The organism is Varibaculum vaginae (assembly GCF_900604285.1).
Lineage (GTDB): Bacteria > Actinomycetota > Actinomycetes > Actinomycetales > Actinomycetaceae > Varibaculum > Varibaculum vaginae.
The window spans coordinates 403,701-461,371 of the sequence record NZ_UWNY01000002.1; the positions used below are offsets into that span (position 1 = coordinate 403,701).

The following is a 57,671-nucleotide window of genomic DNA, read 5'->3' on the forward strand; positions in this document are numbered from 1 at the left end:
AAGGGCAGATTAAATAAGTAGCTGATAAGCGATGTAGAGGGGGCGGGTAGCTCAGCTACCCGCCCCCTCTGTATACAAAGAATCAGTTTTAAAGTAGCGGAAGTAAATCCCCGATTCCCTCAAACACAGCCTTGGGGCGATAGGGGAACTTCTGAATATCCTCGCGGGAAGTTGAGCCGGATAATACCAGGTAGGAGTCCATACCGCTTTCTACCCCCGCATGAATATCAGTATCCATGCGGTCACCTACCATCGCCGCATCCTCGGAGTGAGCTCCCAGTTTATTAAGTCCAGCGCGGAACATAACCGGATTGGGTTTACCTACGAAATAAGGTTTACGTCCGGTGGCCTTAGTAATCATGGCAGCCACCGATCCTACCGCAGGCAGAGTGCCGTCCTCGGAAGGACCGGTGGTGTCGGGGTTAGTACAAATAAACTTAGCCCCCTGTTCGATTAGACGGATTGCCTTGGTAATATTTACAAAATCATAGAAGCGGGTTTCTCCCAAGACTACGAATTCGGGGTTACTTTCGGTCATCACATATCCGGTTTCATGAATCGCGGTGGTCAAACCGGCTTCCCCGATAACAAACGCGGTGGAGTTAGGCGACTGGCTGCTTAAAAAGTCGGCGGTAGCGTTAGCGGAAGTCCAGATGCGTTCCTCGGGAACTTCCAGTCCAGAGGCTTTTAACCGCGCCGCAAGGTCACGGTTAGTGAAAATAGAGTTATTGGTGAGTACTAAGAACGGAATATTCTTGTTTTTTAGAGTTTCGATAAACTCGTGTGCGCCCGGCAGTGCTAGGGATTCGTGTACTAGCACCCCGTCCATATCGGTCATCCAGGCTTTAGGTTTACGCAAATTATTGATATCGCTCATGCCTCTATCCTAATGGACGATAGCTAGCATTGCTTGCCTTTAAAGTCCTGCTAGTCGCATATTTCGCCAGTGTAGGCAAGTGAGAATCGCCTTAACTTATTTATGCCTTAATCCCCAGCCTCGAGATTTTGCATAATGTGGGTATTTATTTCTGATAAACATACTCGTCCGTGAGCATAGATGAAACGGTGTCGTCTTTTACTACGCGACGGTTGCGGGCACGCTTCCGGTTCTCATAACTTTTGATTATGCGGAAGATTTAGCGAGCGTAAACTAGATGGCAGGAGGCAAGCCCCACCGTAAGGGAGGATCGGAAAAGTCTGGTTCGAGAGCAGGGAATTGACCGGCACTATTTGGCTTGCTGATCCAAAAATGCGGTAGGGTAGCCCCGGCAGACCGAGTATTTGTGGTGGCATTTTGTGGCAGGGGAAAATAAAGCTGCAATCGTTTGTCCCGCTTGAGTGGTATTTAGAGACTGGAAGGAGTAATCCACACCGTGATTAATGCGCAAGATTTAGAAGTGCGGATCGGGCAGCGGCTCTTGGTTTCCCGCACTAATTTGCGTATCGATAAAGGGATGCGGATCGGCCTAGTTGGGCGCAATGGCGCTGGGAAAACCACTACTATGCGCTTAATTGCGGCACTAGTGGCTCTCGGTAAACATCGCTCCAGCGGCTCTCTTAGCGAGGACGAAGCCCAAGAATTAATCGACAATATCGATTTTCAAGGCAAAGTTACTTCCTCCGGGTCAGTAGGGTATCTATCACAAGACCCGGCGGTCGGGGTAAAACAAAAGGACGGAATCTCCCGGATTATGGCGGTACGGGATTTGGATCGCACTTTGCGAGCCATCGAGAACGCCCAAGAAAAAATGTCCACCACCAGTGGGGAAACCCAGGCGAAGGCGATAGAAAGATATGCCCGCCTAGATGAAGAATTCACCCGCCTAGGCGGTTATGCTGCCCGCTCGGAAGCTATGCAGATTGCCCATAACCTGGGGCTAGAGCAAGGCGCGCTCACGCAGCCACTGGCAACCCTTTCCGGAGGGCAGCGCCGCCGGGTAGAATTGGCGCGGGTACTGTTTTCCCAGCCAGACGTACTGCTTTTAGATGAGCCCACGAACCACTTAGACCATGACTCCATCATTTGGCTCCGTGATTTCCTGCGTACCTATGCCGGCGGTTTCGTAATGGTAACGCACTCTACAGCGCTGCTAAAAGACACCGTAAACCAGGTGTGGTACCTGGATGCCTCCCGGTCGGTCATCGATCAATACAAACTGGGGTGGGATGCCTACCTGAAGCAGCGCGCCCAAGATGAGGCGCGGCGGCGTAGGGAGCGCCAAAACGCTTTAGCGAAAGCGCAGGCATTGCGCGAGCAAGGCGAAAAAATGCGGGCAAAAGCCACTAAGGCCGTCGCGGCGCAACAAATGCTGCGCCGAGCTGAAGAACTGATCAAAGAAGCCGGGAGTGAAACCAAAACCGAAAAAGTTGCCCGCCTGCGCTTTCCTACTCCGCTAGCTTGCGGAAAGGTTCCGCTGAATGCGCGCGGTCTCGCGAAATCCTATGGCAGCCTAGAGGTATTTTCTGGCCTAGATTTATCAATAGACCGTGGCAGCAAAGTGGTAGTTTTAGGGGAAAACGGAGCCGGTAAAACCACACTGCTACGAGTCTTAAACGGGATTGAACCGGCAGACGCGGGGGAAGTCGTTCCCGGTCACGGTCTCAAGCTGGGCTACTATGCCCAAGAGCATGAAACCTTGGATCCTGCCCGAACGGTTTACGAAAATATGACTGCGGCAGCTCCCGACCTGGATGAAACCCACGTGCGCAACATCCTGGGACAGTTCCTATTTTCTGGGGAGGATGCTTTTAAACCCGCCAGCGTGCTGTCAGGGGGAGAAAAAACCCGGCTAGCTTTAGCAACCTTGGTAGTAAGCGGCGCCAATGTGCTGCTGCTAGATGAACCTACCAATAACCTGGATCCGGCGTCTCGGGAAGAAATTTTGCACGCCCTCGACCAATACGAGGGGGCAGTAGTGCTGGTGACACACGATCCGGGGGCTGTGCAGGCGCTGAATCCGCAACGGGTGTTGCTGCTGCCCGATGGGGACGAAGATTTGTGGAGCGATGACTACCTAGATTTAGTCGAGCTGACGTAGCTAGGTGCCGGCCTTACTCGCAACTTTGCGGGGGCTAGCGAATAATCCGGGGCTAATCCAAAGTTGCCGTATCGACCTCGCTAAAAGGCACTACCTTAGTGGGAAAAGAGCGATAAGCCAGGTACTGCTGTAAAAACTCGGTATGTTCATCGCAGGTCAGCCAGGTTTTATGTACGGGGCGGGGAATCTTAGGGTTACGCCACAGTACCGCTTTGGTTGCCGGGTTTTCGCATCCGCGTGCCGAACAGATGTTATCTTCTGGTCCTCTAGCTAAAGCCATACCTCTCCTTGTCTTTAGTTTTCATTCTAGAGGCATAGCTAGGATAGAGCTATGAGCTACGTATTAACGCTGGTGCGCCACGCGCAGGCTGGTTATGGCCGAGGTGACCACGGCCGTCCTTTGACCTCAGCGGGGGTGCGGCAGGCGCGGGAGTTGGGGGCGCTATTAGTTAAAGAGGGTGTAGAGGTCGAGCTGATATTGCATTCTACGGCGGCACGCGCCACTCAAACTGCTCAGCAGCTTGGGCGGGCTTACCCGGATGCGCAGCTACTGGCAGAGGACGAGCTATACCATTGCTCTCCGGAGCAGTTACTGCGGCTAGTAAGCGAGTACGCTCCTGTCGGCGGTAACGCCATTTTGGTAGTGGGGCATGAGCCGATTATTTCTATGACTGCCCAGCTTTTGGCTCCGAAAAACGCTGGCCTTCCTTATGGGGTGTCCACCGCTACCGCTATTGCTTTTAAAGTTCCAGGTTTTAATGCTCTTAGCGGTGGTAGTGGGAAACTAACAGGGGTTTTCCATGCCCCGCTGCGCGCCTAAGATCTGCGCGTGGGCGGTTTCCATCGTCTAAAGTTTTCACACGTGCCACTATGCGCCTAAGATCTGCACTTTCCTGCTATTCCCGGACAGTGGAGCCGGATTAGGGAGCGGGCATTGGTTCTAGGAAATACCTAGGGAGAACTTCAGAGGAAGTGCTCCCCGGCAACTTTGAGAGTAGTTGCTTACTGATCGACGATAGTTCCTTTGGGAACTACAGTGATACCGCCTTCGGAAACTGTAAAGCCCCGTTCGCGGTCTTTATCGTGATCAACGCCGATTTTAACCCCTTCAGCTACGCGCACATTCTTATCCAAGATGGCATTATGAATCACTGCAGAGCGTTCCACATCGACCCCATTCATCAACACCGAGCCATCGACAGAGGAGAAGGAGTGCAGATGTACCATCGGGGAAAGCATAGATCGTTCCACCCTAGCCCCCGAAATGATTACCCCCGGAGAGACAATCGAATCCAGAGCAACACCGCGGCGGCTTTCGTCATTAAAAGTGCTCTTCGCGGGAGGTAGCCAGGCATCTAGTTTCGTGTAGGTTGGCCAGTCAAAATTATAGAGGTTGAATACTGGGGATACCGACAGTAAGTCCAGGTGAGCCTCGTAGAAAGCATCAATGGTACCCACATCCCGCCAATAGTCACGGTCGCGGTCAGTGGCTCCCGGAACTTCATTTTCGATGAAGTCATAGCAGTTAACCCCACCGTGTTTTACGAAGTAAGGTACTAAATCTCCGCCCATATCATGCTTAGAATCTTCATTATTGGCGTCCGCTTGCAGAGCGGCTATCAAATCCTTGGTAGTGAACACGTAGTTACCCATCGAGGCCAAGAATTTGCCAGGATCATCGGGAAGTCCCTCACAGGTTTCTGGCTTTTCGATGAAACGATTGATGGTTCCGCCGGTTTGATCAATTACCCCGAAAGCACTGGAAAGCTCAATTGGTTGCCGAATCCCGGCAACTGTGCAGGGTAATCCGGATTTAATATGGTCAGCTACCATTTGGGAAAAATCCATGCGATAGATATTGTCTGCCCCGATTATCAAGATGTAGTCGGGATTTTCATCACGTACAATGTTGAGCGATTGGTAGACCGCATCTGCACTGCCCAAGTACCAGTGTTTACCGCGCCGCTGTTGGGCGGGAACGGGAGCTATATAGTTGCCCAGCAAGTCTGACATTCGCCAGGTGGTTGCCAAATGGCGATCCAGAGAATGGGATTTGTACTGGGTTAGTACCACCGAGCGGAGATAGCCCGAGTTGACCACATTAGAAAGTGCAAAATCAATCAGGCGATAAGTTCCCCCAAAGGGAACAGCAGGTTTTGCGCGATCTAAAGTAAGTGGCATCAGGCGTTTGCCTTCGCCGCCGGCCAGAATCATTGCTAGTACATTATTTTTTCCCATAAGACCAGCATAGGTGAGTAGTGAGGTACGGCGTGGGGTTTTGGATTTATTAACCAAAGCGGATTTTTAAAGCCGATGCAGAGCAGTAGCTGCCGGAAAGAATCTCGTTTCTACCCCGTGTCTCATTGATTCCACTAATCTGATTAATATCAGCAAATTTAAGGGCCGTCTAGGAAAGGATCCCCAAATGCGTGTTGATCTGTTAAGTCGCGAATATCCACCCCATGTTTATGGTGGTGCGGGTGTCCATGTCACCGAGTTAGCTAAGGTATTAGCGGAAAGAATCGAGGTGGGGGTGCATTGCTTCGATGGTTCGCGCTCAGATAGTGGCGACAAAATTTGGGTTAAGGGATACGAGTATTGCGCCGAACAAAAGGGAGCAAATGCCGCCCTGCGTACCCTGGGGATTGACCTGCAGATGGCGCAGTATTGTGATCAGGCAGATTTAGTGCATTCTCACACTTGGTATGCCAATATGGCTGGACACTGGGCAAAGAAACTTTATGAAGTCCCGCATGTGGTTACCGCTCACTCTCTAGAACCGCTGCGTCCTTGGAAACGGGAACAATTAGGGGGTGGGTATAACCTGTCATCCTGGGCAGAAGAAACCGCCTACTTAGCGGCTGATGCGGTAATAGGAGTTTCTTATGGGATGAAGAACGATATTCTACGAGCCTATCCGCAGATAGATCCAGATAAAGTTCATGTTATCCATAACGGTCTGGATTTAACTGATTGGGCGCTACCTACCGACCGGCAAGCGGTCGCTCAAACTATGGCCAAATTCAATATCAACCCGGATATTCCGACTGTGGTTTTTGTTGGTCGGATAACCCGACAAAAAGGTCTGCCACATTTTTTGCAGGCAATTGCGCAGATTCCAACAGAGTCCCAGGTAGTGCTGTGTGCCGGGGCTCCGGATACCCCGGAGATTGAAAAAGAAGTCCGAGAACTGGTAGCAGGGCTTTCTGCGCGGCGCAGCGGCATTATTTGGATTGAAGAAATGCTTCCGCATGACCAGCTAGTAAATATTTTGTCGGCAGCTCACGTGTTTGTTACTCCTTCTATTTACGAACCGATGGGGATAGTAAATCTGGAGGCCGCGGCGATAGAACTTCCGGTAGTAGGTACCGCCACCGGGGGGATTCCTGATTGCATAGCCGAGGGCGAGACCGGATACCTAGTACCGATTGAACAGTTAACTGATGGTAGCGGCACCCCCACAAATCCGGATAAATTCCATAGGGATATGGCCGAGCGGATTACCACATTGCTTGAAAATCCTGATCTGGCAAAGAAAATGGGTAAAGCCGGACGCAAGCGGGTAGAAGAAAAATTCTCTTGGCAGACAGTCGCAGATAAAACTGTGGAACTGTATCACTCTCTCTTATAAGGAAAATTAGCAGTTAAAACCTAATAGCTGCGGCCGGGGGCGAGCACTTTGGGGAAGATGCTCGCCCCCGACACTTATCTGTAGTCACACTGGTTAAGATGGGAAATATGGATACACTGCTCCGATTGCAACATGTCAATTTTCTGCGTGGAGGAAACCCTATTCTTCAGGATGTTTCCTTCAAAACCGAACTTGGAGAAAACTGGGTGATCCTGGGGCCAAATGGAGCGGGAAAAACCACTCTGATAGCTATCCTAGCGGCTCGTAACTATCCATCTAGCGGGCAGGCGGAGATCTTAGGGCAACAATTAGGAACGGTACCGGTTCAACAACTACATGAACGGGTGGGACTTTGTTCCTCGGCGGTACTTCGAGTAATTCCGGGCGCACAAACCGTGAAGGCTTTAATCCTTTCGGCTGCTTATGGCACTATGGTGCGCGGACGTGATCAAGATTTTGAGGATATAGATTATCAGCGCCGAACTAACCTCATGGAATTATTTGGGGTAGTGTCCCTACAGGATCGCAAATTAATTACTCTGTCCGATGGGGAACGGCAACGGGTACTGATTGCTCGTGCTCTGATGGCGGATCCGGAAATCTTGATTCTGGATGAACCGGTGGCGGGGGTGGATCTGCAGGCTCGTGAACTGCTACTATCCGCCCTCGATGAACTCAGCTCAGATCCGAAATCTCCGCAAATCGTGATGGTAACGCATCATTTAGAAGAAATACCAGCTTCTTTTAATCGCGCTGCTTTGATGAAAGAAGGTAAAATCATGGCTAACGGCGAGATTGACCGGGTGCTGACCAGTGAAAATCTCACGGAGGCGTTCAGTTTTCCGCTCAAGTGCGGGCGGAGTGAGGATGGACGTTGGTGGGCACACGCCCAGTAGCCAACCAGGTGATAGCTAACAGTTTAAAACCTCATAAACCGGTAGACAGTAAGGAAAAATCGTGGATTCAGCACAAGAGGAAGTACTACAAAAAATCGCGGAACTAGGGGTAAAGTTCATTCGTCTCTGGTTTACCGATGTGTCTGGCTCCCTGAAGTCGGTGGCGATTGATCCCGCTGAGCTAGAGGATGCTTTTAATGAGGGGATCGGGTTCGACGGTTCCGCGATTGAAGGATTTACCCGGGTATATGAATCCGATATGTTGCTGCGTCCAGATGCTTCCACTTTTCAGATTTTGCCCTGGCGGGGTGAGGATGCGGAAGTTGGACGGATGTTTTGCGATGTGTACACCCCGGATCTGCAGCCTGCCCGTTCTGATCCTCGTCGGGTATTAGAGCGACAGTTAGAGCGTGCTGCTGATCTTGGTTTTACCTTTAACATTCACCCCGAAATAGAGTTTTACCTATTAGAGCCGCCAACTTCCTTAGATGAACCGCTGCGTCCTATTGACAATGCTTCCTATTTTGACCACGTGCCTAATGGGGGAGACAACTCTTTTAGGCGCCGAGCAGTGGCGATGCTGGAAGAAATGGGAATCTCGGTAGAATTTTCGCATCACGAAAACGGTCCCGGTCAAAATGAAATCGATCTGCGTGCCTCCGATGCCCTTACCGGCTCCGATAACATTATGACTTTCCGGATCCTGATTGAAGAGATCGCGATGCAGGATCATATGGTGGCCACTTTTATGCCCAAGCCTATGGCCGGTGAGGCCGGTAGCGGAATGCACACCCATATGTCACTTTTCGAGGGGGAACAAAACGCCTTTTACGATGCCTCTAGCGATATTTACCAGCTCTCTGCCACCGGTCAGGCCTTTACCGCCGGGTTACTTGCTCATGCACGTGAATACGCGGCGGTAGTAAATCAGCATGTCAACTCATATAAACGCCTTTGGGGAGGTTCGGAGGCGCCCTCCTATATATGTTGGGGACACAATAATCGTTCGGCGCTGGTGCGAGTGCCGCTCTATAAACCAGAAAAAGCTGGAGATGCCCGTATCGAATATCGGGGTACCGACCCGGCCGCTAATCCTTATCTAGCTTACGCGGCGCTGTTGGCTGCCGGGCTAGACGGGATTGAAAGAGAAATGAAGCTACCTTTAGAAACCGAGGATGATGTTTGGCGTCTATCTGATAAGGAACGCCGAGCCCTGGGTATTCCTGCGCTGCCGTTAACCTTGGAAGAAGCCGTCTCGGAGTTACGCAAATCAGAGTTTATGGCACAGGTGTTGGGAGAGGAAGTCTTTGCCTATGTACTGCGTAATAAAGAGTGCGAATGGCGTGAATACTCTGCGCAAATCACAAGGGGAGAACTGGCAAAGTTCTTGCGGGTGTAGTTATGGCCAGGAAAATTACTCTAGCTTCCCGCCTGCGTGCTAGCGGGGTTACCGAGGTCGCGCGGGCTGAAAGCTGGGTAAGTAGCCCGGTTTTTACACCGTTAGTTCAAAATGAAGACTTTTGGCGGGAGCTGAAAGATTCTGCCTGCCCTGACCAGGTATTACTGTGTTTAATGAATCTTTTGGAGGCAGGGGAGGAGACCGGAAAATATCTGGCGGAGAATCCCCATCAGCGCGCCCTGGTGATAGCTATCTGTGGAGTTTCTCGTTTTGCAGGCGACTACTTAATTAGCCATCCACAAATTCTTTCCCATTTGCGAGCACCAGATCAAGAGGTCTATTGGGATGGCGAACGTTATTTAGTTTCCCAAGAACTAGCTTTAATTGAGCGTTATCGCGCTCGGGTACGGCAAGAAATTTTAGAGACCCTTGACGCCCAAGAGATCCGGGAAGATACCTGGATAGCGGCAGAAAGCGACCTAAATGATTTGCGGCGTGCCTACCGCGGTCAGCTACTACAAATCCTCGCTGAGGACGCCTTGCATCCTGATCCCCTGGCTTTTTTTTCGGTAGTGGCTGGAAAGCTTAGCGCCCTCACCGATGCAACATTAGAGGGTGCCCTTGCCCTTGCGCGTGCAAAATACGACCCGAGATGCAAAGTAGATTTTGCGGTGATTGCCCTGGGGAAAACAGGGGCGGGGGAGCTTAACTATCACAGCGATATAGACCTTATCTATGTGGCTGAGCCGGCTGAAAACTGTGGTCGCAGTGAAGAGGAGACTCTGAAAGTGGCTTCTCGTCTTGCAATCGGGATTTCCCAGGCCTGTTGCGGGCCGGGAATAGAAATGCCGCTTTGGCCTATAGATTTGGCTCTACGCCCGGAAGGGCAAGATGGAGCTACTTGTCGTACCGTAGCTGCACACGCTAAGTATTACCAAAAATGGGCGAAAACCTGGGAGTTTCAGGCACTTTTGAAGGCCAGACCTGCTGCCGGTTCCTCCCAAGTGGGTAAAGCCTATATGCGGGCGGTATGGCCTTTGGTGTGGACTGCAGTAGAGCGGGAAGGATTTTTCACTGATACTCGTGCGATGCGTACCCAGGTAGAAGAATCAATCCCCAGCCCGACAGCCGGCCGGGAACTGAAACTGGGGCCAGGTGGGTTGCGCGATGTAGAGTTTTCGGTGCAGCTGATGCAAATGGTGCATGGACGTACTGATGAAAGTTTGCATGTACGCCCCACATTGCAAGCCTTAGAAGCCCTCTCTCAGGGAGGATACATTGGTCGGGATTCCGCGCGAAAACTGGCAGCTGCTTACCGTTTCTTACGGGTTGTTGAACACCGGATGCAAATGCAACGAATGTCGCGCACTCATCTATTCCCGCAAAGCCCCGAAGACGAACGTCGAGTAGGCAGATCCTTGGGGAAAGCTAGCTTCGGTAAGAGCGGGCAACTCACCGGTTATTGGGAAAAGCTAAAACCTCAAATCCGCGCCTTGCAACAAGATATTTTTTATCGACCCCTGTTACCGGCAACTGCGGGGCTCTCCAAAGAGGAAGCCGCCTTGAATCCACAAGCAGCCGCCGATCGCCTCCGGTTAGCGGGATACCGAGATACTCGCGGAGCTCTCGGGCATATTTCGGCACTGACTGCAGGGGTATCTCGCCGCAGTCAAATCCAGCGCCATATCTTGCCGGTGCTGCTGGGGTGGCTGGCAGAAGGGCCTTCTCCGGATGCTGGATTGCTACGTTTTCGGCGTCTTTCGGAGTCCATCGGGAAATCCCACTGGTATATGGGTCTACTACGTGATTCTTCGCGGGTGGCTCACCGCTTATGTACTATCTTGTCTCTTAGTCCCTATATTGCTGAACGCCTCGAACATGTGCCGGAAGGAGTGCAGTGGTTAGATGATGACGAAAAGCTAGCTATTCGTAGTTTTGATCAGCTTCATACGGAGATGGTGGCGCTTTCTCGTCGTCACCGAGACACTAGTGCCGCAGTAGATTTGATTCGTCAAGCTCGCGGGCGGGAATTGTTGCGCTGCTCCTTAAGAGATGTCATCAACCATTTAGATCCTATTTCAACCCAGGCAGCAATCACCGATATTAATGACGCAACGATTGCTGCTGTCAGTCAAGTAATAATGCGGGAAATTTCAGCAAAAGAAGAGGCTGTACCGCGCATCGCGCTGGTAGCTATGGGGCGGGGTGGAGGACGCGAATCCGCTTATGCTTCCGATGCTGACCTTTTAGTGGTGCATTCCCCGCTGCTTGATCCTATTTGGTCTGCGCCGGGTCTGCTAGAAAAAATTCCTACTTCGAACTGGGGACATATCTCCTCGGCTGCCTCTGTACAGACTAGTATGAAACTACCTGCCTCCGAGGCTTCCCGGATTGCAATTCTGTTTGCTACTCGCTTGCAGGAAGAAATGAACCGGCCAGCGGCAGCTCCCAGTTTGAAAGTTGACTATGGTCTGCGTCCTGAAGGTAAAGATGGGGTAATTTCACGTTCCCTAGATGCCCTGCGTGATTACTATGAACGTTGGGCGGATCCCTGGGAGCTACAGGCATTGTTGAGAGCTCGTGCCTTTTGGGGCGATAGAGATCTGAGAGAGAGCTTTACCAAAACGATTGATCCTTTGCGTTATCAACGTCCTATTGGTGAGGATGGAATCCGGCAAATCCGTCTCCTGAAAGCCCGCATGGAAAACGAGCGAATTCCTGGCGGACAAGATGCATCCCTGCACGTAAAGCTAGGGCCAGGGGGACTGAGTGATGTGGAGTGGATCGCTCAATTATTGCAGATGCAAGGAGCAGCTTCCTACCCAGATTTACGGGTAACTGGCACTTTACAAGCTCTGGAGGTGGCTGCCCAGCAGGGAATACTTTCGGAAAACGACCGTGATGCCCTGGTAAAAGCTTGGATGTTGGGATGCCGGATTCGTTGCGGAAATGTATTGGTTACTAACCGGATGAGCGGTAATAAACTTGACTATTTGCCTACTGCAGCTGCTCCGGCTCACGCCTTGGCGCGCCTGCTGGGCTATCCTCCAGATAAAGAGAACGATTTACGGGAGGATTATCTACGGCGTGCGCGCCGGGCTCGCGTAGTTATGGAGCGAATTTTTTACAAATCGTAAGAAAGAGGAAACATGAAACTGGTTTTGATGCGTCATGGGCAAACTAGCGCGAATATTACTGGTGCCCTGGATACTGCCGAACCGGGTGCCCCGCTTAATCAGGAGGGAATTCGGCAGGCGCGGGCGGCAGTAAAAACCTGGGATAAGCTGGGGCTGCCTGCCCCTCAGCTAATAGTGACCTCGAATCTGATTCGTACCCAGCAGACCGCTCGACCTTTAGAAGAGCGTTTCGCGCTTACTCGGATAGAAAGCGCCGATGCTAATGAAGTGCAAGCTGGGAAGCTGGAAATGGCTACAGATATGGCTTCAGTTGAAAAATATGTGCGCACCATTGGCGCCTGGATGCAGGGAGATCTCCAGCTGAAAATGGACGGTGGAGAAAGCGGCGCGCAGACTCTGGCGCGTTTTAACCGCGTGGTTTCAGCCGCAGCTGATCAAGTTGGCACAGATGGCTGTGCGGTGATTGTGGCTCATGGTGCTATCATTCGCTACTGGTCATATATGAACACTCCAGAAGTTACTTTTGCTCTGGCCGCTACTAAGCCGGTTTCGAATGCTTCTCTGTCAGTTTTTGAGGGAGAGCCAGGAAACTTTGCGGCTAAAATCTGGTCTTCACGTCCGGTTGGAGAATGGGAAGTTGACGAAAATATAACCGAGTTACGTCCTTCTAAAGCATTGCTAGATAAACTGCTCGGTACTCCGCATGAAAAAGTTAATTAATTGATGACTTTCCCATTGAAATAGCTATTTCAATGGGAAAGATAGCCGCGTTCACTACTTTCCGCGGAGCATCCGGCGATTCATTTTAGTTTTAGCTGGATCAACTCCGCCCGGGAGACGATAGGCCTTATTCTGCAAAGACTGCAGACGTTGTCCCACAATTGGAACCTCGTCCTTGCCGATCTCTTTTTTCAACCGGTTTATGGTTTTCAGTAGCTTCCCGATAGGAATCTGATTCTGTTCCTGCCCGGACTGAATCTTATGAATGGGTACTGACGGAGCAACCCGGTGACATTTGCGTTCTTGGTCATTGAGCAGCTCGGCAGCACGGGAGCTGGGGCCTTCAGAAATAAGAACAATCCCTGGCCGTCCTACCAGGCGATATACCAAGTCTTGTTTCCGGTTAATAGCTACCGGTTCTTGCTCAACAATCCAACCGCGTTTGATGGAACGCAAAATCGCGTACACATTGCCTTTAACGCCCTCTAGCTGTTTATACATGGCACTATTAGCCAGACGAGTTAGCAGGGTAGTAGCCAGTAGCATCCCCAGGGAAACTGCAATAAGTACGTAAAAGATAGTGCGCCCGATACTGAAGGGAACCAGGAGGCAGATGACCAGCACTATGAGGGGTAGTGCCAGGAAGGCCGCCAACATTGCCCAGCCTATCCAGGAATAGCTGCGTTTAGTTACGCGGTAAACATCCGCGAGGTTGTTCCACCAGTGTTTTTTCTTCTGCGGGTTATTTTGTATAGCCATGATGTTCTAAGCCTATCGAAAAAGTTGCTAAATCGTATATTGATAGGTTATCCCCAGATAAAAAGAGAGGGAAACGAAACTGGCGACTGTGGAAAATAAGGTGACAACGATACCAATGGGGAGTTGGCTGAAGCTATGGAAACGAAATCTGCCCTAACAACAGTTAAAGACCATCGGGGATATCACGAGAATAAAATAGAAGAATTAGTGGGGGAAAACTGGGTGGCAGTTCCAGTTAATGCGGAATTACTGCCGGTACTGCAACTCATAGTGCCTAGCGGTAAAACTTTCTTCCCCTGTCCTCATTTGATTAAGGACGAGCGGGGCAAAAATTGGTTAGTGCGTCCAAATATGCGGGGTAATGAAACAGTTTCAAAAAATATAAAAAAGTCCCTTCTAGCTGCTCGCAGAGCAAGGGCTGAGTTTTCTAACGGGGGACAGGAAAACATTAATTCCCCTAAAAAATCGCTCGTAGAATCACTTAACAAGTTTGATAACACGGTTTTAGCCAGGAATGCTATCCAGCTAGCTCCAAGTGGAGTAAACCAAATTTTCCTTGCGGACGCAGAAAAAAATAAGGATATTGATCGCCCACTGCGCGCAGCTGGTAAACCTAAAAATCCCGAAATAAATCTGCCAGTGCGTAAAAGAACTCCGTCGTTTTCAGTACCAAAGTTGACTCCTCCCGTTTCAATATTTGCTCCCCAGTATGAGCAAGAAAAGCCGGGTTCTGTCTCCTCGGCAAAGGTCGGTTATTCCCCGCCAAATCAATCCTCTGAATCACTAGTGGATCCGGCGGCGGATACAGCTGAAACTTCTCTAGCTGAACCCGCCTGGAAAAGGCTAAAAGCCAAAGTGGTTAAGAAGGAAACTGGAGATTTCAGTGGGGTCGCAGAAACTGCTGATATTGAAATTTTTGCCGCGCCACCTGCCGCCTGGAAACTGTGGGTGCGGCGGCTACTTCCCGCGATATCGATAGCGTTACTAGCGGCGGGTTCCTGGCAACTGGCAGCTGGTTTATAACAACTATCCGCGAAAACGTATCTCCTTGCTTAGCCGCAAACAAATAGGATTCGGGTAAGTTCGCAGTTACACTGGCTCAGGTCAAGGGGCTTAGCAGCTTTTAACCACAAAACCTAGCAGCTAATTATGAGTATCCGCGATAGTCTTTTTTTCGGTTTCCCCATCCTCAGGGGTATCCTCCACGCTTTCCGAGGGAACCGGATTACCTGCGGCATCCTCATAGCTTTCGTCTTCTTCATTCCAGTAAACTGGATTCCCCTGTTTGTCGAGGTAGGTTTGAGAAGCATAGTCATAGTCGATGGGATTACCTTCCGTGTCGGTACGTCGATACCAATCGGTCACCTCTGGGGCAGTGGAATCAAAATCTGCGCCCGCACCCTCTCCAGATTTAGTGGGCACCACAACAATTTTGAAATCATCGCCGTAACGTTTAAGTCCGCCAACTACCGCTTTCGAAAGGGCGGAGCGTTCAAAGTTACGCCTGATGGTGAAGGGGTCGCGAGATAAATCGCGTAGTAACGCAAAAATCATCCCCGCTATGATAATCGCGAAAGGTAACGAAGCCACAATAATCAAATTCTGCATCCCTTGCAGGGCATCTTGACCGCCTACTAACATCCCGACTACGGCGATACCAGCCAGGCAGAGTCCCCAAAATACCGTGATTTTCCGGTCGGGAACTGGTTTACCTTGCTGCGATAAGGAACCCATTACCACCGAGGCAGAGTCGGCAGAGGTAACAAAGAAAATCGCCAAACAGAACATGGCTATCAGGGAAGTGATTTTTGTTAATGGTAGTTCTTGTAGCAGGGCGAATAGCATAACTTCTGCACCCTCCTGCAAGGGCATATCCGCGCCGTGAATCTGCAGATACATGGTGGTTCCCCCATAGATGCAAAATGAGATCAGGCAAACCAAGGTGGGAGCCAGTAAAACTCCAGTAACGAATTGGCGTAGTGTGCGCCCTCTAGAAATTCGAGCGATAAATAATCCCACGAATGGTGACCAGGAAATCCACCAAGCCCAGTAGAACACCGTCCAAGTAGATGCAAATTGAGCGGCCTGTGGTCCATATGAGGGGGAGGTCGCTAACAAACCGAATAGGTCAGAAAGATAGTTCATCAAAGTGGAGGGAATCAGGTTCAAAATGAACACCGTGGGGCCGGCAAAGAAAATAAAGGCCATTAAGCAAAAAGCTAATGCCATGTTGATATTGGATAACAGCCGGATCCCACGGGAAATTCCGGAAACGGCTGATGCAATAAAGGCTGCGGTTAGGAGGGAAATAATGCTTATTAAGCCGACATTACCGATTTTGCCAATCCCAGAAACTAATTCGATACCGCGGGTAATCTGTAGAGCGCCCATCCCCAAGGAGGCACAGGTGCCGAACAGGGTAGCGGTAATCGCTAGCATATCGATCACTTGTCCCACCCCGCCCTGGGAGAATTTGTGTCCTAGTAGGGGTGAGAAAATCGAGGAAATTAGGGGAACTCGTCCCCGTCGGTAGGTACCGTAGGCGATTGCGCACCCCACCAGGGCATAGATTGCCCAAGCATTTAATCCCCAATGCAGCATAGTTTGCGACATGGCATCATTTAGAGCCTGATAGGTGCCCGCATTCGCACTGGAGTGAGGAGCGGGGGTAGTGAAATAGATCATTGGCTCGTAGGGACCGAAAAATAGCAGACCAATTCCCATACCGGCACTAAACATCATGGCTATCCAAGAGCCATACGAATACTCGGGTTCCTCGTTATCGCGTCCTAGAGGGATGTTCCCATAGCGAGACATCCCAACGAACAGCATGAATAATAAAATCACTGCCGCTAGGATAGAAAAGAGCCAACCGGTATTATCTACTACCCACTGCAGTGCCACATCAGAAACTGTGCGTAAGGAATCAGTTGATATCAGCCCCCACAGGATGAAAGCTAGCACTAATGCCCCGGTACACAAGAACACCACCTTATCAGTGCGATATTTGATGATTTGTTCATCAATCGCGATTCCGCGTACTAGTCCCGGGTGCATACCGTGTGGATAAGGTACTTTGTGGAGAAAATGTTGGGTTTGTTCCCGGGCAATCCGGGTTCCTCGCCGCCAGGCGCTAGCTTCAGGTGGGGTACTGGTTTGTGCTGTGTGATGATTACTGTTCTGGTTGCTTACGTACGCGGCTGCGGTTCTGGCGGTACTTTCTTCTGATTTTCCTAGCTCAGCTGAAACCTTGTCGGCCAAGGCTTGTCTTAAATGTTGGGTGCGGGAAGCAACAATTTTTGCTTGTTGAGGATCTTTCTGCTCAAGGTGGGAAAGCCGGCGATCATATTTTTCTAAAAGGATGCGTAACTCTTCACCACGTCCACGGCGTCTGCCCTGGTTAAATCCAGCTCTCTGGGGAAGGTCCTGTTCTGGGGTAATTGGTTCGTGCTGCTCTTTTTTCGTCATACTTATTCGCGATACTTAGTTATGTTGTCATCTTCTTAGGGAACAGAGTCTATTTCCAGCGTACTCCGAGAGCCGGTATAAGTCAGTTTTATTGTCCGGCAGCCTTGAGACCGGCAACTAGGGAGGTGCGGATTTCCTCCATAGTGTTGGTTACTCCGGTCGGATTAGCGGGCAGCATTAAGGTTTGGGTATCGGATGATTTAGCTACCTCAGCCAAAGTGTCAAAATATTGGGTCATCAGCAGAATCTGTTGTGCCTGGTCGCCAATTCCCGCATCCCGTAAGGATTCGTATTGCTCTACTAGTCCTTCTACAATGGCGCGGCGCTGTAACGCGATACCTTCACCTTGTAAGCGTTTGGATTCGGCATCTGCTTCCGCTTGTTTGACCAGCTTGATTTTATCGGCTTCCGCCAATTGGATAGCAGCTTCGCGTTCCCGTTGGGCAGCATTAATAGAGTTCATAGAATCCCGTACCCGCTTATCTGGATTAATGTCGGTAACCAGTGAGTTCACGATTCTGAAGCCATAGCGCGCCATTTGTTCCCCCAAGGAAACCTCAATCTCTTGCGCAATAGTGTCTTTGGAAGAGAAAGCTTCATCCAGGTTCAACTGGGAAAGGGAGGAGCGTACTCGGTCGAATACGTAGGAGGTGATCTGTTGGGCAGGGTTAGCTAGGGAATAGAAGGAGGCCGCGGAGTCTTGTACCTGGAACTGTACCGAAACTGGAATCGCTACGAACACATTATCCTTGGTTTTGGTTTCTACCACCAGATCCAATTGCTGAATCCGGCGCTCCACAATCTTCGCAATCCGGTCAATAACTGGAATCTTAAAATTTAGTCCGGGCGTACATACGCGACGATATTTCCCGAAACGTTCAATAATAGCTTCTGTTTGCTGTTTTACGATAAAAATAGCGGAGAACAACACGTAGCCAATAACTACTAGCAAAAGTAAAAGTATGAGCATGCTACTGCCTAAAATCTCGGTCACCGTTAACTCCTCCTAGAGATATTCCTGCTTTAGTAGACAATCAGAGAATATCAATCCTGTATGCATTGCGCGCTGCGAAGAGTTTACCGTCGAGTCCTTTTGGTCCGTATCCCCCTTTTACTAGGAGATTTATGTCGTAAGTTGCCAGCTGGGGTCAGCTGTGAGCAGACCCACGCAAGCAGAGTTTGGTAAAACCTACATCTTTCCGGATATACTTTCATACGCAACGCGGATGTAGCTCAGTTGGTAGAGCATCACCTTGCCAAGGTGAGGGTCGCGAGTTCGAGTCTCGTCATCCGCTCGATTTAGAGGGCGTCGCCAAGCGCGACGCTCTTTGATTATGGTGGGTTGGTCGAGTGGTTAGGCAGCGGCCTGCAAAGCCGTGTACACGGGTTCGAATCCCGTACCCACCTCGGGCGATTGGCGCAGCTGGTTAGCGCGTTTCCTTGACACGGAAGAGGTCGCTGGTTCGAGTCCAGTATCGCCCACTCTGGCCGCTCCCTTCGGAGCGGCTGATTTATTTTCCCGATGCTAGGTGCTAAACCCCGCGTAATTTTTCTTGCAATTCGGCAGGTAGCGTCTTTAGTACTGCTTGCGGCATTGCTGCAGAAAACGGGTTTTGTTCCTCATAGCTGCACAGTGCACAAAGCTCGCCCTCACTCGCCAGATGCGGGTTTTTACAGCGAAGACATTCGTGTGTTTCTTCCGAACTCTGCCGGCTTTTTAGGGTAGTAAAAATTTCTAAGGAGGCCTGGCTAGCTATTTCTGCCTCGCTGTGCTCAGGGCAGTAGCGCACCGCCAGGCGACAAGCAGGACACAAATGCTGCCAGTTATTGCCTGCAGCATTGAGATCTATACCTTGATTGTTCGGACACTGGTGCACCTGAAAGTTACAATCCGGGCAACGGAGAAAATGAATAATATCTATCCGTTCCCACTTCGGTAAGAATTCATCTCCCAGGCTATCGCTTTCAGATTTAGTATTGTCCTCTGTTATAGAGCTAGATTTTTCCGCCTGGATAGTCGGGGAGGATTTAGCACAGATATCAACGCGATTCTCGATCCGTTGTTGTGTGGCCAAAAGGTGGTAGGCCTGGAAAGTGCGTCCTGCGTGAGAACCGGACAAATCTAGGGGAGCATGTGAAGAAATAGGTAGTAGTAAACGTCGGGGGAGAGGGACTGCCTCCAAGGAGACCTCGCGCGGGTGACGCGCCGCTTTTTTAGGGGGAAGGTAGTTATCCAATAGCTTCCCAAGGCGTGTTCTCGCCACTACAAGTTTTTCTTCTAAGGCCTGCTCACATTGGGTACAGCCAATAATTTGCAAGGTTTCAATATCGCTAGCTAATAGTTGAGCGGCCAGGTCGGCGTGAAAAGTTTGCCCTAGGCATCCCTGCCAATAAAGACAGGCGTCCTTTTTCCCCACCGCTACTGCCGGGAGAGCTTCACAGCTAATAACTAGGGTTTTAATGGGGTCTTGGGCGCTGATCCAGCGCAATAAAGCGGGAAAGCTACGAGGAATCAAAGTTCTAGGTTCTGTTGTTAGCGGGGCGGCGGGTAAGTTCTAGGGGGATAGCACCAGAGGCATCCTCTTGACTGGATTGGCGCTGGCGGGGAGCGATAACCAGTTGATAGCCGGCATCTAAGAGTGCCTGCTGCCATTGAGAGAGAGTCTGCCCGGATAGAATACATATCCCGCGCAGCCAAGGGGTTTTCGCCAGTTTTGCACCCTCGGCGAAGAAAGCAGACCCCCAGCTTAAAAGATGTTCGCCGCTAAACTGGCGTGCAACGCCCAGGGTTTGTTCTGCCTGCGCTTTATTTCCGGCCGCAAAATCATCGGCGGCTTTCAGTAAACATTTACTTAAAAAGTCCATTTCCAAGCCGATATGGTCATCAGGTTCGCTTCCCAGGCAGGGAGCCTGCAAGCCCATCGCCCCATAGTAGCGGCGAACTTCGATGGTCTCTTGATCGAAAACTAGGCCGTCATCGCCGCGTTGTACAGATTCAAAGGGGGAAAGCTGAGCACTACCGGTAATTCCATAAAGACGGTTTTGATCCGCCCATAGCGCGTAAATTTCCTCTTCAGAAGGATCATTGGGAAACGAAGAACGCAGTTCCTTTAGTGCTGCCTCACCCTGGGGAGTCAACGGCAGCGGCCATTGGGAAGACAACGAAAGGAAATCTTTGACTACCGGACTGCTTGGAGGGTCTAGATGCAGAGCTCCCAGAACACAAAAAGCAGCAGCAAAAGAATCTAGTAGTTTGAGCTCCATAGGTTAATTTTTACCCCAAAAGTGTGTTGATCCCGGCACGCACCAGCCCCTCGTAGTGCAGACCGCGTCCGATTAGTTCAGTAACCACCGCTAAGCAGAAAGTTACCCACAGGGTAATGACTAAGAAACGATGCGGATAGGCGGCATGCGAAATGTAGTTTCGCAACACCAATGCGATCAATAAAATAGTGATTACCAGCAAAACCAGCCTGATTATCAGGTACCCGTGTGCCATCATATTTTGGGCAACCTGGTGCTCAACCGGGCTTCCCAGACCAAGTCTAGTCATAAAGAAAGCGTAGGAAACTAGAATAATTAGCCCGGCAGCAGCTGCAATTCCGGTAGTAATTCGCATTGACCGTTTGGTTAGATCTATTAAGCCCTCCGGTAGTTTCCCGGCGGGAAATAACCCTCGGCGCACAGTTGCAATTAGTTTTTGTCCGACATTCTGGGGATTGTTTTGATTCTCACTGGCTCCGCGCAGTTTCATTCTCCAAGTAGTTAACAGTGCTAAGGCAACAGCCAAGGAACCGGTAAAGAATGCAGAAGCGAAGAAGGAAACCCATACGAACCAGGTGTGCCAGGCTGGTACCGTCATAGCGAAGAAATAAACTCCGCACATGGAAATTACCAGTGACAGACCAGCTAGCGCGGTCAGGGCTGCGAATATATCGCGAACCGTACGGCTAAAACGATTAAACCATTGGGTTAGCGCAAAAATCAGACCGAATAGCGCGTACAGCACTCCGGATATTAGTTCGCGGGAAAGCCAAGATGATCCCAAATGTAACAGGGTGAAGGGGGCGTGGAAAGGATCATTGAGGTGGAAAAACGCTGCAAAAAACCCGAGAAGCAGCAGAGGACCTGCCGCGTACATTCCCGCATTGGTCAGGCTGTCAATAGCGGATTTATCTATCCCCGCACGCCGTCCAATCAGTTGGATGATTCCTAAGATCCAAAATGCCCCTACTGACATTTGCGCGACAGTAGTAAAGATAATCATGGGCAGTTCGCCGATATGCATGATGCTCCTTAACCTAGCTGGTGATTACGGTATTCGCTGTTTATATCTCTTTGGGACTTTGGATGATACCGGAGCCCTTATCCCATTCTTGGGCATCACGGTGAGGTCTGATTACCAGATGTGGATGAGTGATCGAAGGATCGGGGAGAGGAGCGATTCCGGCTTCCTGACCGAACTCTTCCCGTAGAGCTTGTATTGGCCCCCAACCGAGGGCGCGTGTGGGGCAAGCATCTACGCATGCCGGGTTTTGTCCTTGGGTTCGATAGTCGTAGCACAAATCGCATTTCGACATATGTCCGCTGCGGGCATCCAATTGAGGAGCACCGTAGGGGCAAGCCCACTGGCAATAGCGGCAACCCACGCATTTAGATTGATCAACATAGACAGTTCCATCTTCGCGCTGGGTCATGGCGGTAGTGGGACACACTTGAACACAGATGGGATCTTCACAGTGGTTGCAGGCAATAGAAGTGTAGTAACTGAAAACATTATGGTGGAAAGTTCCATCTGTTTCATTTACTCTCCAGGAACCACCGGTATATTCGATAACCCGCCGCCAGGACATTCCCACCGGTAAATCATGCTTATCTTTACAAGCGATTTGGCAGGCCTTGCAACCATTGCACAGGTTTTGGTTAAATACGAACCCGTATTTAGCTCCCTTTTGGGTTAAAGGCTCGGTTAAAGTGTTATTCCTGCCGGGAGTAGGAATCGCATCGTCGGCCATTGCGTCCTCCTTGCAAAGACTGTTGAAATAAGCCGGGCAGCCCCACTTGCCACCCTTTAAAAACATATAAATCTGAATATTCTTACAGTTAAAAAGCAGGATTTTTCTTGATTTTTTAAGGTAGTTATTATTGCTTTATTTCCTAGAAAATCAACTAGAATTTTCCCACTTTTTATTATTAATTTCGGTAGCTTTAATTTTCATTTACCGTATTTAAGGAGCCGGCATTTTTTAGCACCTCCCCCGATTCCGTAGCTGATTGTGCCCAGGCCTCGATTTCTTCCTGGATAGTTTCCCGAATCATTTGCTTAGGGCTGTATCTAGCGAGATTAAGGCTGCGAAGCATCTTTAGATTTTCTAAATCTTCGGGGGTAAGACCCGCGAATTCCCCGGAGGTCTCTTGTCGCAATTTGGCCGACCAGCCGCGAAAACTAATGAGGACTTTACGAAGAGCCGTCAGCCCTTGAGCCACGTTTCTCGGGCCTAGTACTAGGGCGGCAATCACCGCCAGCACTAAGAACTCGCTACCACTAATCCCAAACATTGTTGCTAACCTCGGATATCCAACTAGACCCTACTTGGATTAGGCCTTAACTACCTGTGCCAAAATCGTATGAACCCCCATACCCTTGGCAATAGGAGTCGGGTGTAGCGAGCTCAAAGTATTAACCGATCCGGCTACGTCCACCGGTTTCTTTGGATTTGCTCCCGCGGGGGGAGTAACCTCCGAAGCGGGTTTGGGGTCATACCAAGCGCCTTGCGGTACCGAGATGGTTCCCGGAACAATCCTGGTAGTTACCTTCGCAGGTAGCCGCAAAGTACCCCGCTCGTTATAGACAAACACCAAATCATCGTTTTTAATCCCGCGTTCCTCCGCATCTTTGGGGTTAATCCATACAGTTTGAATATGTGCTTCCTTCAACCAATCCACATTCCCGTAGCTGGAGTGAGTCCGTGCCTTGAAATGATGTCCAATCACCTGCAGTGGATACTTCTTGTTCTTGGCGGCATCCTCGGCTCCTTCCCAAGTAGCTAAGTGGGCAGGAATTGGGCAAATCTCATCACCATCTAGGCGGGGACGGAAATCTCCGAAGGTCCACTTCTTCGCCATATTTTCTAAGCGTTGGGAATAAATTTCAATCTTGCCGCTGGGGGTCTTTAGCGGATTAGCCTGCGGGTCTTTACGGAAATCCTCCAAAGGAATATCTGATCCCAGGTTGCGGCGGACAATCCCCACTTTCTTCCATTCTTCGTATGTGGGTAAAGTCGGGTCTTCCTTGCGGCCGGTCTCCACGATTTCTTTCAGCCATTCTTCCCGGGTCTTACCCCCGGTGAACTTGTCTTTTACCCCGAGGCGATCGGCTAGCTCGGTACAAATATCGAAAATAGATTTGCATTCGTACAGTGGTTTGATGGCTTGTTCGGAGACAATGCCATAGGCCATGGGAGTGGCATTTTCCCCGCTGTGGTAGTCGGATTCTTCTGAAGTGGAAGTGCCAGGTAACAGATAATCTGAGTAGCGCGCACTAACGGTATGCATAATATCGCAGGTAACAATGAGCTCGCACTTGCTGTCATCTTGTAGGATTTCTACCGACTTATTGTTGTCTCCGGTCTGGTTGACTACGGAGTTCGAACCATAGGCAAAAACCGCTTTAATCGGAACTTCTAGCTTGGTGTTGGTCGGATTTCCATCGTCATCTACCGGAACTTTTAGGGCGCGCACTCCGGGTTTGGGTTTGACTCCCACGCCGGCGTTGAAAGTATCCATCTTGGGGCCGTGGTCAATCGCATCTAGCCAGCTGAAAACAGAAATAATTTTTTCGGAAGGATTTGCTATTTCCGTGTTAAAAGTTCGAGTAATCGGAAGAGCCTGCCCGCCTTCACGTCCTCCGGTACCACCACCCTTAAGTCCGATATTTCCGGTTACGCAAGCCAACAAGAAAACCGCCCGGGCAATGCTTTCTCCATTAGCATGCCGCTGTGGTCCCCACCCTTGGGTGATGGTGCAGGGTTTGGCCAAGGCAATTTCCCGGGCGAGGCGACGGATCTCGTCGGCGGGAACGCCGGTGACTCTGGCTGCCCACTCGGGGTTCTTAACGGTTTTATCTTCGCCTTTACCTTGTAAATAAGCAAGATAGGAGGCGTTTGCGGGGGCACCCGCGGGCATATGCTCTTCGTCGAAGCCGATACAATATTTGTCAAGGAAATCCTGGTCGTGCAAGTTTTCTGCTACCATCACGTAAATCATTCCCGCGATGAGAGCCGCATCAGTGCCGGGACGAAGTGCCACCCACTCGTCACCGAGTGCTACCGAAGTTTCAGAGTAGCGGGGATCAATAACGATGGTTTTCACTCCGGATTTACGTTTGGTAGCTTGCGTGACAAAAGTTTGCCCGCCACCAGACATTCGTGTTTCCAAGGGGTTGTTCCCGAACATCACCTGTAGTTTAGAGTTCGCTGCATCGTCAAAGGAGTTCCCAGCGACCCAGTCACCGTAGAAGTAAGGGTAAGCCTGAGTGATGTTGGTGGTGGAATAGTCAGAATAGTGATCCAAATAGCCACCATAGAGAGAAAGCATCCGTGCCATGGGGCTGGCTTCAGGCGGCCAGGAACAAGCCATAGACGAGCCGAGTACCCCGGTACCATATTGGATATAGAAACATTCGTTTCCATACTTGGCTTTTAGCGTCTTCATTTTTGCGGCAATTTCATCTAGGGCTTGATCCCAGGAAATCTCCACCCATTGGCCATCCCCGCGTTTGGTTCCGGGTTTGCGCTTCATAGGCTTTTTTAAGCGATCAGGATTGTATATCCGGTGGCGGATAGAGCGACCCCGTGGGCAGGCTCGCACCTGTTGGTTGCCTAGCTCGTCGTTACCGGTGTTATCAGGTAATACTCTAACCACTCGGCCATCTTTTACCTGAAGGCGTACCGGGCAACGTGATCCGCAGTTAACGGTACAAGCTGACCAGACAGTTTTATCCACATCTGTGCGTCCGGTGCCGTTGGGTACCAGCTTCCCATTCTTGTCGGGGGAGTAGGGCGAGGGGGTAGAACAGGCGACTAAGCCGGCTGTGCTACCAGCTATCGCGGACCATTTTAGGAATGTGCGTCGAGAAGGACGGGTGTTCGCCGGTTGCACCGCTCGCATAATTTACTCCTTGCCGAATAGAACTCATCCGCCCACAGCGGCGAATCTTCACTAATTGTAGGAGGAAAACCTGAAGAGAATGCGAAGATTTTATTGCTTGATTATTTTTCCGAAAAAAAGGAGTAAATGGTGTAGTTATTCCGTTTATTCCATTTTGAACTGTGTGTGGAGCGATAGCAAACAGCGGAATATTTAGGTATTTATGCAAGGGGAGACTTAGCTTTTTCTTGAGCAATCCCAATCCGGTTTGAGGAAAACAAATTTTCAACATTGAAAGATCTGGATTTCCCTTCAGGGGAACTCGGCAGAGGAAGCAGGTTGCGATTTTCAGGAAAGACTTGAGCCTGCAGGAGAATCTGAAAATAGTAGTAAAGTCCACGTCGCAAGCGAAACAAGGTAAATGTGAGCAAAATAGAAATCTGTGGTGCGCGGGAAGGGACTTGAACCCTCACGGCCGTTAAGTTGGCCACTAGCACCTCAAGCTAGCGCGTCTACCGATTCCGCCACCCGCGCTCGAGGACACCAGTGAGATTAGCACATCTTCGAGCCTGCAGAAAAGCGGGGCGAAAAAGCGAGGTGATGCACCTGCCAAAATTTAGTTCGCGCCAAAGCTGCCTACAATAGAACCGGGGTGCACATCCTCCAGAAAAAGAAACTTACAGCAGCTGAAGGGGAGATAAATAAATCGATGGGGAATCATTATTTTCAGACCGTGATTTTCGACATGGATGGCACCCTGACCGATTCTGTTCCCCTCATTACACAGGGAGTGCGGGAAGTTATCTCCCATTATCATTTGGATCCGCAAACTCCGCAGCAGCTTAAAAGGTTTGTAGGGCCACCGCTGCGAATCGGATTCAAAAAATATCTGGATTTACCGGAAACAGACTTGGATGATGCGGTAGCAGTTTATCGACGCTTTTACCGGCCGCGCATGACCCAGGTGCCGCTGTTTGCGGGCATTGAAGAATTACTGCAAGAACTGCATGCTAGGGGGATAAAAGTTGCGGTTGCCTCCTCGAAACTGGAGGAACTGGTGCGCGAAATTGCGCAAGGAACGGGGATAAATACCTACTTGGATTACATTGCCGGAACTCAAGAGAAAATCGGAACCAGCGCCGAGAATCCTCGTGATATTGCTAACCCGCGTACTCGCCGCGGGAAAGAGGGGGTGGTTCGTCACGCCTTGGATCAGTTGGGAAAGAAATGCTCGCTAGGACGAGCAGTCATGGTGGGTGACCGGGAAGATGACTATTGGGCGGCTAAAAATATCGGTATCGAAGTCATTGGGGTTTCTTGGGGCGCGGGTAGCCGAGACGAATTCCCGGGGGCACCCTGGGTTTCTTCGATAACAGAGTTAGCAGAGCTTTTGTTGGCAAACAAATAAAAGAAAGGGAAAATTTTGATTCACGAGGATGCAGGGGAGCAGTCGCTGGGCAAGGGGGAGCTTAATGTGCAGATTCCAGACCCGCACCGTCCGGAAGATTTAGTGCGCCAATTCCACCAGGTGTATGGCCTGCCGATTCAACATGATCAAGCGCAGGTGAACCGCGAACGAGTTCATATGCGGATGCGTCTAATTTACGAAGAAGTTAGTGAACTTACCGGTGCGGTTTACGGTTCAGAGGCGCGTCGCCTCCTCGAAGAGGCCATTTCGTCTTTGCCTGATGATGGCACTCGCGACACGATCGAAACCGCAGATGCGCTCGCAGATCTGGTCTATGTAATCTATGGAATGGCTCTGGAGTGCGGGATTTCACTGCCGGCAGTATTACGGGAAGTACAGGCCTCAAATCTGTCGAAGCTGGATTCTGAGGGCAAACCGATTTACCGCGCGGATGGGAAAGTTCTCAAAGGAGAAAATTTCTTTCCGCCTAACATTAAAAAAGCATTGAAAACCCGTGTGCCTGAGTAGGATGGTTACGCAAGCGTTATTGTTTTTGATAGCGTAAGATAGAGTAAAACCGAAGAAACGATCTTTAGGTTGGTAATCTTTCTGTTAGTTACCCTTCGGGTAGCCGGCGGCAGGTTCCGGTCTGATTTAGCTCGCATCTGTTTTGGTGTTACCAACAACAGATAAAAGGGGAGGTAGCGTGGCTAAAGTAGTAGTCATTGGCGGCGGTTATGGGGGCATAACCGTGGCGGGTGGCCTGGATGACGTCGCAGACGTTACGCTGGTCGAGCAAAAAGACCAGTTCGTGCATCATGCTGCGGCGCTGAGGGCGGCGGTCGATTCCGTGTGGGGTCATACCGTGTTTATGCCTTACAGCAGGTTGCTGGAACGTGGCCAGGTTGTTCATGGGACTTGTATGCGTGTAGATGGCCGTACGGTCTATGTTGCTGGACATGACCCTATCGAGGCAGATTTCTTAGTGTTGGCAACGGGAACCACCTACCCCTTCCCGGCGAAGCACATGGTTTCTCAGGCTTCGGTTGCTAAAGCTCGCTTAGATCAAACTCGCGATAATCTGGCGCGGGCGAAACGAGTAATGCTGGTTGGCGCCGGTACTGTTGGCGTAGAATTTGCGGGTGAACTTACCTCCACTTACCCCGATCTTAAAATCATCATGGTCGACAAAGAGCCATATATTCTGGGCACTCATGGATACCTGGATTCTTTGCGTGAAAACATAACTAAACAGCTCGAAGAACGCGGTATTGAACTGGTACTGGGCGCCCCCCTAGCCTATATGCCTCCTACCGATGTCGGGATGCTCTCTACCTTCCGGGTAGAAACCCTGGCAGGCGCACCTATCGAAGCTGATATGTGGTTCCTGTGCTATGGAGCCCAGACTTCTTCCGGATATCTACACGGGTCATATTCCCAGGTAATGCATGCAAATGGCACAGTCATGGTAGATGAACATCTGCGGGTGAAAGACATGGAGAATGTCTACGCAGTTGGTGATATTACCGATGTGCCGGAATCCAAGCGAGCAGATGCTGCCCGCGCCCACGCCCGGGTGGTGATTGCGAATATCCGCGATCAACTATCCGGACGGGTTCCTTCGACAACCTATGCTCCGGGCAAGGAGTGGGTCATTTTGCCGTTAGGCCCTGATGGTGGTGCCTCGCAGCTAGTTGACCCCGACGGTACGACGCGGATCGTCGGACCGGAAGAAACCGCCGAAATCAAGGGCACTGACCTGATGGTGACCATGATTCGCGGTCAGCTTCACCTGCCCTAAGTATCCAGGTTGTTCTAAGTTCAAGGGGGTAGTGTATCGTGGCTGATCGTTTGCAAGCGACCTTCGATAAGTTTTTGGTGGCATTACAAGCTCACTTGGAGGCTGCGCGTTCCGCTGAAGATCCTGCATCTGATCCCCAGGTAGCTCTGGCGGGTGAAAAGCTGGAGTCGGCTTTCTCTGCCTATGATGAAGCTTTATATTCCCAGTTAGGATGCGATCTTCCCCTTGATATTTTCGATGACGATGATATCGATTCCGATACTCTTTTCGACCATGTTGACCAGGTTTTAGAAACAGGGGAATCTGCCGACTACGAGGATTTCGACGAAGATGACGAGTATGACTTCGACGATGATGACGAAGACCACGACGAGGAACTAGACGGCGCTGAAGAAGTTCTTTATGACGAGGAATACGACTTTGACGAGGACGACGAGGACGAGGAAGAGTAAGAAGACGGCTAAGGTTTCCCTAGGCGCTGACCTCGTCTAACGCTACTCGAATCTGATGGGGTACATGAGCATCCGCGGCTTTTAATACCGCGGCGAATTGCCCGGCAGTGCGTGCCCCAGTTAGGGCACTGGTAACTCCGGGGGCATCCTTAACCCAGGCTAGTGCCAGTTTTAGGGGCTCCCACTCTAGACCTTCTGCCCCGGCTAGTACCGCCTCGATAATTGGCTGATATTCGGAAGAAAGATAAGGGGAAACGAAACCCTGTAAATGTTGAGATGCTGCCCGGGAATCGGGGGGAATGTTGGTTTGATATTTGCCGGTCAAAACCCCACGCCCCAGGGGAGACCAAGCGATAAAGCTAGAGTCAAAATGTTCGCATGCTGATAGAACCTCTGCTTCAACTTGGCGGTTTAGTAGTGAGTATTCACCTTGTACTGCCGCTACTTCGTAGTGATCTTGCCCCAGCATTACCGCTAGTTCTGCCATTGCCCATGCTGGATAGTTCGATACCCCCACGTAGCGGGCTCGCCCCGAGCGCAGCGCCATCTCTAGGGCAGTTAAAGTTTCTTCTACCCGTACAAACGGGTCGTAATGGTGTACATACCAAAGATCAATATAGGCGGTTCCTAGCCGTTCTAAAGTTTCATCCAGACCCCGTAAGAGATTCGATCGGGAAGCGTCGACTGAGGGAGGATCTCCCGCGCGCACCCCCGCTTTAGAACAAATTACCAGTTCGTCACGGGAAAAATCCCCATCTATCAGGGTGCCGATTAACTTTTCAGCTTCTCCTTCTCCGTAGGTGGAAGCAGTATCAAGCAGATTTCCCCCAGCATCTAGGAACATCCTTAGTTGTTCACTGGCCTGTTCCAGGTCAGTATCTCGCCCCCAGGTGAGAGTGCCTAACCCGAGGCAAGATACTAAAAGTCCGGTGCGCCCTAATCTTCTTTGTTCCATATTTCCAGGTTAAGGGGCAAGGAGGGCAGAAGTTTTCAGGCACGGCGTAAGAAAAGAAAATAGACGCGAAGTAGCCGGGGATGCAGTCTTGATTGAAGTTGTAGAACTAGAGCAATGCAAGCTGTAGCGAAGGTACTCCACTCTTCAAAAGAACCGGGCGCGAACTTTAAGAGGTGAGGGAAAACACCTAGGCGGGAGACGAGTATCTGCCGGTAAAACGATAAGCTTGGTGGTCGTGAATACTTTTGAAGCCATTATTATGGGTCTAGTGCAGGGACTGACCGAGTTCCTACCGATTTCTTCCTCTGCTCACTTACGAATTTTAGGTTCGATTTTTGGTGAGGATCCCGGCGCAGCTTTCACCGCCATTACCCAGATTGGAACGGAAACTGCCGTCCTTATCTACTTTCGGAAAGATATTAGCCGCATCCTGGGTAAATGGTTTCAGGCTTTTGTCCCCGCACGTACTGGGGTTAACCAATCTGATTCTGATGTACGGATGGGATGGATGATTATCGTCGGTTCTCTGCCAATCGGGATTTTAGGATTACTGGGTCAAGATTGGATTGAAAAAGAGTTCCGTAACATGTGGATTACGGTGGCCATGCTGGTTATTTTCGCCCTGTTTTTAGGGGCAGCTGACCGCTGGGGAAAGAAAGAAAAAACCTTGGATCATCTCTCTTGGGGGCAAGCCATTCTTTTTGGGTTTGCACAGGCTCTAGCGCTAGTGCCAGGGGTTTCTCGTTCCGGAGGAACCATTACTGCCGGCAGGTTAATGGGCTTCACCCGGGTAGCTGCTGCTCGCTACTCTTTCCTGTTAGCGATGCCGGCAGTATTTGCTTCCGGTTTTTACGAAGCTGCTAAATCGGTAGGAAATAATCCCGTGGGTTGGGGAGCAACGATTTTAGCAACAGTGGTGGCTTTTGTCGTGGGATATGCGGTAATCGTGTGGTTCATGCGCTTGCTGGAAACTAAAACTTTCGCACCGTTCGTGATTTACCGGCTGTTACTAGGGATTGTGGTAGGAATTTCGCTGGCTGTGGGTGCCCTCTCAGCATTCGCTTAAACTAAAGGAGGATTATGGGGGCAGTTCTTTTTGATATGGATGGAACCCTAATTGATTCCGAACCGCTTTGGCAACGAGCGGAAGAGCAAATAGCAGCCGATTTTGGGCAAGATTGGAGTTACGAGGACGGGCAGGCTTTAACCGGAAACTCCCTTTATAATAGTGCCTGCATTATGATTGAGCGGAAAAACCTACCGTTAATACCCGCAGAAGTCATCGAGATGATGGTTTCTAAGATGCAAGACTTCTATAGACGCCAAGGTGTCCCCTGGATAGCCGGGGCGCGTGACTTATTAAGCGAACTGGCCGCAGAGAAGATCCCTACTGCCTTAGTTTCTGCCTCCTATGACAATTTGGTGAGCCAGGTGTGTGTCACTGCTCCGAAAGGTTCATTAGAGGTGATGGTGACTGGTTCGGAACCAAATATACGGCAAAAACCTTTCGGTGACCCCTATCGTCTTGCGGCACAGCGCTTAAGAGTACCGGTTGAAAATTGCTTGGTGGTAGAAGATTCCGCTCCCGGACTGACCGCTGGTAAAGACGCAGGAGCGCGATTAGCGTTAGTAGGGGAGAGGGACGTTCCTGGGATTCTGGCGGCACGTTTTAGTTCAGTAGCCCAGATACGCCTTAAGGATATAAAAGAACTTTTGGCTTAAAGCGCTGCCTCATCCGTTTAATCTGCCTGGGCAGTAAGTAGCCGTGCCACCCCCTCGCTGGAAATCTCCGGGGCGATTCCCTCCAACAACGGACAGTAGACCCGGTAATCGCACCAGTTGCAGAGAGGAGAACGGCGCGGGGGGAAGTAACCCGAGCGTGCCTGAGCGGCGATTTGTTCCCAGACGGCGAGGATTTCCTCGCTGGTAGCATCAATATCGGCGCGACTGGGGGTATAGGTGTATACCTGGCGGTCTTTCAGGAATAGTAGTTGCAGCCGGGCAGGTAGATCCCCCTGGGTTAGGTACCATAGCAGCGCATAAAAACGAATCTGGAACTGGTAGGGGCCGATATAGCGCTCGGCAGGAGCCTTACCGGTCTTGTAGTCTATAATCCGCACCAAGCCGGTGGGAGAAATATCTACCCGATCGATGTATCCATGAAGGTTTATACGGTCTTTGTTGGTGACTCGCAGATATTTTTCCCGGTGGGCGGGGTGGAGGCGATCAGGGTTTTCCATGTGAAAATAGTTTGCTATTAACTGGCGGGATGTTTCTAAGAACTGGTTTTCTTCACTTTTATTTTCCCCGAAAAGCTCAGCGAGTAAATCCGGTTTTTCACTGACCGTTTTCTCCCACGCTTCCTCCATTTTGCGGCTGGCAGAGGAGAAATTGCGTTCTGGGGCGGGTAGGTCAAAGAGATGCTCGAGCGCCGCGTGTACCAGGGTTCCTCGTTGGCGTACCGCAGACTCTTTAGTGGGTAGTTTATCGATTACTTGAAAACGAAATTGTAGGGGACAGTTACGAAAAGTACCGATCCTAGATGGGGAGAGGGCGGCGGTGGGTTTAGAAGAACTCATAACATTATTCTAGGGCGAGGGTGTCGTGCCTGAAATTAGTAATAACCGCTAGAATTAGGAAGATGATTCAGGAAGAAGCAGAAAATTTGCCGCAGCAGCCAGACGCGGATGGAAAAGAAATCCCGGGACGGCGTCGGGGGGTATTTAGGGTAGGTGACCGGGTACAGCTTCAAGGTGCCTCCGGGGACTTGCATACTGTCACTATCACTGAAAAAGGTTGGTTTAATACCGCGAAAGCATCTTTTCCTTTAGCCGAACTAATAGGGAGAACAGAAGGTACCCTAATTGCCACTCGGGAGGGGCGAGAATTCTTGGCTTTTAGGCCGCGCCGCGTGGACTATACCCTCTCGATGCCGCGGGGTGCCGCCATTATCTACCCGAAGGATGCGGCACAAATCCTGCAATCCGCTGATATTTTTACCGGTGCTCGAGTATTTGAATGTGGTGCCGGTTCCGGAGCGCTCACGATTTCTTTATTAGAAATGATTGGGGAATCTGGAAAACTGGTTTCTTTGGAAGAACGGGAAGACTTCGCCGATATCGCTCAGGCAAATGCGGATTTATGGTTTGGCGCTCCTCATCCCGCCTGGCAACTACGCCGGGGATCCCTCGGGAAAATAGATCTGGGAAGTATTTACGGTAACCACTATTTTGATCGTGCTGTCATCGACCTGTTAGATCCTTGGAGATATTTAGACGATCTCTATAAGCTGCTGGTACCTGGCGGGGTACTGTGCTGTTATATAACCACCGTTACTCAGATGTCTACACTGGTAGAAGCGCTTCGAAGTGATGGGCGCTATGGATTTACTGCCACCGAGGAAACTATTCAAAGACAGTGGCATACCCAGGGGTTGGCGCTGCGACCAGAACATCAGATGGTGGGACATACTGGCTTCTTGATTACTTGCCGGACTTTGGCGCCAGGAGCGGCGCGCCCCAAAAAACTCGGTAGCGCCCCCAAGGCGGCAAAAGTAAATGGTGGGCAATGGAATCCGGAAGACAATTGGGAAGAGGTACAGCTGGGACAACGTAACCCTTCCCAGAGAAAGACTCACCGGGTGCGCCGAGATGTAGTTAAGCGCGCGGAATATTGGGTACGTGGAAATAAAGCTGAAGCTAGCTTCGCCCCTCCCGAACCTGACAGTAGCCTGGGGGCGCCCTCGTAAGTCTTTACAGACCTGGACACTCGCGGCAGCTAGCGGGCAAAACTAATAGGCTGAAAGAAGTTTAAGGAAGGGAAAATCATGCCAGGGGCTAGCGGCGAGCAATTACAGGTGCTTAAGAGTGAAGTCACTTCTTTAAGGGGTAAAAATAAGCGTTTGTCGGTGGCGTTGGCGGCAGCTCGCGAACAGCTGGTGGCGATTCACCAGCAGCTAGCTGATTTAGTTAATCCCCCTGCCACCGTGGCAGTGATTGCCGAAAATCCGGATAAAGTCGGTCAAGTGCGCCTATATTTAAACGGGAAACCGATGGTGCTACGAGTACACCCGGACGTTAAACCCGAACATTTGCAGGTTGGGATAGAGGTTTTAGTCAACGAGGAAATGGTCGTTTCTAAAGTCCTCACCTATCCCCGTACGGGAACACTTGTCCAGGTGGGAGAGATAATCTCTCAGGGGCGTGCCCTGGTGCGACTGGGAAATACTGGAACAGAAATTGTTTCGCTGGCAGCCCCCCTGATTGGGAAAATAGAGGTGGGAGACTCGCTACTGCTGGAAGCACGCAGCGGGATTGCGGTACAAAAAGTTCAAAGAGGAGAGGTCGAGCAGCTGCTAGCTCCGCAAATCCCCAATGTTTCCTATAAAAAGATCGGAGGATTGGAAGAGCAGATTGAAACTATCCGGGATGCGGTAGAGCTGCCTTTTACGCACCCCGACCTTTATCGGCGTTTTGGGCTGAGGGCCCCGAAAGGAATATTGCTTTATGGCCCGCCCGGCTGCGGAAAAACTTTGATAGCCAAGGCAGTAGCAACATCTTTGGGAGCCAACTCGCAGGGGAAAGTCTCTTATTTCTTGTCGATAAAAGGTCCGGAACTGCTTTCTAAGTTCGTAGGAGAAACTGAGCGGCAAATCCGGGCGATTTTTTCTCGGGCGCGTCAACTAGCTAGCAGTGAACATCCGGTAGTTATTTTCTTTGACGAAATGGAAGCCCTGTTCCGTACCCGAGGATCAGGGATCTCTTCCGATGTGGAAACCATGATTGTTCCCCAACTGCTTTCCGAGATTGATGGGGTAGAGGAACTTTCTAATGTGATGGTGATTGGGGCTTCAAATCGTGAAGACATGATTGATCCCGCGGTGTTGCGTCCAGGGCGCTTGGATGTGCGGGTACGTATTGAGCGACCTACCTTGGAACAAGCCGGGCAAATTTTTGAGATTCATTTGGGGCATGAGGTGCCAATAGGAAACGAGGAAGAAAAATCCCCCGGAGTTGGACGTAAACAGTTGCGAGAAAAACTGCTGGCATTACTGGCGGAAGAATCGGTGCGCACCCAGATTTATGAAGTTGCTTACGAAAACGGTAAACAGGAAATCGTGTATGCACATTCGCTACTCTCCGGAGCGATGATTGCCTCCATTGTAGAACGGGCAAAGAAAGCGGCGATTAAAGATTCGCTGAAAAACCAAGGCAAAGTCGATGGTTTAACGTTTAGTCATGTTGAGCGTGCTGCAGAAGAAGAGATTCGAGAGACCGCTGCTCTGGGGGCTTCAACTGACCCTGGTGAGTGGGCGCGAACCCTGGGAGTGAGAAGAGGTATGCGGATAGTGGACGTGCGGAGCCTGCAATAGGAGGAACAATGACTGAAAGCGCGCTTAATCGTCCGTTGGGCACCGAAACCGAGTTTGGGATTATCCAGCCGGGAAATGTCTATGCTAATCCGGTTGCCCTCTCTACCCAGGTAGTGGCTGCCTATCGGGATAACTACCGCCCTTGGGAAGCAGTTACCTGGGATTATGAGGGCGAAAATCCGCTGCAGGATATGCGCGGATTTTCCCTTAGTCCCCGCGAAGCAGATCCCTCACAGCTAACCAGTAACCCGGAGCAGCTAGCACCGTCTGGACCGGGAATAAAAGAGATTGCCCGCCCTAGTGCCCAAGAAGCTGCACTGCCCAAACCCAGTGCTTGTGTACTGAATAACGGTGCGCGCCTGTATGTAGATCATGCTCACCCGGAATACTCTTCTCCCGAAACTCTAGAACCTAAGCAAGGGGCACTCTACGATGCTGCCGGCGACCTGATAGCTCGCCGGGCAATGCAGCTGGCGGCTAAAGATGGAAACCATATTAAACTGTTTAAGAACAATGTCGACGGTAAAGGCGCTGCCTACGGTAGTCACGAAAACTATCTTTTGCGTCGTGACCTAGATTTTTTTGAACTAGCCCAAAATCTAATTCCCTTCCTGGTTACCCGCCCGCTTATCTGCGGAGCCGGACGGGTAGGCATTGGACAACGTTCCCAGCAGGCTGGTTTCCAGATTTCCCAACGGGCCGATTATGTAGAAAACGATATTGGACTGGAAACTACCTTTAACCGGCCGATAGTCAATACCCGCGATGAACCACATGCCAATGCTGGCAAATGGCGGCGTCTGCATATTATTGGGGGAGATGCTAACCGTTTCCAATACTCCACCTACCTGCGGTTAGGTAGTACTGCTGCCCTACTGTGGTTGCTGGAAAACGGGGATTCCTCAGAGCTGAAAGCCCTCGAAGATTTGCGGATTACCTCTGATCCAGTGGCAGAAACCTGGGCAGTATCGCATGATCCTTCGCTAACCCATCGCCTGGGAACCGCCTCGGGGGAGCTCACCGCCTTAGAGATTCAAACTGAAATCCTGGCCGCTATCGCTCGGGCAATGCAAGCACGGGGAGGGGCGGATGAAGCCAGCGCGGAGTTACTATCAGATTGGAAACGAGTTCTTGATTCATTAGCCACAGATCGCGCTGAGGCGGCGCGAAAGGTGGAGTGGGTAGGGAAATTCCAACTTTTTGAGCGGATGCGTCAGCGTCTTGGATGCGATTGGGCGCATCCGAAACTGCAAGCCCTGGATTTACAGTGGGCAGCGTTAGAGCCGGGGATTTTTGAAAGTCTGTGTGCAGCTGGAATGGTAGAGCAACTGTTTACAGAGGCAGAAGTATCGCAAGCGGTTTCTCTGCCTCCTGTCGGGGGCAGATCTTGGTTGCGAGGCAGGGCGGTAGCGAAACTGCCGCAGGTAAAGAAAGCTTCTTGGGAATCGCTGCTCCTAGATCTGGGGGGTGAAAAACTTTTACGCTTCAACCTGGGGGATCCGGCTCGACTCGCCAGCGATGCAGAAATACGCGCCCTCGAAAATGGGGATGCCGCTGCTTTTGCCCGTGCCCTGGCTGAAAGTGGTAATAAGGAAAAAGCAGCAAAAAAATTCTAGGCTTGACTCTAAGAGGAGGAAACACAAGTGGTACAGGAACAAATAAATGCTCCCGGTGGGAAAAATGATGGCCTTGACGAGGCCGTAGAAGCCGCACAGGGTCAAATCAAAGCGCCTGCGATTGACGCCCTCTTAGAACAGATCGATACCGTGCTAGAAACCGATGCCCAGGCCTTTGTGGAAGGCTTCGTGCAAAAGGGTGGGGAATAACCGTTGCGGAGAATCTTCGGGATAGAAACCGAGTATGGCATAACTTGTGCCGCTCCTTTGGGGCATCCCCCTATTGACGCAGAACAGGCAGCGCGCCGTCTCTTTAATCCGGTAGTTAACCGGCATCGTTCCTCCAATGTGTTCTTGGGCAACGGAGGACGCCTCTACTTGGATGTGGGATCGCATCCGGAATACGCAACTGCGGAATGCGATTACTTAGCTGATTTACTGGCTCAAGATGTAGCGGGACAAGAAATTTTTTCCGACCTGCTAGTCACCACTAATCGGCAACTACAGGCTGACGGTATTAACGGACAGATTCACCTTTTTAAGAATAATCGCGACTCTCAGGGGAACTCTTGCGGATGTCACGAGAATTATCTGCTGCATCGCTCTGCTGATTTCATGGGAATGGCCGATGCTTTAATTACCTTCTTTATTACCCGCCAAATACTGGTGGGAGCTGGGTTAATTGATAAAGAAGGGGGATATCATTTTTCTCAGCGCGCCGATAAAATTTATGATCCGATTTCGGCGGCAACTACCCGGGTTCGCCCCATTATTAATACCCGTGACGAACCACTCGCTAACTCGGATCAGTATCGCCGGATGCATGTAATCGTAGGGGATTCTAATATTTGCGAAGCCACTACTGCCCTAAAAGTAGGGATGACGATTGCTTTATTAGATGCGATTGACTGTTCGCTGAACCTGACTGACCTGGCAATTGCTGATCCTATGAACGCGATTCGGAAAATTAATGCTGATTTATCGGGACGAGCATCATTAAAGCTAAAGGTAGGCGGTTATCTAGACGCGGTAGAAATTCAAAACCGTATTTTCCAGCGGGTGATGAACACCCTGGGTGATGCGGGCGAATTGGAAACTACTCGGGAAAGAGTAAAGGTAGGAGACTTTGATCCCTTAGAACTCTGGGAACGAATGCTGCGATGTTTCCAGAAAGAAGACTTTCAAGCCGTAAACACCGAGATAGATTGGGTGATTAAGAAGAATCTTCTAGAGCAAACCGCAAAGCGACACCAGCTTTCTATGAACTCTGCCGCTATTTCGCGCCTTGATTTGGCGTATCATGACATTTCTGCGGCTGGGCTAGCCCCTGCGCTGCGGCAGGCAGGAATGATGCGGAAATTGCTTACCTGTGAAGAAATAGCGACCGCAAAAACTTATCCTCCCCGTACAACCAGGGCAAATATGCGGGGCATGATTTTACGGGAAGCAGAGCGGCTACGACGAGATGTTTCAGTGGACTGGTTACATGTGCGAATTGATAAATCGATAATGCCGACAGTGATGTTAGGGGATCCGTTTGCTAATGAGGGGGAAATCTTAGATAAACTGCTGGTCGAATTACAGGAGCGAGCATGAAGCATCAAACCCCCTTCTCCGGATCTTCAGGTATGCCGGAAAATGAATCAGATAAGGGAGGATCTGGAGCAACTATTTTCGGGGATAGAGTCCCACAGCCTACCCCCCTTGCTCCCCCCAAACGTCCACAGCTATCCCCGGTAGCGCTGCGATCGCGGCGGTTTCCCTCCCGGAAAGCAGAGGTATCTGCAAAGAAAACCTCTGTACCTGTACATATTCTTCGATGGTGGTTGGCTTTGCTTGCAATTGCGGCAGTGGCAGCTTTGGTAGTTGCAGGTTTTTACCTTTGGCAGGCCAGTCGCACAGAAGAAATGAGTGGGGTTTCCACCCGAGTCAAAGTCTCTGGTCAACTGGGGGAACAACCGGTGGTTCAATTTCAAGGACAGATGCCGTTTACCTTACCAAACTCACACTTGGCGATAAAGGGGAAAGGGCCGCAGGTAAAGAAAAATGCTGACGTAAGAGTAATGGTCAGTGCTTATGAGGGGGCGACTGGAAAGTTAGTTTCTAATGGAGGTAAAGCTAATTTATTTGCGGGTAAAGCAAATACTACGACTTTACCTGCAGGTTTACTTTCAGAGGTGGTAGGGCAGCGTGAAGGATCCCGAGTGATTGCACACCGTCCGGCAACAGCCAATGATGGTACCACCGCGATGGAAATAGACATTATCGATATTTTGCCCACCGCGGTCTATGCTTCCAAGCTGCAGATTCCACAAGAGGCGAAGGTAACTTTTAGTTTTCCGGCGGGACTTCCCCATTTTGAATCAGCAACGGATAAACAACCTAAAGAAGCATTTACCTCGGTATTAGTACCTGGGAAAGGCCAGCAGCTAGATCCGAAACGAAAAATTCTGGCTCAATACGGAGTTTGGGAGTTAGACTCTGGAAAAACCCGCGCCTACACCTGGGGCAAGGCAGGTCCGCAAGAGATTTTAGGGGGAAGTACTTTCCAGTCTTTGGCGCAACAGCTAACAGATTTGCGTGCCAACTCCCGAATTTTGGCGATTATTCCCGCTGATCAAGCCACTGGAGATAGTGCTTTGGTAGTAGTAATGGATGTGTTGGCGGCTGGTGAATAAGTAACGGTTAGTCTAATCGTCTAAAGCACATTGGTATTCAAAGTCCAGTAGACGGTATTTTCATCGCTGCTGCACCTAGTTTTCTAGACTGAGACCAGAACACTCCAAGGAGGGAAAATGACAGTAGCAATCAGGGTGATTCCTTGCCTAGATGTAGATCGCGGTCGCGTAGTCAAGGGCGTAAATTTCCAGAATCTGCGGGACGCTGGAGATCCGGTGGAACTGGCGGAGCGTTATAGTGCAGAAGGTGCAGACGAAATTACTTTCCTTGATGTTTCGGCTTCTAAAGAGGGACGTGCCACTATGGTACAAACCGTGCAGCGCTGCGCGGAGCGAGTATTTGTCCCGCTTACCGTAGGTGGCGGGGTACGCTCCGTTGCGGACGTAGAACAGCTGCTAGGAGCTGGTGCCGACAAAGTGGGGGTTAATACTGCCGCGATTGCTGACCCGGATTTAATTGACCGAATAGCCAAGCGTTTCGGTAATCAAGTACTGGTAATTTCGATTGATGCCCGCCGCTGCCCACCGGGAATAGAAACTCCCAGTGGATTTGAAGTTACTACCCATGGGGGAAGTCGTTCTACCGGCATTGACGCATTGGAATGGTGTCGGGAAGTAGCTGCCCGGGGAGGCGGGGAAATTCTTTTAAACTCTATGGATGCCGATGGAGTAAAAACTGGCTTTGACCTGGAAATGTTAGCTAAGGTACATTCGCAGGCGGCGCTACCTTTGATTGCTTCCGGGGGAGCGGGCACAGTAGATCATTTTGTGCAGGCGGTGCGCGCTGGGGCAGATGCAGTGTTAGCGGCCAGCGTATTCCACTTCGGGGAGATTGCAATTTCTCAGGTAAAAGCGGGACTTAAGGATGCGGGGTTTGTGGTTAGGTGAGTATAGAAAATTTAGATCCTCAGATAGCCTCCCGTTTGAAACGTGATGCGGCGGGGCTGGTCTGTGTGGTAATCCAGGACTGGCAAAGTGGGCAAGTCTTAATGGTGGGTTATATGAATGACGAGGCGCTACGGCGTACCTTGAGTACTGGACGGGTTACATTTTGGTCCCGTTCGCGTTCTCAGTACTGGCGTAAGGGTGATACCTCGGGACATGCGCAATATGTAAAGCAGGTGCAGATTGATTGCGATGGGGATGCTCTGCTAATCCAAGTTGATCAGGTGGGGGCAGCTTGTCATACCGGTAAGCGCAGCTGTTTTGATACCGGGGGTAAATTACCGACCCTGGTCGGGGAAAGACCAAGTCATAACTAGAGTTTTTACTCCAGGTGGCAAAAACATAACATGGTCATGGAGGTGATACTCAGATGAACGCTTTGGAACGTTTACTTGCAGGTGTACGCCAAGAGGTGGCACGGCGAGAATCTGAGACTAGCCTCACCGAGATAAAACAAATAGCGGCTCGGCGTCCTCGACCTAAAGATGGAGTCCGGGCGTTACGTAGCGAGGGTGCGGTTTCGGTAATTGCAGAAATAAAACGGGCTACTCCCGGCGGGGGATTCTTACGGGATGTTCCAGATGTGGCGGCGTTGGCGCGTGCTTACGAGGCCGGGGGCGCCTCGGTGATTTCAGTTTCTACTGAAAAGAATTTCTTTTGCGGTTCTATTGAGGATTTACGGCAGGTGCGTGCGGCGGTAGAAGTCCCGGTGCTTTATAAAGACTTCGTAATAACTCCCTACCAGGTACATGAAGCCCGAGCATTAGGGGCCGACCTAATATTGATTCTGCAAACTTCTGCCGAGCCAACGGTAGTAACTTCCTTGGTAGAGAGAGCACATTCTTTGGGGATGACTGCTATTGTCGAGGTTCATTCCCGACTAGAGGCCTTCCGTGCTTTAGAGGCAGGAGCTAGGGTAATTGGGGTAAATGCCCAGGATCTGCGGACTCTTGATTTTAATATGGAGACTTTCGCGCAAATAGTAGATGTCATTCCCGAACAGGTGGTAGCGGTGGCTGAATCCGGGGTAGCCGGTCCCCATGATGTGTTTAACTATGCCCAGCAGGGCGCGGATGCGGTGTTAATCGGTTCGGCTTTGGTAATGTCAAATGACCCGCAATCCTTAGTGGCAGAGATGGTGGCAGCTGGGGCACACCCGGCGCTAGCAGCTTCCCGTAAAACACGGGTCAGCCGAGAAAAGAAATACGACTAGAAAGTTATATCGGATGAGTCCGTTTTTTATTCCCTCTCCCTCGCAAGGTGTTTGGTATTTAGGGCCGATTCCCCTGCGTGCCTACGCTTTTGCGATTCTTTTGGGTATTTTTCTGGCTTGCATGTGGGCGTCGCGACGCTATAAACAGCGAGGGGGTGACCCGGACACCATATTGGACTTGGCGCTTTGGGTGATTCCCCTTGGGATTATCGGAGCCCGCGTCTATCACGTTCTCAGCAAGTGGCAAGACTATTTTGGGCCTAGCGGAGATCCTAAAGAGATTCCCCTAATCTGGCATGGAGGCTTAGCCATCTGGGGAGGAGTCTTTGCGGCTTCCATCACTGCTTGTCTGGTGCTTCGCCACCGTAAACTAAAAATTGCGCCGGTAGCAGATGCCATCGCGCCAACGATTTTGGTGGGACAAATTTTTGGTCGGATCGGAAACTATTTTAACCAAGAACTTTTCGGTCGTCCTTCCACTTTGCCTTGGGCTTTGCAAATTGATTTACAGCATAGACCGCTTGGCTTTGAACAATATGCTACTTTTCATCCCACTTTCCTTTACGAAATGTTATGGAATCTGGTGGCAATTGCGGCGTTGTTGTGGATAGAGCGGCGTTTCCATCCTCGGGGAGGTATGATGATGGGCTTTTATCTCTGTGCCTATAGTCTAGGGCGTTTTTGGGTGGAGAATTTACGTATTGACCAGGCAAATCAGTTCTTGGGACTCCGGCTAAATGCCTGGACTTCGTTACTGGTTTTTGTCCTTGGAATCCTGCTTGCTCTCTGGTGCTACCGCCAAAACTTCCCCCGCTCGCAGGGGGATGGAGACAGAGAGAACGCATCCAAAACAACAGGCACCGCAGCTAAATCAATATCACAATAGCGGTATAGATGCTGGGTTAAGCCAGTTAGCCCCTAAATGGGGTGGAAAGAACGCTCGAACTAGTTAGGATAGAGGTATGCGCAGAGCGAAAATTGTATGTACCTTAGGGCCGGCAACGAACTCTCCGTCCCAAATTGAAAAACTTGCCGAGGCTGGGATGAACGTGGCGAGAATCAATCGCTCGCATGGCAGCCAAGAGGAAGCGGAAGCCACCATTGCCAACATTCGGCGAGTGGCGTTGCAAACTGGCAAGGCGATTGCAGTGCTGGTGGATTTGCAAGGACCTAAGATTCGTTTAGAAACCTTTGCTTCAGGTCCGCAGACTCTGAAGAAGGGGGACACCTTCACTATCACCACTCGGGATGTGCCGGGGGATAGAGAAATCGTAGGTACTACTTTTAAAGGTTTACCCGGGGATTGCACTCCCGGAGACGTCCTCTTGATTGATGACGGTAATGTGCAGGTACGGGTAAAGGAAGTTACCGAGACGGACGTAGTTACCGAGGTGGAAGTACCAGGGGTTGTTTCTGACCATAAGGGACTTAACCTGCCGGGAGTCGCGGTTTCGGTACCGGCACTTTCTGAAAAAGACGAAGATGACTTGCGCTGGGCACTTCAGCAAGGAGCCGACCTGATTGCGCTATCTTTTGTGCGTAGTGCGGATGATTTTGCGGATGTGAAACGGATTATGGATGAGGAAGAAGTCCATATTCCAGTTATTGCCAAAATAGAGAAACCACAGGCCGTGGAACGTCTGGTAGAGATTGTGCAGGCTTTTGATGGGATTATGGTGGCGCGTGGTGACCTGGGGGTAGAAATGCCGCTCGAGGCAGTACCGCTGGTGCAAAAGCGGGCGATTGAGCTGGCTCGCCGTTACGCAAAACCAGTAATCGTGGCGACGCAAGTATTTGACTCAATGATTCATAATCCCCGTCCTACTCGCGCTGAAGCCTCTGACTGTGCGAACGCGATTTTGGATGGTGCCGATGCGGTGATGCTTTCTGGGGAAACTTCAGTGGGGGCTTACCCGATTGATGCAGTGCGTTTAATGGCTTCGGTTATTGCTAATGTAGAGGAAAACGGGGGAGACCGAATCGCCCCGCTTACTACCTATGATCATGATCGTGCGGGGGTGCTTTCGATTGCTGCGGCTCGAGCAGCGGAAATGCTAGACCTGAAGTTCATGATTGCCTTCACTCAGGGAGGCACTACTGCTCGTACCCTTTCTCGGCTGCGTTCCCCGATTCCGATGCTGGCATTTACTCCCCTAGAAACTACCCGCAACCAGTTGGCGGTTTCTTGGGGGATTCATACTTATCGGGTTCCCTATGTAACTCACACCGACGATATGGTTTGGCAAGTTGACCAGGTACTACAGGCCCAGGGGCTAGCTAAACGAGGGGATCAAGTAATCATCCTCGGAGGTATGCCTCCCGGGGTAACCGGTTCGACAAACTCAATGCGAATTCACACGGTGGGGGTAGAAACCGACTATCGCTAGTCGTTAATAGGGTGTTTTCCAGGGTGCCTACAGTTTTTAGATTTTTCGGTTTCTTCGCATTGTTGAAGTACGGTGAAATAGCTAACAGGGTTTGACAGGCTCCTGATGGTAAAATAAAGTTAAACACTTGTTGAAGTTTCCGGGGTTTCTCGGAAATCTGGTTGACTCAGTGTCACCTATATGATGTCCTGAAGTTGGCCTAGACAGGCAGGGTTCTTAGAGAGCCCCGGGGTTACCGGTGCGGACAATGCGCCAACCCCGTGAGATGTAGAAGTGAATGGAGTATCAAAATGGAAAAATTTAACATTGTCGAAGCAGGCACTGGCCGCCAAGCAAACAATCTGCTAATCAACAATATCTCTGATGCGATTAGCCCTTGGTTTGCAGACGTTAGTCAACACCAGCAGGTGCGCGAAGCGATTGCGGCTCTGGCAGATGAATCTCTGCGAGCTCGTGCAGCCCAGTATTTGGGTCTGCAACTGCGCCCGGCTGCTTAATGGGGTGCCTGCAGCGGTTTTAGAAACCTAGTAGTTTTTGGTGCCGCACTAAGCGATTTGGTTCCCCCGCGAGGATTTCGCGGGGGAACCTATTTTTCTATCAAAAGATGGCTGATGAGATCACTCTGCCTCTCTAGGTGCAGCTATTTCAACGGATATTGCTACTTTGAATCATATGAGTATCTATAGACAATCCCTATTCGGGCAAAAGCAGGATTACCAGTAGGCATTTCCAAAATTGAGGAGGTGGATTACTACGCCTGATGGTTTTCCCAAAGCAGCTGTTGAAGCGGTTTGCGTTCGCGTTTTTTAGTAAGTCCTGCCGGTACTTTGCCTACCGTGCACATCGTGAAAGGAACGTAGGGGGCGGCGATCTGGAACTCCCGGCATACTAACTCCCGGTCAAAAGTGGCGAAGGGACGCATATGTAACCCCATGACCTCGGCTTGCAATAACATATTCTGCACTGCACTGCCCAAGTCATAGGGGCCAAAATCGAGGCCGTGGCGGGATGGATATTCCTGATGAATGTTAAGAATCAGCCCGGACGCATCAAGCGCCCAATCCGAAAAACCGGCTACTGCCCGGCGCAGAATCTCGTAGTTTTTATCGCCGCGAATCCCGGGCACGAACCACCATTCTTGAGCATTCATTGCCGAGGGCGCCCAACGAGCCGCCTCTAGAAGCTGGCTCATATCCTCGCTGCTTATGGAAAAGTCAGGGTCATATTCGCGCGGGCTCCAACGGCCGTGAATGATATTAGAAATCTCAGTCATGTTTCTATCATAACCAGCTGCCCATAAAACGGCACTAGCAGCAAAAATAAATGGTCGGGCTGACAGGATTTGAACCTGCGACCCCGTGGTGTCTCATGTCAATTTGAGCGCGAAACTTTTTCGGCAGCGTGGGTTTTGATGCCCGTGGTGAGTTTGTTTTTGTTTCTCGCGTATTTTTTGTGTCTTGGTTAGGAGTTGCTCAGTTGGGGTTTTGGCCAGGTCGGTGAGGATGCTTTGATAGCGCAGGATATCGCGGGTGAGTTCAGCGGGATTAGTGATCTCACGCAACTGGCGTAGTTCGAGTGTTTGCGTCCTTGAGAGTATCCCGGCGGTAAACAAACGTGGGGGTATCGTAGATGCGTTTGCGCCTCCCGGCACCATCCTGACACCTTCTCAAGGTGTGAGCGAACTCGCCCTTAAGACTCGGTCCGCAATGGGCCACCGTGTCCACCTCAAAAAACCCTGGTTCCTCGCCACACTATTGCGATAATTTCTCTCTGATTTAGGTAAGGTAAACCTTGCTAATTGTTTTGGGCTATGTGATGATTGGGTGCGTCGTTAAATCTTAAGGAGAAAATCGCATGAAGGATAGGATCATTGGTTCGCTTCCTACCGTATTGCTGGGCCTGCTCATTGCCATCGCGCCGCGGACTTTTGCGCCGGTTTGCGAGTTCGCTGCCAAACACAGCTCCGGCAAGGAACATATGTCCGAGATGAAAGGCTCCGGCGGCATGGACCACATGAACCACATGGGGCAGGCTGGCAAAGCGATGGGTGAGGCTCATCAACATATGGCGTGCTACTGGTCCGCTCAAGCCAGCTTGGGGATTGGAATCCTCCTGCTGGTCATTGGGCTGCTGGCATTGTTCATGAACTCCCAGATTCGCACCGGTTTGAACCTGAGTGCGGCGCTCATCTATGTGCTGGAAATTTCGATTGTCACCGTGCTTATTGGAACGTGCAAAAACGAGGAAATGTCTTGCAATGTTTACGCGATGCCCACGCTGTTGGCGCTGAGCTGTATAGGGATCCTGGCAGTCGGTGCGGCGATATTCCTGGATCAAAGGAACCGCCCGGAGCTTCAGAAAGCTGCGGCATAAACTGCAATGCAAAGCAGCCAGATAACCTGGGGTAAACTCCCTTTTCGTAATCTCAAATATTACCGTTACCGCAGTTTAGGACTGTTCCTGGTGGCAGTCCTGCTCAGCGCGATAACGTTCGGTGCAGGGATGGTTTCGCTGAACCTCAGCCAAGGTTTGTCATCGGTCAAGGAACGCTTGGGGGCGGACATAATGATTGTGCCTTCCCAGTTTGAGCAATCCGCAAAGGATATTTACCTCTGCGGGGGAAAACCGAGCGGGTTTTTGCTGCCAGATGACGTTTCGGATTCGGTCGCCAATGTTGCCGGGGTGGAACAGGTCACTACGCAAACCTATATTGCTTCCCTAATGGCGAGTTGCTGCGAGGTGCGGCTGCAGATTATCGGCATTGATCCGGACACCGACTTTGTTATCAAACCCTGGATTCAAGCCACTTATTCACGTGGTCTGCAGGACGGTGAGCTGGTCGCGGGCTCCAAAGTTCAGATTAATGCCCAGGGCAAGATTCGCCTGTTTAACTATGAATTCCCGGTAAGCGCGCGGCTGGCGCCGACGGGCACGAACCTGGATTCGTCTGTGTTTGCCAATCTGGCGACCACGAAAATCCTGGCGCGCCAAGCTGAAAAGGTGGGGCATCCGGTCTTGTCCGCAGATGAGATTGGACACCGGGTTTCCGCAGTGATGGTAAAAGTCAAGCCCGGTTACGCCCCGGAGGAAGTGGCGCAGCATATTTCTAAATCTCCCCAGCTGAAGGGCTTGGGCTTTGTGTCTGCTAACGGGATTAGTTCCCGGCTCAAGGAGGGTGTGGGTCACATTGTGGGCGCCCTGCAGGTCTTTCTGGCTGTCTTTTGGGCAGTAGCGTTGGCGGTGATGGTGACGGTCAACTGGGTCAGCGTCATGTCTCGGAGCAAAGAGTTGGGCTCGTTGCGGATAATGGGTGCCACCAAGCGGATGCTGACCGCAATGTTGCTGAAAGAGAATCTGCTGGTCAGCCTGACGGGTGGCGTGCTGGGGCTGGGACTCAGCGCGGCGCTGCTGCGACCCTTTGGCGATGCCATTCAAAGGGCTTTGAAGCAGCCCTATCTGCAAAGCGATCTGTGGAGCCAGTGTTCTCTGGGCGTTCTCATCTTGGTGACGGTGTGCCTCAGCGCCGTCCTGGCCAGTGCTATCTCGGCGATTCGCCTGCTGCGAAAAGAAACTTACCAGGTCGTGCGGGAGGGGCAATAGATGTTGTTGGAACTGTGCGAAGTGACCAAGAAGTTTTCGCGGCGGGGACGCGAGTTCAACGCGGTAGACAGTGTGAGCTTGAGTGTTGACGCCGGCCAGTTTGTGGGTGTTTCAGGCAAATCGGGTAACGGAAAAACGACCCTGCTGAACCTCATGATGGGTTTGCTGCGTCCCAGCTCAGGAACGGTTCTGGTGGCAGGAGAGAATCTGTCTGATCTCTCGGATCGGGAACTGTCCCAGCTGCGCCGGTTTCGTCTGGGAATGATTACGCAGCAGCAAACCCTGGTCAGCTCCCTCAACGTCTTGGATAACGTGGTGCTGCCTGCTACTTTGCGGTTAAAAGGGCGGTCATCGGGGAAATCGTCGCCGGTGGGGGTGGGGTCTTTGCCTGTCAATCGCGCGTTGGATTTGCTGGAAAAGCTCGACATTGCGGATTTATCCCACGCCTGGCCCGCAGAACTTTCCGGGGGAGAGATGCGTCGGGTTGCCATCGCCCGAGCACTCATGGCCCAACCGGAAGTTTTGTTGGCGGATGAACCGACCGGCGACTTGGACGACGACAGCACGGCGGCGGTGCTACGGCTATTTCACGAGCTCGCACAAGGCAGTAGCGCGGTCGTGATGGTCACGCACGACGCGTCCGCTTATGAATACTGCAACCGTAGGTTCAATATGCTAGACGGCCACTTGGAGGAGCTGTGGTAGGGCGAGGGGATTTTGTTCAGAATCAGCCTTTAATAGCTAGATTTGCTATAAGGTAAGGCTTGCCTTGTTAATTGTTTATTTGCAGCCTTGTTATGTATTTGATTTAGAAAGAAGTTGAGAGAATCGTGAACGCAACCAGAAACCAGCCTTCTCTGTGGGCACGAGGACTGCGGTTTATCGTAGGTTTTTCCGCTTTGGTGGTGGCGCTGTCCTTCGGAGGGGTGGTCTGGTCTAGCGCGGCCGCAGCCCAAGATTCCGATCTGGGTGAATGGTCTGAGGTCGTGTCGGTAATGCAGGAAAAGCTCGCCGCGGTTCCGGAAGCTGGCGATCCGAGCGCGGTCCAGACTCTGATTCGTCAAGCCTACTATGAGAACTACCAGACGAGCGGCCTGGAGGGCCAGGTCAAACATGCTTTGGGGCGTGACGTAAACGATAAGTTTGTCGCCGAACTATTGAACTTACGCAATCTCAGCCGTGACGGTGCGAGCCCGGAGGCACTGCGAGAAGACAGCGACAAAGTCGCAGACCTGCTCACAGAAACGGTAACTAAGCTGGTCAAAGCCCCTAAGGTGGCGGATCAGTGGAGCAGGGTTGCCGACACGATTGCGCAAGTTATCACCGATGCCCAAAGCACCTACGTCAAGGGACAAGCCGACCGGGCATTCACCTTGGCTACCGAAGCGTACCTGGGGCATTACGAAGCTGACGGGTTTGAAAACAACACCATTGTGCACAAAGGTTTCAATCGTGTGACTGAGATTGAGGGCATGTTCAGTGACTTGCGACAGGGCTACAAAGACGGTCGTGACCAGGCTCAACAGGAAAAACTTGGCAAGGACCTGATTGCGAAGCTGGCTGAGGATGCGAAATTTTTAGACTCGAAAACGCAGGACACGGGACCGCTGGGGATTGCCGGTTTCTTTTCCGCTTTTCTGATTCTGCTACGTGAAGGCGCGGAGGCGCTGCTGGTAGTGGCGGCGTTGGTCACCTACGCGTTGAAAGCGGGGCGGCGCGACCAGCTGCGGGGAATCTTAGCTGGCGTGGTTATCGCCGTGGTCATTTCCATCAGTCTGGCTATTCTGTTTGGGCAGCTCAGCGCCAGCGTGCAGAGCGGAATGGGGCAGGAACTGCTGGAGGGGATTACCGGCCTAGCAGCCGCCCTGATGCTGATTTATGTGTCTAACTGGATACTGAGCAAGTCCGGTGGCAAACGCTGGGAGGAATATATTAAGGCCACCGCGGGCGAAAAAACCGTGGCGGGAGGCGTTTTTGCTTTGGCATTTGTGTCCTTCCTCACCGTGGCTCGGGAGGGTGCTGAAACTATCCTGTTCTTTTACCCGATTGTCTCCGGGGCGAAAACACACAGCGATTATTGGTTTATCGTTGCGGGTGGCGTAACGGCGGTAGTCATCCTCGCGATTCTATTCGTGCTGGTCTGGCAGTTCGGGGTACGCCTGCCGCTCAAGCCTTTCTTTAAGTGGACTTCGATATTGCTGGCGTTACTGGCGATAGCCATCGTGGGCGGGGCGATTAAAGAGCTGCAAGAGGCTGCTTTGGTCGGGGCACATATGGTGTCTGGCGTTCCTACCGTGGTGTTCCTGGGAATCTATCCCACTGCGGAAACCCTCGGTGCCCAAATTATTACCGCCGCGGTATTGGGAGTCTTGGCTCTGTTGCAACTCCGCAAGGCAAAAGCTGACCAGCCTGAGGCGGGCGGCTCCGAGATTCGTTCCGACACCCCTATCTCGGAAAGTAATGATAAAGCTTTCGAAGAAAACTCTTCGAGGGAAGATAAAAAAGACGCTGTCGAAGCGAACAGCGGAAAGGAAGAATAATGAAAAAGAAGCTACTGGCTTTGGCAGCCGTCCTGGCGTTGGGCATGAGCCTCAGCGGCTGTGGCGGAACTTCGTCGGGCGGTCAGGCTAAGCCGCAGGAATCCAAGTCGGCGACCGAGCAGAAGCAGCCGGAAAAGCCCAGCGATCCCAATGTTGTGGGTATCAAGGAAATTCCGGTTGGGGATTCTGGCGAACAAACCAACGGGCCGCTGAATGTAAACGTTGTTTATTTCCAGGCTGTCGATATGGAGCACGGCTCGATGAAGATGCCTCCGGCTTCTGAGTCCGATATGCACTTCGAGATTGATGCTTCTACCAACAAGAAGGCAGAAGAATTCGGGTACCCGGCGGATACTTTCATGCCTTACCTGGACGATATGAAGGTTACAGTTAAGGATCAAAAGACCGGTGAGGAAACTGACCTGGGCACCATGATGCCGATGATTGCCTCTGACGGTCCTCACTACGGTAACAACATCAAGCTCAAGCCCGGCCTGTACGATGTGACCATCACCATCCCCTCTCCGGAAGACAAGTTCATGCTGCACACGGGTAAGGATTCCTCCGGGGTCAAGGGCCGTTTCTGGAAAGAACCGCTGAAGTTTGAGTTCAAGAACTGGCAGTGGGACGGGCAGGTTCTCTAAGTAGGTTTCATTGCTCAAGTTATTTGTTGTCGCCCTCCGCTACGGGCTGCCGTTATTCGTGCCGCTGGCAATCTTGCTGGCAACGCGACCGCACACCCCGATGGAACGCCGAGTCGTGGCTCGGATTACCACCGTGGTGTTGGTGGTGGCAGCCCTAGCGGCGGCGACACTGGCATGGCTTCGGCTGAACACGAATCTGATAGATGTTCCGACCATGAACTTCTATCTGGTTCCAGTCATGCTGATTTGCTCGCTGGGCTTCCTGGGAATGTCTTGGTGGTTTGGTGCCGCCGACCTCTATGACATTAAACAGAGCGCTAAACATAGGGCGCTGCTGGTGGCCTCGCTGTTGACCGCCGTCAGTATCATCATCAATTTCGGCTTTGAATACGCATTTTCTACCGACGAAATTGTGCTGATGGGGTCCTCTCCGTTAGAAACAGAATCGCTGGCGCGCTTTTCTGGATTCGCCTTCGGGTCGCTGCTGGTGGTCATCGCCGGCTGGGCCTACGTGCGCGCCACCAGGCTGGTTCCCGCCATGGTGCGTTTGGCAATCACTACCGCGGTATTTTTGGTAGTTATCGGTCCGCATTCCATTCTGTTGTATCAACAACTCGCCATACGTGGTTTCCTGCCACGGTCACGGACCATCTTTGAACTCGTGTTGTGGATTCAAAATGCCAACACCGTCATACTGCTGGCCCTGGTGGTGCTGACCGCCATTCCTGGCATCATCGCCATTTGGTTCGGTTCCAAATCCGTCAATGTTTCTGGCCCCGAAGCCCGTTTAGTGAAAGCGGATCGGATTACTCGCCGACACTTTTTAGAGCTGGCCTTGGGTGGCACGGTTGTTTTCGTTTCTGCCTTGACCGTTGGCAGGCGCGTGGCGGAGACTGTTCCGGAGTTATCCCCGATAGAGCCTTCCACGGTGAAAGGAAATGTGGTTTCCGTCAGTCGGGAGCTGGTGTCTGATGGACACCTGCATCGTTTCGCCTACGTGACCAAGGACGGGACGCAAGTTCGTTTCATCGTCATTCAAAAGAACGCCGTAGCCTACGGTTGCGGTCTGGATGCCTGCGAAATCTGCGGCGAATCCGGTTATTACGAAGACGGCGGGAAAGTCATTTGCCGGCGCTGCGGGGTCATGATGAATATTCAAACTATTGGCTTTCCCGGTGGCTGTAACCCTATTCCGATTAAGTATGAAGTGGGCCCGAAAGAATTACGGTTTTTTGCTGACGAGCTGAGTGGGCACGCCAAAATCTTTAAAACCAAAATAATCTAAGGCTCTAAGGTATAAGTTTCCATGTTCTTTTTCAGGATGATTTTCAAGGCGTTACGTCGGCAGGTCGGTAAACGCCTCATGATTGCGCTAACGATTTTATTAGGGGCAGGTCTCACAACTTCCATGCTGGCGGTCATGCTGGATGTCGGGGATAAAATCAAGCAGGAACTTGGCTCTTACGGTGCCAATATCCAAGTGCTACCGCAAGGAAAATCCGTAGTTTCCCAACTCTATGATTTCGAGGATACGGGTAGCTCGGCGAATTCCCAGTCCGGAGCGTTGCAGGAATCCGAGCTGGCAAAACTGAAAACCATATTTTGGGCTTACAACATCGAAAACTTCGCTCCGTTCCTGGGAACCAAGGCTGCTTCCTCAGGCCAAGACATTGACGTAGTCGGGACCTGGTTTCGCAAGAAGCTAGCCATCCCCACTGGGGAAAAAGTCGATACCGGCATGGCGGATATGCGCGACTGGTGGGAAGTCCAAGGCAACTGGCCAAAGGCTGCCGATGAAGTCATGGTCGGAACGAAACTGGCTCAGCAAAACGGTTGGCATCTGGGGGACTCTCTGACCTTGAAACCCCCGCTCGGATTAGCTGGCTCCGCACCCAGTCCAACTTTGACTATCAGCGGTATCTTTACTTCCGGTTCCAATGAAGACCGGCAACTGTTTGCGGATTTGAGCGTAGCTCAGAGCCTCTCGGGTCGTCCGGGCCAGGTCGACCGGGTAGAGGTGCGTGCTATCACCACGCCGGAAAATGACTTGTCCCGTCGCGCTGCCCGCGATCCCAGCTCACTATCTCTGGAGGATTGGGAAACCTGGTACTGCACCGCTTACACTTCCTCAATCGCCTATCAGATTGAGGAAGTCATGACTAACGCCGTAGCCACCCCCGTCCACCAAATCGCCGACAGTGAGGGTGCGATCCTGGAAAAAACCCAGCTTATTATGACTTTGGTGGCGATTTTGGCCATGGCGGGTTCCGCTCTGGGTATTGCTAACCTGGTGACTGCCTCGGTGATGGAACGTTCCGCCGAAATCGGGCTGATGAAAGCTTTGGGGGCGCGTAATCTGTTTGTGGTGCTGATGATTTTGACGGAAACCTTCATCGTGAGCCTGGTCGGGGCCGCGTTCGGATGTGTGGGCGGCATCGGTCTGGCCCAACTGGTCGGACACCTGGTATTTGGGGTCAGTATCAATATCCGCCCAGTGGTTTTCCCCTTGATGGCGGTCATCGTGGGGCTGACGGTTTTGCTGGGCTGTTTACCTTCCATCCGGGCGCTGGTGACTTTGCAACCTGCGCGGGTTCTGCACAGAAAGTAGGCGGGAATGAACTCACACAAACGCATGTTCGTGCGCATCATTTGGAAAGCCTTTGCGCACCGTTTCTCCCGGGTTATGATTGCTTCCCTGGCAATCGCAATGGGTGCCTCCATCCTGTCCGGGTTGGGGCTGGTGGCGGTGACAGTTCCCGATTACATCGCTAAGGAACTGCGTTCGTTTGGGGCAAACCTGGTGGTGTTGCCGCAAGGTTCCAATGTAATTACTCGGGAAACGGTGTCTGCCATCGACCGGCAGTGCGGCGAGAGTCTGATGGGGCGGGCCGGCTACAGTTACGGTAACCTGCTCTACGGTCAGCAGCCCGTCCCCCTCATGGTGACGAAATTTGCCGACGCCCGGTCAGTCCGACCCTACTGGTCAATCGACGGGAAAGTGCCGCAGGGCAGCGAACAGATCCTGTTAGGGGTGAACCTCGCAGAAAAATTCCGTCTGCACGTCGGTGACCTGATTGGCCTCAAGGTGGCGCAGCTGCGGGAAAACACCGGGGGGGACGATTCGGGGCGTGACAACCGGGCTGGCAAACAGCTGGAAATCTCCGGGCTGCTGCGCACCGGCGGTCCCGAGGACGACCTGGCGGTGTTAAGCCCGGACAGTTACACCGCTATGGGTGGGGTTGCCGATGGCTACAGTTTGGTGGAATATTCATTGAAAGGCGATACTTCCCAATTGAGCGCTTTAGCGAAAACCATCGGAAAAAAGGTCAAAGGGGTTGACGCTGAAGTGGTGCGTCGAACTACCCAAAATGAAACCCGCATTGCCCATACTCTAAGCAACCTAATTTGGTTGGTCAGTATTATTATTTCCGCACTAATGCTGATTGCGGTATCCGCGACACTGAGTTCGATTGTCTCGGAACGCGCTCGCGAGATTGGGCTGAAAAAGGCATTGGGGGCTTTGAGCAAGGACGTATTCACGGAACTTATCGGGGAATCGATAATGTTAGGGCTGTTCGGAGGCTTCTTAGGGGTCTTGCTGGGAATCGGTCTGGCCGATTACATATTGCAAAAAGTTTTCCTGGCACGAGTAGAAATTAACTGGATAATTTTAGTCCTCACGATTGTTTTTTCGGTAGCGGTAGCGGTTATCGGTTCTCTGTGGCCGGCTAAACGTATTGCCCGGATTAATCCTATAAATGTTCTTGGTGGAGAGTGAGAATGCTATGGCAGATAATAATGATGAACAATTGATTTATCGAGTTGAGCAGGTGTCTCGAAAATACGGCGAGTTGGCGGCGCTGGATAATGTCAGCCTCGACATAACTCGCGGCGAGTGGCTCTCGGTAGTGGGGCCGTCCGGTTCGGGCAAGTCAACTTTGATGAACATTCTGGGCTGTCTGGATTCCCCCACCGAAGGACTGGTTTACCTGGAGGGCGAGCGTCTGGACAAAATGGGTGAACTGGAATTGGCCGCGGTGCGTCGCCGCAAGATTGGCCTCATCTTTCAACAGTTCCACCTGGTAAAGCACCTCTCGGCGGTAGAAAACGTGATGATGGCCCAGTACTACCATTCCCTCCCCGATGAAGCCGAGGCGATGGAGGCACTAGACCGGGTGGGCATGTCCGCTCGCGCCACCCACCTCCCTCATGAACTGTCTGGAGGGGAGCAGCAGCGCGTGTGCGTGGCTCGTGCCCTCATCAACCACCCCTCCGTCATCCTGGCCGACGAACCGACCGGAAACCTCGACGAGGCAAACGAAAACATCGTTATCGACTTCTTTTCGCAGCTGCATCGGGAGGGCACCACCCTGCTGGTCGTCACCCATGATGCCAACGTTGCTCGGCAAGGGCAGCGCCAAATCATTTTGGAACACGGGAAAATCGTCAGAGAAGTCCACAACCAATCGCAAACCGCAGAAAAATGTGACCCACAAATGCTTGAGACGGGAGGAAACGATGCGTAAAGCGACCGCGGGGGCGCTACTCGCAATCGGCATGGTCGCCCTCAGTGGCTGCGGGTCTTACCCAGCGGCGTCGACCTTGCCGGACGGGCAATACGCGGGCAGCTCGCTGCCCGACGAGGACGGTACGGTCGGTAAAGTTCAGTTTACGATTAAGAACGGTCAGGTGGTTGACGCTGAGTTTCGTCTCTATGACAAAGACGGGACGGCACATGACGAAAATTACGGGAAAACCGCTAGCGGCGGGATAGACACGGAGTTTTACCAGCGCGCCCAAGCCGCTATCAGCGCTGAACAGCGTTATGTGCAGCAGTTCCAGAAGACCGGGGATCAAAATAAGGTCGATAGGGTGTCCGGGGCATCGTTGTCACATCGGCTGTTCCTCGATGCGGTTCAGACGGCTATGGAAGCAGCGCAAAAGTAGGCGTTCGTGTACCTCGCGCCGACTCCACCAGGAGAAACCACTATTACCTTTGCGGCGATGGGGACGCTGGTGTCGGCATCGTGGCGCAGCACTCCCCAGGTCGCGGAGGTCCTCCGGGTGAGTCTGCCGCAAAGGGTAGCGCAGTTGGAGGATGACCTGTCGCGGTTTCGGGCAGATTCTCCCGTGAGCCGCTTGGATACCGAGTGGAGGGATGTCGGGCCGCACTGTGCCGCGGTGTTTGGGGCTGCTCAGGAATGGGCGCAGCGTACCGGGGGTTTTTTTAAACTATTTCCGTGCCTGGGCTGGGACGCCGAAACGCTGCAGTTGCGGGGCGAGCAGGCTCGTCTCACCGACGGTGTGGGGGCTGGGGGCCTAGATTTGGGAGGTATCGCGAAAGGTTACGCGGCTGCGCATCTGGCTTCTCTCATTCAAGAATCAGGGGGTAGCGGCATCTTGGTGTCCTTCGGGGGTTCGTCGATTGTGGCGCCGGACCGCCGAGCCATCATCAGAGTGCAATCTCCCTGGACAGGCCGGGAATTCTTGGGAGACCTGCAGATAGAAAACGAGTCCCTCTCTAATTCAATGCTGCCGCAAACCCAGATTGTCCCCAGTCTGGTGCGCAGCCACATTCGCGGTCTGGACGGGCAGCTCGCGTTTACCGATATTTGTGCGGCACTTGTGGTGGGACCTGACGCGATGAGTTGCGAGGCTCTCTCTACCGCGCTGATTGCGGGAGGAACCCCCCTGCTGCACGATTTGACTCAGAAGGGCGTTCTGGGTGGGGCGTATCGCGCCCTCGCGATGACTTCCAACGGGAGGGTGTTTGCCGACTCCGCGTTACAGTTGAGTATCACAATGGATTTGCCCGAACCGTTGCCACTGAGCCCCGTGTTGCCGGACTGACGCCGCAACGGGCTTGTGCGACCCGGCGGCACGGGTAAAACATATGAGCTTCGAACATCAGACCTAAAAATGATTCACGCTTTGCGGTGAAACTTTGATACCTTGCGATTCCAGTCGGGTCACAATCCGCCCTGTTGAAAACCGCGCAAGCAGCAGAAGCAAGCTCAGCGAGGCGAAGCGCTCACGCTAGAGAAGCAGGAGGCATTAGACGCGATTCGCGCCCGTGCTGCTGTCCAACAGAAGGTGAATGAACTGGAGCTGTAATCACCTCCAAAACCGGGTTAATACCCAAAATCACCCATCCATAACACCCACCATGTGGGAAAAGCATCTTAATTTTTCGGGTAATGAGAGTGGTTTTGAGAGTAGATTTACTATTTAGCTGGAAATCCTGTTGCCCTAAACAGTATTTTACCAGCGCATTTGTCGGGCTGACAGGATTTGAACCTGCGACCCCTTGACCCCCAGTCAAGTGCGCTACCAAACTGCGCCACAGCCCGTTACCTCCCCGAGTTTATCGGGGGCAGCTAGTTTCCAGCAAATCACCAAGACGTGATTCTTAACGCTTACCGCGTCCTCGCTACCCTCCTTAGTGCCTCCGCCCCTAGTAGACTGGGGGACGTGAGTGAGCAACTGGATCTGCGGCGCGCTAAGAAGCCTTTTAAAGTGCAGGCGCCCTATCAGCCGTCTGGGGATCAACCGCAGGCGATTGCGGAACTCACCCAGCGGATTAACGACGGAGAAAAAGACATCGTCCTGCTGGGGGCAACCGGGACCGGAAAATCGGCGACCTCCGCCTGGCTGGTAGAGCAGGTACAGCGTCCCACTTTGATAATGGAGCCCAATAAGACTCTGGCCGCCCAAATGGCGGCGGAACTGCGGGAACTGTTCCCCGATAACGCGGTGGAATACTTCGTTTCCTACTATGACTATTATCAGCCAGAAGCCTACGTACCCCAGTCCGATACCTATATCGAAAAAGATTCTTCTATAAACGACGAGGTCGAGCGGCTGC

55 protein-coding genes and 5 tRNA genes (2 of these 60 cut by a window edge) are annotated in these 57,671 nt (G+C 51.6%); 42 read left to right on the forward strand and 18 right to left on the reverse strand.

The genetic code is table 11. The features are described 5' to 3' along the window. Positions 1–17, forward strand: partial view of a MurT ligase domain-containing protein gene (locus tag EFB02_RS07565; protein ID WP_122820973.1) — the end only. 1,279 nt of this gene lie to the left of the window's left edge; the window shows 17 of its 1,296 coding nt (coding positions 1,280–1,296); its start codon lies beyond the left edge, outside the window; the stop codon is at positions 15–17. 71 nt (positions 18–88) lie between these two features. On the opposite strand, the gene EFB02_RS07570 is transcribed toward EFB02_RS07565, so the two are convergent. Beyond that, positions 89–877 (reverse strand): HAD-IIA family hydrolase, encoded by a 789-nt coding sequence (locus tag EFB02_RS07570; protein ID WP_122820974.1) that lies wholly within the window; start codon positions 875–877, stop codon positions 89–91. Positions 878–1,373: 496 nt separating this feature from the next. Here EFB02_RS07570 and EFB02_RS07575 point away from each other — a divergent pair, with 496 nt between their 5' ends. After that, the gene (locus EFB02_RS07575) at positions 1,374–3,038 is read left to right on the forward strand and encodes an ABC-F family ATP-binding cassette domain-containing protein (protein WP_122820975.1); all 1,665 of its coding nucleotides are present in this window, start codon (positions 1,374–1,376) and stop codon (positions 3,036–3,038) included. A 52-nt stretch (positions 3,039–3,090) separates the two neighbouring features. On the opposite strand, the gene EFB02_RS07580 is transcribed toward EFB02_RS07575, so the two are convergent. Further along, complete coding sequence (locus tag EFB02_RS07580; protein WP_122820976.1) at positions 3,091–3,318, reverse strand: hypothetical protein; 228 nt, start codon at positions 3,316–3,318, stop codon at positions 3,091–3,093. A gap of 51 nt (positions 3,319–3,369) precedes the next feature. Between EFB02_RS07580 and EFB02_RS07585 the strand changes: the two genes are divergently transcribed. Then, positions 3,370–3,858 (forward strand): SixA phosphatase family protein, encoded by a 489-nt coding sequence (locus EFB02_RS07585; RefSeq protein ID WP_122820977.1) that lies wholly within the window; start codon positions 3,370–3,372, stop codon positions 3,856–3,858. Between the two features lie 182 nt (positions 3,859–4,040). On the opposite strand, the gene EFB02_RS07590 is transcribed toward EFB02_RS07585, so the two are convergent. Beyond that, positions 4,041–5,276 carry a glucose-1-phosphate adenylyltransferase gene (locus tag EFB02_RS07590; protein WP_122821057.1) on the reverse strand — a complete coding sequence of 412 codons (1,236 nt, stop codon included), beginning with the start codon at positions 5,274–5,276 and terminating at the stop codon, positions 4,041–4,043. Positions 5,277–5,463: 187 nt separating this feature from the next. Here EFB02_RS07590 and glgA point away from each other — a divergent pair, with 187 nt between their 5' ends. The 5 genes from glgA to EFB02_RS07615 all read left to right on the forward strand — a co-directional run bounded on the left by glgA (position 5,464) and on the right by EFB02_RS07615 (position 12,821). Further along, positions 5,464–6,669 (forward strand): glycogen synthase, encoded by a 1,206-nt coding sequence (glgA, locus tag EFB02_RS07595; protein ID WP_122820978.1) that lies wholly within the window; start codon positions 5,464–5,466, stop codon positions 6,667–6,669. Positions 6,670–6,776: 107 nt separating this feature from the next. Next, positions 6,777–7,565, forward strand: a complete 789-nt coding sequence (locus EFB02_RS07600; RefSeq protein WP_122820979.1) for an ABC transporter ATP-binding protein — start codon at positions 6,777–6,779, stop codon at positions 7,563–7,565. Positions 7,566–7,626: 61 nt separating this feature from the next. Beyond that, positions 7,627–8,964, forward strand: a complete 1,338-nt coding sequence (locus EFB02_RS07605; protein WP_122820980.1) for a glutamine synthetase family protein — start codon at positions 7,627–7,629, stop codon at positions 8,962–8,964. A 2-nt stretch (positions 8,965–8,966) separates the two neighbouring features. After that, on the forward strand, positions 8,967–12,101 hold the full coding sequence (locus EFB02_RS07610) for a bifunctional [glutamine synthetase] adenylyltransferase/[glutamine synthetase]-adenylyl-L-tyrosine phosphorylase (RefSeq protein ID WP_122820981.1): 3,135 nt from the start codon (positions 8,967–8,969) through the stop codon (positions 12,099–12,101). Between the two features lie 12 nt (positions 12,102–12,113). Next, complete coding sequence (locus EFB02_RS07615) at positions 12,114–12,821, forward strand: histidine phosphatase family protein (protein ID WP_122820982.1); 708 nt, start codon at positions 12,114–12,116, stop codon at positions 12,819–12,821. Between the two features lie 54 nt (positions 12,822–12,875). Here EFB02_RS07615 and EFB02_RS07620 read toward each other — a convergent pair whose 3' ends face one another. Next, positions 12,876–13,580, reverse strand: coding sequence for a DUF4191 family protein (locus EFB02_RS07620; protein ID WP_122820983.1), 705 nt, complete (start codon positions 13,578–13,580; stop codon positions 12,876–12,878). Positions 13,581–13,715: 135 nt separating this feature from the next. On the opposite strand from EFB02_RS07620, the gene EFB02_RS07625 reads away from it, so the two are divergent. Next, positions 13,716–14,603, forward strand: coding sequence for a hypothetical protein (locus EFB02_RS07625; protein WP_122820984.1), 888 nt, complete (start codon positions 13,716–13,718; stop codon positions 14,601–14,603). 120 nt (positions 14,604–14,723) lie between these two features. On the opposite strand, the gene EFB02_RS07630 is transcribed toward EFB02_RS07625, so the two are convergent. Then, on the reverse strand, positions 14,724–17,048 hold the full coding sequence (locus EFB02_RS07630) for a BCCT family transporter (RefSeq protein ID WP_200831576.1): 2,325 nt from the start codon (positions 17,046–17,048) through the stop codon (positions 14,724–14,726). A gap of 88 nt (positions 17,049–17,136) precedes the next feature. Next, positions 17,137–18,042, reverse strand: coding sequence for an SPFH domain-containing protein (locus tag EFB02_RS07635; RefSeq protein WP_234992783.1), 906 nt, complete (start codon positions 18,040–18,042; stop codon positions 17,137–17,139). A 228-nt stretch (positions 18,043–18,270) separates the two neighbouring features. Between EFB02_RS07635 and EFB02_RS07640 the strand changes: the two genes are divergently transcribed. The 3 genes from EFB02_RS07640 to EFB02_RS07650 all read left to right on the forward strand — a co-directional run bounded on the left by EFB02_RS07640 (position 18,271) and on the right by EFB02_RS07650 (position 18,530). Continuing rightward, positions 18,271–18,343 (forward strand) — tRNA-Gly (locus tag EFB02_RS07640). A gap of 41 nt (positions 18,344–18,384) precedes the next feature. Continuing rightward, positions 18,385–18,455: transfer RNA gene (locus EFB02_RS07645), tRNA-Cys, on the forward strand. Position 18,456: 1 nt separating this feature from the next. Continuing rightward, positions 18,457–18,530, forward strand: a tRNA-Val gene (locus EFB02_RS07650). 50 nt (positions 18,531–18,580) lie between these two features. On the opposite strand, the gene EFB02_RS07655 is transcribed toward EFB02_RS07650, so the two are convergent. The 7 genes from EFB02_RS07655 to EFB02_RS07690 form a co-directional block, all read right to left on the reverse strand. Beyond that, positions 18,581–19,564 carry a hypothetical protein gene (locus EFB02_RS07655; protein ID WP_122820985.1) on the reverse strand — a complete coding sequence of 328 codons (984 nt, stop codon included), beginning with the start codon at positions 19,562–19,564 and terminating at the stop codon, positions 18,581–18,583. 4 nt (positions 19,565–19,568) lie between these two features. Further along, complete coding sequence (locus tag EFB02_RS07660; protein WP_122820986.1) at positions 19,569–20,312, reverse strand: TorD/DmsD family molecular chaperone; 744 nt, start codon at positions 20,310–20,312, stop codon at positions 19,569–19,571. A gap of 10 nt (positions 20,313–20,322) precedes the next feature. After that, on the reverse strand, positions 20,323–21,336 hold the full coding sequence (locus EFB02_RS07665) for a dimethyl sulfoxide reductase anchor subunit family protein (RefSeq protein ID WP_122820987.1): 1,014 nt from the start codon (positions 21,334–21,336) through the stop codon (positions 20,323–20,325). A gap of 40 nt (positions 21,337–21,376) precedes the next feature. After that, complete coding sequence (locus tag EFB02_RS07670) at positions 21,377–22,063, reverse strand: DMSO/selenate family reductase complex B subunit (protein ID WP_122820988.1); 687 nt, start codon at positions 22,061–22,063, stop codon at positions 21,377–21,379. A 193-nt stretch (positions 22,064–22,256) separates the two neighbouring features. Beyond that, positions 22,257–22,607 (reverse strand): twin-arginine translocase TatA/TatE family subunit, encoded by a 351-nt coding sequence (locus EFB02_RS07675; RefSeq protein WP_122820989.1) that lies wholly within the window; start codon positions 22,605–22,607, stop codon positions 22,257–22,259. A gap of 39 nt (positions 22,608–22,646) precedes the next feature. Next, the gene (locus EFB02_RS07680) at positions 22,647–25,217 is read right to left on the reverse strand and encodes a DMSO/selenate family reductase complex A subunit (protein WP_122820990.1); all 2,571 of its coding nucleotides are present in this window, start codon (positions 25,215–25,217) and stop codon (positions 22,647–22,649) included. 422 nt (positions 25,218–25,639) lie between these two features. After that, positions 25,640–25,730 (reverse strand) — tRNA-Leu (locus tag EFB02_RS07690). Positions 25,731–25,905: 175 nt separating this feature from the next. Here EFB02_RS07690 and EFB02_RS07695 point away from each other — a divergent pair. The 4 genes from EFB02_RS07695 to EFB02_RS08730 all read left to right on the forward strand — a co-directional run bounded on the left by EFB02_RS07695 (position 25,906) and on the right by EFB02_RS08730 (position 28,857). Further along, positions 25,906–26,604, forward strand: a complete 699-nt coding sequence (locus EFB02_RS07695; protein WP_122820992.1) for an HAD family hydrolase — start codon at positions 25,906–25,908, stop codon at positions 26,602–26,604. Between the two features lie 15 nt (positions 26,605–26,619). After that, positions 26,620–27,132: a pyrophosphohydrolase domain-containing protein gene (locus EFB02_RS07700; RefSeq protein ID WP_234992784.1), complete on the forward strand. Its 513-nt coding sequence runs from the start codon at positions 26,620–26,622 to the stop codon at positions 27,130–27,132. Between the two features lie 178 nt (positions 27,133–27,310). Continuing rightward, the gene (locus EFB02_RS07705; RefSeq protein WP_122820994.1) at positions 27,311–28,405 is read left to right on the forward strand and encodes an FAD-dependent oxidoreductase; all 1,095 of its coding nucleotides are present in this window, start codon (positions 27,311–27,313) and stop codon (positions 28,403–28,405) included. A 38-nt stretch (positions 28,406–28,443) separates the two neighbouring features. Further along, the gene (locus EFB02_RS08730; protein WP_160115398.1) at positions 28,444–28,857 is read left to right on the forward strand and encodes a DNA primase; all 414 of its coding nucleotides are present in this window, start codon (positions 28,444–28,446) and stop codon (positions 28,855–28,857) included. A 19-nt stretch (positions 28,858–28,876) separates the two neighbouring features. Here EFB02_RS08730 and EFB02_RS07710 read toward each other — a convergent pair whose 3' ends face one another. Continuing rightward, a complete protein-coding gene (locus EFB02_RS07710) occupies positions 28,877–29,812 on the reverse strand; it encodes an aldo/keto reductase (protein ID WP_122820995.1) in 936 nt (311 codons plus the stop codon). Between the two features lie 235 nt (positions 29,813–30,047). Here EFB02_RS07710 and EFB02_RS07715 point away from each other — a divergent pair, with 235 nt between their 5' ends. Together EFB02_RS07715 and EFB02_RS07720 are read left to right on the forward strand one after the other, a co-directional pair. Continuing rightward, entirely contained in the window at positions 30,048–30,878 is an 831-nt protein-coding gene (locus tag EFB02_RS07715; protein ID WP_122821060.1) for an undecaprenyl-diphosphate phosphatase, read from the forward strand. A 14-nt stretch (positions 30,879–30,892) separates the two neighbouring features. After that, positions 30,893–31,534 (forward strand): HAD family hydrolase, encoded by a 642-nt coding sequence (locus EFB02_RS07720; protein ID WP_122820996.1) that lies wholly within the window; start codon positions 30,893–30,895, stop codon positions 31,532–31,534. Between the two features lie 17 nt (positions 31,535–31,551). Here the strand turns inward: EFB02_RS07720 and EFB02_RS07725 are convergent, their stop codons facing one another. Continuing rightward, on the reverse strand, positions 31,552–32,391 hold the full coding sequence (locus tag EFB02_RS07725) for a RecB family exonuclease (RefSeq protein ID WP_122820997.1): 840 nt from the start codon (positions 32,389–32,391) through the stop codon (positions 31,552–31,554). Positions 32,392–32,453: 62 nt separating this feature from the next. Between EFB02_RS07725 and EFB02_RS07730 the strand changes: the two genes are divergently transcribed. The 12 genes from EFB02_RS07730 to EFB02_RS07785 all read left to right on the forward strand — a co-directional run bounded on the left by EFB02_RS07730 (position 32,454) and on the right by EFB02_RS07785 (position 44,519). Continuing rightward, positions 32,454–33,560 (forward strand): tRNA (adenine-N1)-methyltransferase, encoded by a 1,107-nt coding sequence (locus EFB02_RS07730; protein ID WP_122820998.1) that lies wholly within the window; start codon positions 32,454–32,456, stop codon positions 33,558–33,560. A gap of 78 nt (positions 33,561–33,638) precedes the next feature. Then, a complete protein-coding gene (gene arc / locus EFB02_RS07735; RefSeq protein WP_122820999.1) occupies positions 33,639–35,183 on the forward strand; it encodes a proteasome ATPase in 1,545 nt (514 codons plus the stop codon). 8 nt (positions 35,184–35,191) lie between these two features. Further along, entirely contained in the window at positions 35,192–36,799 is a 1,608-nt protein-coding gene (gene dop / locus EFB02_RS07740) for a depupylase/deamidase Dop (protein ID WP_122821000.1), read from the forward strand. A 42-nt stretch (positions 36,800–36,841) separates the two neighbouring features. Next, positions 36,842–37,009 (forward strand): ubiquitin-like protein Pup, encoded by a 168-nt coding sequence (locus tag EFB02_RS07745; RefSeq protein ID WP_234992795.1) that lies wholly within the window; start codon positions 36,842–36,844, stop codon positions 37,007–37,009. A 3-nt stretch (positions 37,010–37,012) separates the two neighbouring features. Further along, a complete protein-coding gene (gene pafA / locus EFB02_RS07750) occupies positions 37,013–38,395 on the forward strand; it encodes a Pup--protein ligase (protein WP_122821002.1) in 1,383 nt (460 codons plus the stop codon). Beyond that, on the forward strand, positions 38,392–39,477 hold the full coding sequence (locus tag EFB02_RS07755; RefSeq protein WP_122821003.1) for a hypothetical protein: 1,086 nt from the start codon (positions 38,392–38,394) through the stop codon (positions 39,475–39,477). The genes pafA and EFB02_RS07755 overlap by 4 nt, the downstream gene beginning before the upstream one ends. 117 nt (positions 39,478–39,594) lie before the next feature. Then, a complete protein-coding gene (hisF, locus tag EFB02_RS07760) occupies positions 39,595–40,365 on the forward strand; it encodes an imidazole glycerol phosphate synthase subunit HisF (protein ID WP_122821004.1) in 771 nt (256 codons plus the stop codon). After that, complete coding sequence (gene hisI / locus EFB02_RS07765; protein ID WP_122821005.1) at positions 40,362–40,739, forward strand: phosphoribosyl-AMP cyclohydrolase; 378 nt, start codon at positions 40,362–40,364, stop codon at positions 40,737–40,739. The genes hisF and hisI overlap by 4 nt, the downstream gene beginning before the upstream one ends. 53 nt (positions 40,740–40,792) lie before the next feature. Continuing rightward, the gene (trpC, locus tag EFB02_RS07770; protein ID WP_122821006.1) at positions 40,793–41,635 is read left to right on the forward strand and encodes an indole-3-glycerol phosphate synthase TrpC; all 843 of its coding nucleotides are present in this window, start codon (positions 40,793–40,795) and stop codon (positions 41,633–41,635) included. A 13-nt stretch (positions 41,636–41,648) separates the two neighbouring features. Next, positions 41,649–42,521 (forward strand): prolipoprotein diacylglyceryl transferase, encoded by an 873-nt coding sequence (gene lgt, locus EFB02_RS07775; protein ID WP_122821007.1) that lies wholly within the window; start codon positions 41,649–41,651, stop codon positions 42,519–42,521. A 76-nt stretch (positions 42,522–42,597) separates the two neighbouring features. Beyond that, complete coding sequence (gene pyk, locus EFB02_RS07780) at positions 42,598–44,022, forward strand: pyruvate kinase (RefSeq protein ID WP_122821008.1); 1,425 nt, start codon at positions 42,598–42,600, stop codon at positions 44,020–44,022. A 290-nt stretch (positions 44,023–44,312) separates the two neighbouring features. Beyond that, entirely contained in the window at positions 44,313–44,519 is a 207-nt protein-coding gene (locus EFB02_RS07785; protein WP_122821009.1) for a hypothetical protein, read from the forward strand. Positions 44,520–44,773: 254 nt separating this feature from the next. Here EFB02_RS07785 and EFB02_RS07790 read toward each other — a convergent pair whose 3' ends face one another. Both EFB02_RS07790 and EFB02_RS07795 read right to left on the reverse strand, forming a co-directional pair. Then, the gene (locus tag EFB02_RS07790) at positions 44,774–45,295 is read right to left on the reverse strand and encodes a nitroreductase family protein (protein ID WP_122821010.1); all 522 of its coding nucleotides are present in this window, start codon (positions 45,293–45,295) and stop codon (positions 44,774–44,776) included. Positions 45,296–45,388: 93 nt separating this feature from the next. Next, a complete protein-coding gene (locus tag EFB02_RS07795; RefSeq protein WP_147471055.1) occupies positions 45,389–45,676 on the reverse strand; it encodes a hypothetical protein in 288 nt (95 codons plus the stop codon). Between the two features lie 200 nt (positions 45,677–45,876). Here EFB02_RS07795 and EFB02_RS07805 point away from each other — a divergent pair, with 200 nt between their 5' ends. The 11 genes from EFB02_RS07805 (at position 45,877) to EFB02_RS07855 (ending at position 56,656) form a co-directional block, all read left to right on the forward strand. Beyond that, complete coding sequence (locus EFB02_RS07805; protein ID WP_122821012.1) at positions 45,877–46,395, forward strand: DUF4418 family protein; 519 nt, start codon at positions 45,877–45,879, stop codon at positions 46,393–46,395. 90 nt (positions 46,396–46,485) lie between these two features. Next, positions 46,486–47,622, forward strand: coding sequence for an ABC transporter permease (locus EFB02_RS07810; RefSeq protein ID WP_234992785.1), 1,137 nt, complete (start codon positions 46,486–46,488; stop codon positions 47,620–47,622). Next, positions 47,623–48,327, forward strand: a complete 705-nt coding sequence (locus EFB02_RS07815) for an ABC transporter ATP-binding protein (protein WP_122821013.1) — start codon at positions 47,623–47,625, stop codon at positions 48,325–48,327. 125 nt (positions 48,328–48,452) lie between these two features. Next, positions 48,453–50,162, forward strand: coding sequence for an FTR1 family iron permease (locus EFB02_RS07820; RefSeq protein ID WP_234992786.1), 1,710 nt, complete (start codon positions 48,453–48,455; stop codon positions 50,160–50,162). Continuing rightward, on the forward strand, positions 50,162–50,806 hold the full coding sequence (locus EFB02_RS07825; protein ID WP_022863911.1) for an iron transporter: 645 nt from the start codon (positions 50,162–50,164) through the stop codon (positions 50,804–50,806). Before EFB02_RS07820 ends, EFB02_RS07825 begins: the two co-directional genes overlap by 1 nt. 10 nt (positions 50,807–50,816) lie before the next feature. Then, complete coding sequence (locus EFB02_RS07830; RefSeq protein ID WP_234992787.1) at positions 50,817–52,091, forward strand: DUF2318 domain-containing protein; 1,275 nt, start codon at positions 50,817–50,819, stop codon at positions 52,089–52,091. Between the two features lie 21 nt (positions 52,092–52,112). Then, a complete protein-coding gene (locus tag EFB02_RS07835; protein ID WP_122821015.1) occupies positions 52,113–53,414 on the forward strand; it encodes an ABC transporter permease in 1,302 nt (433 codons plus the stop codon). Between the two features lie 6 nt (positions 53,415–53,420). Continuing rightward, positions 53,421–54,584, forward strand: a complete 1,164-nt coding sequence (locus EFB02_RS07840) for an ABC transporter permease (RefSeq protein ID WP_234992788.1) — start codon at positions 53,421–53,423, stop codon at positions 54,582–54,584. A 7-nt stretch (positions 54,585–54,591) separates the two neighbouring features. Further along, entirely contained in the window at positions 54,592–55,332 is a 741-nt protein-coding gene (locus EFB02_RS07845) for an ABC transporter ATP-binding protein (protein WP_234992789.1), read from the forward strand. Then, the gene (locus tag EFB02_RS07850) at positions 55,325–55,753 is read left to right on the forward strand and encodes an FMN-binding protein (protein ID WP_071128458.1); all 429 of its coding nucleotides are present in this window, start codon (positions 55,325–55,327) and stop codon (positions 55,751–55,753) included. The genes EFB02_RS07845 and EFB02_RS07850 overlap by 8 nt, the downstream gene beginning before the upstream one ends. Before the next feature lie 6 nt (positions 55,754–55,759). Then, complete coding sequence (locus EFB02_RS07855) at positions 55,760–56,656, forward strand: FAD:protein FMN transferase (RefSeq protein WP_122821017.1); 897 nt, start codon at positions 55,760–55,762, stop codon at positions 56,654–56,656. 426 nt (positions 56,657–57,082) lie between these two features. On the opposite strand, the gene EFB02_RS07860 is transcribed toward EFB02_RS07855, so the two are convergent. Then, positions 57,083–57,156, reverse strand: a tRNA-Pro gene (locus EFB02_RS07860). 121 nt (positions 57,157–57,277) lie between these two features. On the opposite strand from EFB02_RS07860, the gene uvrB reads away from it, so the two are divergent. Beyond that, positions 57,278–57,671, forward strand: partial view of an excinuclease ABC subunit UvrB gene (gene uvrB / locus EFB02_RS07865; protein WP_234992790.1) — the 5' portion only. Its footprint extends 1,700 nt past the window's final position; only the first 394 of its 2,094 coding nucleotides appear in the window; its start codon is at positions 57,278–57,280; the stop codon falls past the right edge of the window.

Excerpts from the sequence above, each read along its gene's own strand:
- EFB02_RS07570 (WP_122820974.1), bottom strand. The coding sequence starts at position 877 with ATGAGCGATATCAATAATTTGCGTAAACCTAAAGCCTGGATGACCGAT.
- EFB02_RS07580 (WP_122820976.1), bottom strand. The coding sequence starts at position 3,318 with ATGGCTTTAGCTAGAGGACCAGAAGATAACATCTGTTCGGCACGCGGA.
- EFB02_RS07585 (WP_122820977.1), top strand. The coding sequence starts at position 3,370 with ATGAGCTACGTATTAACGCTGGTGCGCCACGCGCAGGCTGGTTATGGC.
- EFB02_RS07590 (WP_122821057.1), bottom strand. The coding sequence starts at position 5,276 with ATGGGAAAAAATAATGTACTAGCAATGATTCTGGCCGGCGGCGAAGGC.
- glgA (WP_122820978.1), top strand. The coding sequence starts at position 5,464 with ATGCGTGTTGATCTGTTAAGTCGCGAATATCCACCCCATGTTTATGGT.
- EFB02_RS07600 (WP_122820979.1), top strand. The coding sequence starts at position 6,777 with ATGGATACACTGCTCCGATTGCAACATGTCAATTTTCTGCGTGGAGGA.
- EFB02_RS07610 (WP_122820981.1), top strand. The coding sequence starts at position 8,967 with ATGGCCAGGAAAATTACTCTAGCTTCCCGCCTGCGTGCTAGCGGGGTT.
- EFB02_RS07615 (WP_122820982.1), top strand. The coding sequence starts at position 12,114 with ATGAAACTGGTTTTGATGCGTCATGGGCAAACTAGCGCGAATATTACT.
- EFB02_RS07620 (WP_122820983.1), bottom strand. The coding sequence starts at position 13,580 with ATGGCTATACAAAATAACCCGCAGAAGAAAAAACACTGGTGGAACAAC.
- EFB02_RS07625 (WP_122820984.1), top strand. The coding sequence starts at position 13,716 with ATGGAAACGAAATCTGCCCTAACAACAGTTAAAGACCATCGGGGATAT.
- EFB02_RS07630 (WP_200831576.1), bottom strand. The coding sequence starts at position 17,048 with ATGACGAAAAAAGAGCAGCACGAACCAATTACCCCAGAACAGGACCTT.
- EFB02_RS07660 (WP_122820986.1), bottom strand. The coding sequence starts at position 20,312 with ATGGAGCTCAAACTACTAGATTCTTTTGCTGCTGCTTTTTGTGTTCTG.
- EFB02_RS07665 (WP_122820987.1), bottom strand. The coding sequence starts at position 21,336 with ATGCATATCGGCGAACTGCCCATGATTATCTTTACTACTGTCGCGCAA.
- EFB02_RS07670 (WP_122820988.1), bottom strand. The coding sequence starts at position 22,063 with ATGGCCGACGATGCGATTCCTACTCCCGGCAGGAATAACACTTTAACC.
- EFB02_RS07675 (WP_122820989.1), bottom strand. The coding sequence starts at position 22,607 with ATGTTTGGGATTAGTGGTAGCGAGTTCTTAGTGCTGGCGGTGATTGCC.
- EFB02_RS07680 (WP_122820990.1), bottom strand. The coding sequence starts at position 25,217 with ATGCGAGCGGTGCAACCGGCGAACACCCGTCCTTCTCGACGCACATTC.
- EFB02_RS07695 (WP_122820992.1), top strand. The coding sequence starts at position 25,906 with ATGGGGAATCATTATTTTCAGACCGTGATTTTCGACATGGATGGCACC.
- EFB02_RS07710 (WP_122820995.1), bottom strand. The coding sequence starts at position 29,812 with ATGGAACAAAGAAGATTAGGGCGCACCGGACTTTTAGTATCTTGCCTC.
- EFB02_RS07720 (WP_122820996.1), top strand. The coding sequence starts at position 30,893 with ATGGGGGCAGTTCTTTTTGATATGGATGGAACCCTAATTGATTCCGAA.
- EFB02_RS07725 (WP_122820997.1), bottom strand. The coding sequence starts at position 32,391 with ATGAGTTCTTCTAAACCCACCGCCGCCCTCTCCCCATCTAGGATCGGT.
- EFB02_RS07730 (WP_122820998.1), top strand. The coding sequence starts at position 32,454 with ATGATTCAGGAAGAAGCAGAAAATTTGCCGCAGCAGCCAGACGCGGAT.
- arc (WP_122820999.1), top strand. The coding sequence starts at position 33,639 with ATGCCAGGGGCTAGCGGCGAGCAATTACAGGTGCTTAAGAGTGAAGTC.
- dop (WP_122821000.1), top strand. The coding sequence starts at position 35,192 with ATGACTGAAAGCGCGCTTAATCGTCCGTTGGGCACCGAAACCGAGTTT.
- EFB02_RS07755 (WP_122821003.1), top strand. The coding sequence starts at position 38,392 with ATGAAGCATCAAACCCCCTTCTCCGGATCTTCAGGTATGCCGGAAAAT.
- hisF (WP_122821004.1), top strand. The coding sequence starts at position 39,595 with ATGACAGTAGCAATCAGGGTGATTCCTTGCCTAGATGTAGATCGCGGT.
- trpC (WP_122821006.1), top strand. The coding sequence starts at position 40,793 with ATGAACGCTTTGGAACGTTTACTTGCAGGTGTACGCCAAGAGGTGGCA.
- lgt (WP_122821007.1), top strand. The coding sequence starts at position 41,649 with ATGAGTCCGTTTTTTATTCCCTCTCCCTCGCAAGGTGTTTGGTATTTA.
- pyk (WP_122821008.1), top strand. The coding sequence starts at position 42,598 with ATGCGCAGAGCGAAAATTGTATGTACCTTAGGGCCGGCAACGAACTCT.
- EFB02_RS07785 (WP_122821009.1), top strand. The coding sequence starts at position 44,313 with ATGGAAAAATTTAACATTGTCGAAGCAGGCACTGGCCGCCAAGCAAAC.
- EFB02_RS07790 (WP_122821010.1), bottom strand. The coding sequence starts at position 45,295 with ATGACTGAGATTTCTAATATCATTCACGGCCGTTGGAGCCCGCGCGAA.
- EFB02_RS07795 (WP_147471055.1), bottom strand. The coding sequence starts at position 45,676 with ATGGTGCCGGGAGGCGCAAACGCATCTACGATACCCCCACGTTTGTTT.
- EFB02_RS07805 (WP_122821012.1), top strand. The coding sequence starts at position 45,877 with ATGAAGGATAGGATCATTGGTTCGCTTCCTACCGTATTGCTGGGCCTG.
- EFB02_RS07815 (WP_122821013.1), top strand. The coding sequence starts at position 47,623 with ATGTTGTTGGAACTGTGCGAAGTGACCAAGAAGTTTTCGCGGCGGGGA.
- EFB02_RS07825 (WP_022863911.1), top strand. The coding sequence starts at position 50,162 with ATGAAAAAGAAGCTACTGGCTTTGGCAGCCGTCCTGGCGTTGGGCATG.
- EFB02_RS07835 (WP_122821015.1), top strand. The coding sequence starts at position 52,113 with ATGTTCTTTTTCAGGATGATTTTCAAGGCGTTACGTCGGCAGGTCGGT.
- EFB02_RS07840 (WP_234992788.1), top strand. The coding sequence starts at position 53,421 with ATGAACTCACACAAACGCATGTTCGTGCGCATCATTTGGAAAGCCTTT.
- EFB02_RS07845 (WP_234992789.1), top strand. The coding sequence starts at position 54,592 with ATGGCAGATAATAATGATGAACAATTGATTTATCGAGTTGAGCAGGTG.
- EFB02_RS07850 (WP_071128458.1), top strand. The coding sequence starts at position 55,325 with ATGCGTAAAGCGACCGCGGGGGCGCTACTCGCAATCGGCATGGTCGCC.